46 protein-coding genes and 1 tRNA gene (1 of these 47 cut by a window edge) are annotated in these 47,632 nt (G+C 68.5%); 37 read left to right on the plus strand and 10 right to left on the minus strand.

Features of this window, described 5'->3' with window-relative positions; all coding sequences use genetic code 11:
- From rsmH to V7Q48_RS06880, 25 genes are all read left to right on the plus strand, one after another.
- A protein-coding gene (gene rsmH, locus V7Q48_RS06760; protein WP_333837053.1) for a 16S rRNA (cytosine(1402)-N(4))-methyltransferase RsmH crosses the window boundary here: on the plus strand, positions 1-802 show its 3' portion. 182 nt of this gene lie to the left of the window's left edge; the window shows 802 of its 984 coding nt (coding positions 183-984); its start codon lies off the left edge, out of view; it ends in the stop codon at positions 800-802.
- On the plus strand, positions 799-1,554 hold the full coding sequence (locus V7Q48_RS06765; protein ID WP_333837055.1) for a hypothetical protein: 756 nt from the start codon (positions 799-801) through the stop codon (positions 1,552-1,554). The genes rsmH and V7Q48_RS06765 overlap by 4 nt, the downstream gene beginning before the upstream one ends.
- On the plus strand, positions 1,551-3,290 hold the full coding sequence (locus V7Q48_RS06770; protein ID WP_442947103.1) for a peptidoglycan D,D-transpeptidase FtsI family protein: 1,740 nt from the start codon (positions 1,551-1,553) through the stop codon (positions 3,288-3,290). Before V7Q48_RS06765 ends, V7Q48_RS06770 begins: the two co-directional genes overlap by 4 nt.
- Positions 3,287-4,765 carry a UDP-N-acetylmuramoyl-L-alanyl-D-glutamate--2,6-diaminopimelate ligase gene (locus V7Q48_RS06775; protein WP_333837056.1) on the plus strand — a complete coding sequence of 493 codons (1,479 nt, stop codon included), beginning with the start codon at positions 3,287-3,289 and terminating at the stop codon, positions 4,763-4,765. The genes V7Q48_RS06770 and V7Q48_RS06775 overlap by 4 nt, the downstream gene beginning before the upstream one ends.
- Positions 4,762-6,252, plus strand: a complete 1,491-nt coding sequence (locus tag V7Q48_RS06780) for a UDP-N-acetylmuramoyl-tripeptide--D-alanyl-D-alanine ligase (RefSeq protein WP_333837058.1) — start codon at positions 4,762-4,764, stop codon at positions 6,250-6,252. Before V7Q48_RS06775 ends, V7Q48_RS06780 begins: the two co-directional genes overlap by 4 nt.
- Positions 6,253-6,265: 13 nt before the next feature.
- Positions 6,266-7,330 (plus strand): phospho-N-acetylmuramoyl-pentapeptide-transferase, encoded by a 1,065-nt coding sequence (gene mraY, locus V7Q48_RS06785; RefSeq protein ID WP_333837059.1) that lies wholly within the window; start codon positions 6,266-6,268, stop codon positions 7,328-7,330.
- Complete coding sequence (gene murD, locus V7Q48_RS06790) at positions 7,327-8,622, plus strand: UDP-N-acetylmuramoyl-L-alanine--D-glutamate ligase (RefSeq protein WP_333837060.1); 1,296 nt, start codon at positions 7,327-7,329, stop codon at positions 8,620-8,622. The genes mraY and murD overlap by 4 nt, the downstream gene beginning before the upstream one ends.
- Positions 8,623-8,625: 3 nt before the next feature.
- The gene (locus tag V7Q48_RS06795) at positions 8,626-9,837 is read left to right on the plus strand and encodes an FtsW/RodA/SpoVE family cell cycle protein (RefSeq protein ID WP_333837061.1); all 1,212 of its coding nucleotides are present in this window, start codon (positions 8,626-8,628) and stop codon (positions 9,835-9,837) included.
- Positions 9,834-11,048 (plus strand): undecaprenyldiphospho-muramoylpentapeptide beta-N-acetylglucosaminyltransferase, encoded by a 1,215-nt coding sequence (murG, locus tag V7Q48_RS06800; RefSeq protein ID WP_333837063.1) that lies wholly within the window; start codon positions 9,834-9,836, stop codon positions 11,046-11,048. Before V7Q48_RS06795 ends, murG begins: the two co-directional genes overlap by 4 nt.
- Complete coding sequence (gene murC / locus V7Q48_RS06805; RefSeq protein WP_333837065.1) at positions 11,045-12,469, plus strand: UDP-N-acetylmuramate--L-alanine ligase; 1,425 nt, start codon at positions 11,045-11,047, stop codon at positions 12,467-12,469. Before murG ends, murC begins: the two co-directional genes overlap by 4 nt.
- Positions 12,469-13,374, plus strand: a complete 906-nt coding sequence (murB, locus tag V7Q48_RS06810; protein ID WP_442947104.1) for a UDP-N-acetylmuramate dehydrogenase — start codon at positions 12,469-12,471, stop codon at positions 13,372-13,374. Before murC ends, murB begins: the two co-directional genes overlap by 1 nt.
- On the plus strand, positions 13,371-14,339 hold the full coding sequence (locus V7Q48_RS06815; RefSeq protein ID WP_333837066.1) for a D-alanine--D-alanine ligase: 969 nt from the start codon (positions 13,371-13,373) through the stop codon (positions 14,337-14,339). Before murB ends, V7Q48_RS06815 begins: the two co-directional genes overlap by 4 nt.
- 2 nt (positions 14,340-14,341) lie before the next feature.
- Complete coding sequence (locus V7Q48_RS06820; RefSeq protein ID WP_333837067.1) at positions 14,342-15,298, plus strand: cell division protein FtsQ/DivIB; 957 nt, start codon at positions 14,342-14,344, stop codon at positions 15,296-15,298.
- Between the two features lie 8 nt (positions 15,299-15,306).
- The gene (ftsA, locus tag V7Q48_RS06825) at positions 15,307-16,590 is read left to right on the plus strand and encodes a cell division protein FtsA (protein WP_333837069.1); all 1,284 of its coding nucleotides are present in this window, start codon (positions 15,307-15,309) and stop codon (positions 16,588-16,590) included.
- A gap of 224 nt (positions 16,591-16,814) precedes the next feature.
- Positions 16,815-18,278 carry a cell division protein FtsZ gene (gene ftsZ / locus V7Q48_RS06830; protein WP_333837070.1) on the plus strand — a complete coding sequence of 488 codons (1,464 nt, stop codon included), beginning with the start codon at positions 16,815-16,817 and terminating at the stop codon, positions 18,276-18,278.
- Between the two features lie 84 nt (positions 18,279-18,362).
- Entirely contained in the window at positions 18,363-20,366 is a 2,004-nt protein-coding gene (locus tag V7Q48_RS06835; protein ID WP_333837071.1) for an SPOR domain-containing protein, read from the plus strand.
- Between the two features lie 168 nt (positions 20,367-20,534).
- Positions 20,535-21,038, plus strand: a complete 504-nt coding sequence (locus tag V7Q48_RS06840; protein ID WP_333837073.1) for a YbjN domain-containing protein — start codon at positions 20,535-20,537, stop codon at positions 21,036-21,038.
- Positions 21,039-21,054: 16 nt separating this feature from the next.
- A complete protein-coding gene (locus V7Q48_RS06845; RefSeq protein WP_333837074.1) occupies positions 21,055-21,867 on the plus strand; it encodes a pyrroline-5-carboxylate reductase family protein in 813 nt (270 codons plus the stop codon).
- A gap of 297 nt (positions 21,868-22,164) precedes the next feature.
- Entirely contained in the window at positions 22,165-22,908 is a 744-nt protein-coding gene (locus V7Q48_RS06850; protein ID WP_333837075.1) for a Bax inhibitor-1/YccA family protein, read from the plus strand.
- A 238-nt stretch (positions 22,909-23,146) separates the two neighbouring features.
- A complete protein-coding gene (locus tag V7Q48_RS06855; protein WP_333837076.1) occupies positions 23,147-23,905 on the plus strand; it encodes a hypothetical protein in 759 nt (252 codons plus the stop codon).
- Between the two features lie 102 nt (positions 23,906-24,007).
- A tRNA-Ala gene (locus V7Q48_RS06860) sits at positions 24,008-24,083 on the plus strand.
- A gap of 178 nt (positions 24,084-24,261) precedes the next feature.
- Positions 24,262-25,317, plus strand: a complete 1,056-nt coding sequence (gene obgE, locus V7Q48_RS06865; RefSeq protein WP_333837077.1) for a GTPase ObgE — start codon at positions 24,262-24,264, stop codon at positions 25,315-25,317.
- Positions 25,318-25,398: 81 nt separating this feature from the next.
- Positions 25,399-25,686 (plus strand): hypothetical protein, encoded by a 288-nt coding sequence (locus tag V7Q48_RS06870; RefSeq protein ID WP_333837078.1) that lies wholly within the window; start codon positions 25,399-25,401, stop codon positions 25,684-25,686.
- Between the two features lie 151 nt (positions 25,687-25,837).
- The gene (locus V7Q48_RS06875) at positions 25,838-27,502 is read left to right on the plus strand and encodes a S10 family peptidase (protein ID WP_333837079.1); all 1,665 of its coding nucleotides are present in this window, start codon (positions 25,838-25,840) and stop codon (positions 27,500-27,502) included.
- Between the two features lie 134 nt (positions 27,503-27,636).
- Complete coding sequence (locus V7Q48_RS06880; protein WP_333837080.1) at positions 27,637-28,974, plus strand: alginate export family protein; 1,338 nt, start codon at positions 27,637-27,639, stop codon at positions 28,972-28,974.
- A 141-nt stretch (positions 28,975-29,115) separates the two neighbouring features.
- Here the strand turns inward: V7Q48_RS06880 and V7Q48_RS06885 are convergent, their stop codons facing one another.
- The 4 genes from V7Q48_RS06885 to hisB all read right to left on the minus strand — a co-directional run bounded on the left by V7Q48_RS06885 (position 29,116) and on the right by hisB (position 32,367).
- Positions 29,116-30,285: a glycosidase gene (locus V7Q48_RS06885; RefSeq protein ID WP_333837081.1), complete on the minus strand. Its 1,170-nt coding sequence runs from the start codon at positions 30,283-30,285 to the stop codon at positions 29,116-29,118.
- Positions 30,282-31,055 (minus strand): SDR family oxidoreductase, encoded by a 774-nt coding sequence (locus V7Q48_RS06890; protein WP_333837082.1) that lies wholly within the window; start codon positions 31,053-31,055, stop codon positions 30,282-30,284. The genes V7Q48_RS06885 and V7Q48_RS06890 overlap by 4 nt, the downstream gene beginning before the upstream one ends.
- Before the next feature lie 96 nt (positions 31,056-31,151).
- Positions 31,152-31,781, minus strand: coding sequence for an imidazole glycerol phosphate synthase subunit HisH (gene hisH / locus V7Q48_RS06895; RefSeq protein ID WP_333837083.1), 630 nt, complete (start codon positions 31,779-31,781; stop codon positions 31,152-31,154).
- Positions 31,774-32,367: an imidazoleglycerol-phosphate dehydratase HisB gene (gene hisB / locus V7Q48_RS06900; RefSeq protein ID WP_333837085.1), complete on the minus strand. Its 594-nt coding sequence runs from the start codon at positions 32,365-32,367 to the stop codon at positions 31,774-31,776. The genes hisH and hisB overlap by 8 nt, the downstream gene beginning before the upstream one ends.
- Before the next feature lie 129 nt (positions 32,368-32,496).
- Here hisB and V7Q48_RS06905 point away from each other — a divergent pair, with 129 nt between their 5' ends.
- From V7Q48_RS06905 to V7Q48_RS06945, 9 genes are all read left to right on the plus strand, one after another.
- A complete protein-coding gene (locus V7Q48_RS06905) occupies positions 32,497-33,015 on the plus strand; it encodes an SspB family protein (RefSeq protein ID WP_333837086.1) in 519 nt (172 codons plus the stop codon).
- Between the two features lie 55 nt (positions 33,016-33,070).
- Entirely contained in the window at positions 33,071-33,517 is a 447-nt protein-coding gene (locus tag V7Q48_RS06910; RefSeq protein WP_333837088.1) for a hypothetical protein, read from the plus strand.
- Between the two features lie 92 nt (positions 33,518-33,609).
- Positions 33,610-34,293 carry a guanylate kinase gene (gmk, locus tag V7Q48_RS06915; RefSeq protein ID WP_333837090.1) on the plus strand — a complete coding sequence of 228 codons (684 nt, stop codon included), beginning with the start codon at positions 33,610-33,612 and terminating at the stop codon, positions 34,291-34,293.
- 4 nt (positions 34,294-34,297) lie between these two features.
- Positions 34,298-35,206, plus strand: coding sequence for a metallophosphoesterase (locus tag V7Q48_RS06920; RefSeq protein WP_333837091.1), 909 nt, complete (start codon positions 34,298-34,300; stop codon positions 35,204-35,206).
- A gap of 183 nt (positions 35,207-35,389) precedes the next feature.
- Positions 35,390-36,478 (plus strand): Zn-dependent alcohol dehydrogenase, encoded by a 1,089-nt coding sequence (locus tag V7Q48_RS06925; RefSeq protein WP_333837092.1) that lies wholly within the window; start codon positions 35,390-35,392, stop codon positions 36,476-36,478.
- A 57-nt stretch (positions 36,479-36,535) separates the two neighbouring features.
- Entirely contained in the window at positions 36,536-37,261 is a 726-nt protein-coding gene (gene hisA / locus V7Q48_RS06930) for a 1-(5-phosphoribosyl)-5-[(5-phosphoribosylamino)methylideneamino]imidazole-4-carboxamide isomerase (protein WP_333837093.1), read from the plus strand.
- A gap of 6 nt (positions 37,262-37,267) precedes the next feature.
- Positions 37,268-38,029 carry an imidazole glycerol phosphate synthase subunit HisF gene (gene hisF, locus V7Q48_RS06935; protein WP_333837095.1) on the plus strand — a complete coding sequence of 254 codons (762 nt, stop codon included), beginning with the start codon at positions 37,268-37,270 and terminating at the stop codon, positions 38,027-38,029.
- A 194-nt stretch (positions 38,030-38,223) separates the two neighbouring features.
- Positions 38,224-39,339 (plus strand): alanine dehydrogenase, encoded by a 1,116-nt coding sequence (gene ald / locus V7Q48_RS06940; protein ID WP_333837096.1) that lies wholly within the window; start codon positions 38,224-38,226, stop codon positions 39,337-39,339.
- Positions 39,340-39,377: 38 nt separating this feature from the next.
- Entirely contained in the window at positions 39,378-40,232 is an 855-nt protein-coding gene (locus tag V7Q48_RS06945) for an XdhC family protein (protein WP_333837097.1), read from the plus strand.
- 6 nt (positions 40,233-40,238) lie between these two features.
- Here the strand turns inward: V7Q48_RS06945 and V7Q48_RS06950 are convergent, their stop codons facing one another.
- The 5 genes from V7Q48_RS06950 to V7Q48_RS06970 are packed head-to-tail and all read right to left on the minus strand — an operon-like array spanning position 40,239 to position 42,356.
- The gene (locus V7Q48_RS06950; RefSeq protein ID WP_333837099.1) at positions 40,239-40,541 is read right to left on the minus strand and encodes a HigA family addiction module antitoxin; all 303 of its coding nucleotides are present in this window, start codon (positions 40,539-40,541) and stop codon (positions 40,239-40,241) included.
- The gene (locus tag V7Q48_RS06955; protein WP_333837100.1) at positions 40,531-40,821 is read right to left on the minus strand and encodes a type II toxin-antitoxin system RelE/ParE family toxin; all 291 of its coding nucleotides are present in this window, start codon (positions 40,819-40,821) and stop codon (positions 40,531-40,533) included. The genes V7Q48_RS06950 and V7Q48_RS06955 overlap by 11 nt, the downstream gene beginning before the upstream one ends.
- Before the next feature lie 57 nt (positions 40,822-40,878).
- Positions 40,879-41,226 (minus strand): hypothetical protein, encoded by a 348-nt coding sequence (locus V7Q48_RS06960; RefSeq protein ID WP_333837101.1) that lies wholly within the window; start codon positions 41,224-41,226, stop codon positions 40,879-40,881.
- Positions 41,227-41,277: 51 nt separating this feature from the next.
- Positions 41,278-41,862, minus strand: a complete 585-nt coding sequence (locus tag V7Q48_RS06965) for a nucleotidyltransferase family protein (protein ID WP_333837104.1) — start codon at positions 41,860-41,862, stop codon at positions 41,278-41,280.
- The gene (locus tag V7Q48_RS06970; RefSeq protein ID WP_333837105.1) at positions 41,859-42,356 is read right to left on the minus strand and encodes an Lrp/AsnC family transcriptional regulator; all 498 of its coding nucleotides are present in this window, start codon (positions 42,354-42,356) and stop codon (positions 41,859-41,861) included. The genes V7Q48_RS06965 and V7Q48_RS06970 overlap by 4 nt, the downstream gene beginning before the upstream one ends.
- 143 nt (positions 42,357-42,499) lie before the next feature.
- Here V7Q48_RS06970 and V7Q48_RS06975 point away from each other — a divergent pair, with 143 nt between their 5' ends.
- The 3 genes from V7Q48_RS06975 (at position 42,500) to V7Q48_RS06985 (ending at position 46,279) form a co-directional block, all read left to right on the plus strand.
- On the plus strand, positions 42,500-43,783 hold the full coding sequence (locus tag V7Q48_RS06975; RefSeq protein WP_333837107.1) for a thiamine pyrophosphate-dependent enzyme: 1,284 nt from the start codon (positions 42,500-42,502) through the stop codon (positions 43,781-43,783).
- Positions 43,784-43,869: 86 nt separating this feature from the next.
- Complete coding sequence (locus V7Q48_RS06980) at positions 43,870-44,874, plus strand: alpha-ketoacid dehydrogenase subunit beta (RefSeq protein WP_333837128.1); 1,005 nt, start codon at positions 43,870-43,872, stop codon at positions 44,872-44,874.
- A gap of 4 nt (positions 44,875-44,878) precedes the next feature.
- Positions 44,879-46,279 (plus strand): dihydrolipoamide acetyltransferase family protein, encoded by a 1,401-nt coding sequence (locus tag V7Q48_RS06985; RefSeq protein ID WP_333837108.1) that lies wholly within the window; start codon positions 44,879-44,881, stop codon positions 46,277-46,279.
- Between the two features lie 49 nt (positions 46,280-46,328).
- Here V7Q48_RS06985 and V7Q48_RS06990 read toward each other — a convergent pair.
- Positions 46,329-47,632, minus strand: a 1,304-nt coding sequence (locus V7Q48_RS06990) for an efflux transporter outer membrane subunit (protein WP_333837111.1), incomplete at its 5' end; no start/stop codon positions are given.

Here is a 47,632-nt window from a genome sequence, read left to right on the forward strand (position 1 = left end):
CGCCGCCGGCCGCTTGTGGCCGCAAACGCAGGTGACGGCGCAGGGCGCGGCGCCGACGCTGGTGCTGCACCCGCGCCGGTTTTCCGAAATGGCCGAGGCCATGGCCGAGGCAGGCGTTGCCAGCGTCGATGGCGTGGTGCTCGACATCGGCGTCAGCTCGATGCAGCTCGACCAGCGCGAGCGCGGCTTTGCCTTCTCGAGCGACGGCCCGCTCGACATGCGCATGTCGCAGGACGGCATGAGCGCCGCCGACTTCCTCAACGAGGCGGACGAGGCCGCCATCGCCGACGTGCTGTACGTCTATGGCGAGGAACGCCAGTCGCGCCGCGTCGCGCGCGCCGTCGTCGCCGCGCGCCCGTTGACCACGACCGGCCAGTTCGCCGCGGTGGTGCGCAAGGCGCTCGGCTATCGCCCCGGCGCGCCCAAGGATCCGGCGACGCGCAGCTTCCAGGCGGTGCGCATCCACGTCAACGGTGAACTGGACGAACTGCGTGCCGCGCTTGACGCGGCCGAGCGCATCCTGGCGCCCGGCGGGCGGCTGGCGGTGGTCAGCTTCCACAGCCTCGAGGATCGCATCGTCAAGCAGTTCCTGCGCGAGGCCTCTGGCGAGACGCCGGCCGGCTCGCGCCACCTGCCGCAGCAGGTCGCCGCCTTCGCGGCCGTGTTCGAGAAGCCCTCCAAGGCGATCCGCCCCGGGGCCGAGGAAGAGGCGCGCAACCCGCGCGCCCGGTCTGCCACCTTGCGCTGGGCGGTGCGGACCGCCGCCCCGGCACGCGCGCTTTCGGGGAGCCTGCCGGCATGATCCTGTCTGCCCAGAACTTGCGCTCGATCGGCTGGCTCGCGCTCTTGGCGGTATGCGGCGCGCTGGTCATGATCCTGTCGTTCCGCGTCAATGCGGTGCGCAGCAAGGTGCATCATGCCGACGCGCAGATCGTCGCGCTCAAGCAGCAGAAGATGTACCTCGAGACCGAGTTCGAGACCCGTGCCAACCAGCAGCAGCTCAAGGCATGGAACGACCTCGAGTTCGGCTATGTCGCGCCGATCGCCGGCCAGTACCTCGAGAACGAGCGCCAGCTCGCCGTGCTGAGCAAGCCCGCCGAACCCGACGCGCCGGCACCGATCCGCGTGGCGACGGTGGATGACAGCGTGATCGCGGCGGCCGCGTTCCCCGGCATCGCCGCTGGCGCACGCCAGCTGTCCGACACGCATGAGGGCGAGCCGGAAGTGCGCGAGACGCGCCGCGCCGATGCGACGGCAGAAGACGCCGGCCCCGGCGTTCCTGCACGGCCGGTCGATCATGCTGCCGCCACCGCTACGCTGGCTGAAAAGCTCGGCACCCTTCATGCCGCCGGCACCCGCAAGGCGGCAGCGCCCGAGAAAACGGTGAGCAAGGCCGGCGATAAGAAGGCCGCGAAGACCAAGCCCGGCGACAAGACCAAGTCTGCCGCAGCGGCGAAGCCGGCGACTGGCGGCAAGGCGACCAAGGCTGCTACCAGAGTCGCCAGCGCGGCCGCGCATGGTGACGCGAAGACGGGAGCGAAAAAGAGCCGGTGAACCAGCTGACCGCCTCCGCCGCCCTGGCCTCCGGCCGGGTCCAGCTCGCCAGCGTGCGTCAGCGCGCGCTGGTCATGGCCAAGGTCCGCGTGCTGCTCGTTGCGGTATTCTTCGTCTTCTTGACGCTGACCGCGATCGTGCGCATCGGTCAGCTCGGGCTGTTCGAGCAGGCGCCCGATCGCCGTTCGCTCGCCGAGGCCTTGCTGCCGCCGCGCGGCGAGATCACCGATCGCAACGGCATGCCGCTGGCGCGCGCCTTCCCGTCCTACTCGCTGTGGTTCAATCCCAAAGCGCTGGGTGAGGGCGGTTCGCCGCTGGTCAAGACGCCCGAGGAGGTCGCGCGGGCGCTGGTGCAGATCTTCCCCGACGCGGATTACAACGACCTCGTCACCCGCCTGAAGTCCGACAAGGGCAGCTACCTGCACAAGCGCGTGCTGCCCGAGGAAGCCAACAAGGTCTTCGCACTTGGCGAACCCGCGCTCGAATTCCCGCGCGAGAACCAGCGCTATTACCCGCAAGGCTCGCTTGCCGCGAACGTGCTCGGCTACGTCGACGAGGAGGGCAAGGGCCACGTCGGCATGGAGCAGATGCTCGAGCCGCGCCTGCTCGACCCGGCGCAGCGTGGCACGCCGGTGCAACTGTCGATCGACGCGCGGGCGCAGGGCGCGCTCGAGGACGAACTGCTGCGCGGGATGCAGGAAAGCAACGCCAAGGGCGGGGCGGGCATCGTGCTCGACGTCGACAGCGGCGAAGTTATCGCGCTGGCCTCGCTGCCATCGTTCAATCCCAATCGTTCGGACCGCGCATTCAACGACCTGGTGTTCAACCGCGTGTCGAACCAGGTCTACGAACTCGGGTCGACGTTCAAGCCGATCACCATCGCTGCGGCGATCGACGCCGGCGTCGTGACCGACCTGTCGGTGCGTTACCCCGCCGGGCCGCTGCACATTGCCGGGCGCACGATCCACGACAGCCACAACTTCGGCGCCTCGCTCAACGTGCCCGAGGCGCTGATCCATTCGTCGAACATCGTGACGGCGCAGGTGGCGGACAAGCTTGGCGGGCCGCTGCTGCGCCAGACCATGATGGCGCTGGGCATGAACCGCCGCCCGACGATCGAGCTGCCGGCGCGCGGCTTCCCGCTCTGGCCGCGCGGCGAGAACAAGGCCGGGGACTGGAGCCGGATCACGACCATGACCGTCAGCTACGGCCACGGTATCGCGGTGACGCCGCTGCACCTCGCCTGTGCCTATGCCGCGCTGGTCAACGGCGGCATCTGGCGCCAGCCGACGCTGTTCAAGGTCGATCCCGCGCATGTTCCTGCGGGCACCCGCGTGTTCAAGGCCGCGACGAGCGCGCGCATTCGCCAGCTGCTGCGCATGATCGTCGCCGATGGCACGGGCCGCAAGGCCGATGCGCCGGGTTTCCGCGTCGGTGGCAAGACCGGCTCGGCGGAAAAGCCGGGCGCGGGCGGCTACCGCAAGACCTCGCTGGTCGCGACCTTCGCGGCGGCTTTCCCCATGGACAAACCGCGCTATGTGGTGATCTCGATGCTCGACGAGCCGCAGGGGACTGCGGCGACCTCGGGCCAGCGTACGGCGGCGTGGAACGCGGCGCCGATCGTCGGCCGCGTGGTGCCGCGCATCGGGCCGCTGCTGGGCGTCGTGCCCGATGCCAGCCGTGACGTGGATATTTCGGATTTGTCGCCGTTGATCGGCAATGGAGATGGGGAATGAAGCTGGGTGTGCTTGCCGGATTGGCCAGTATCGAACTTGGGGTCGAACTGCCCGAGGCGGCCGGTGCGCTCAACGTGACCGGCTTTGCCATCGATAACCGCAAGGTTGCGCCCGGCACCGTGTTTGGCGCGTTTCGCGGGACGCAGGTCAATGGCGAAGACTTCATTCCCGCCGCGATCGCGGCCGGCGCCGTGGCCATCGTCGCCCGGCCCGAGGCGCGGGTCGAGGGCGCGGTCCATATCGCCAGCGACGAGCCGCGCCGCACCTTTGCGCACCTTGCCGCGCCGTTCTTTGCGCCGGTGCCCGAGACGGTGGTGGCGGTAACCGGCACCAACGGCAAGACCTCGACCGTCGAGATGACACGCCAGCTGTGGCGCATGGCCGGCTTCTCCGCCGCCTCGATCGGCACGCTCGGCGTGACCACGGCGGATGAGAGCGTCTCGACCGGGCTGACCACGCCCGACATCGTCACCTTCCTGTCGAACATGCATGGCCTTTCGCGCGAGGGCGTCAGCCACGTCGCCTACGAGGCCTCGAGCCACGGCCTGTCGCAGTACCGCAACGAGGGATTGCGCGTCGTCGCTGGCGCCTTCACCAATCTCAGCCGCGACCACCTCGACTATCACGAGACGATGGAGGCCTATTTTGAGGCCAAGATGCGGCTGTTCGACGATGTCGTCGCCGCGGACGGCGCGGCGGTGGTCTGGACCGACGATGCCTGGAGCGCGCAGGCGCTCGATCATGTCCGCCGGCGTGGGTTGAAGGCGGTCACCGTGGGCGCGGCGGGCGAGGCGATCCGCCTCGTCTCGCGCACGCCGACGCAGCTGGGCCAGATCCTCGAACTTACGGTGGGTGAGACCACCCGCAAAGTGACGCTGCCGCTGATCGGTGCGTACCAGGCGGCGAATGCGCTCGTTGCCGCAGGCCTCGTCATCGCCACCGGCGGCGATGCCGGCATGACCATCGATGCGCTGGCCCGGCTGCAGCCGGTGCGTGGCCGGCTCGAACGCGCCGCGATCAATCGCGCGGGCGCGCCGGTCTATGTCGACTATGCGCATACGCCCGACGCGATCGAGGCGGCGATCGCCGCGCTGCGTCCGCATGTCGGCAACCGCCTCATCACCGTGATCGGTGCTGGCGGCGACCGCGATACCGGCAAGCGTGGCCCGATGGGCGCCGCCGCCTGCGCCGGATCGGACGTCGTCATCGTCACGGACGACAATCCGCGCGGCGAGGATCCGGCCGCGATCCGTACCGCGGTGCTGGCGGGATGCGATGGCAAGGCGCGCGAAGTGGCGGACCGGCGGACGGCCATCGCCGCCGCCGTCGCCGAGGCGGGCAAGGGCGACATCGTGCTGGTCGCGGGCAAGGGGCACGAACAGGGACAGATCGTGGGGCGTGGTGAAGCGATGCGGGTGCTGCCGTTCGACGACGTGCAGGTCGCCCGCGAATGCGTGGGAGAATCCAACCAGTGACAGCCTTGGCCGCCCTCATCGACTGGCCGCTCGACGGGCCGCCGGATAGCGAAAACGACCTGCCCCTCGCACTATGGAGCGCCAGCGAAATCGCGCGCGCCACGGGCGGCAAGGCCTCGGCCGACTTTTCGGTGGGCGGCGTCGCCTTCGACAGCCGCGAAGTGATGGAAGGCGACCTGTTCCTGGCGCTGCGCGGCGAGAGCGCGGACGGCCATCGCTTCGTTACCGGCGCCTTCGGCCGCGGCGCGGGCGCCGCGCTGGTCGAGCATCCGGTCCTGCATCCGCATATCCTGGTCGAGGATACGTCCGCCGCGCTCGACGCACTGGGCCGCGCCGCGCGGGCGCGCCTGACCGACGAGGCGCGCGTGATCGGCGTTACCGGCTCGGCGGGCAAGACATCGGTCAAGGAAGCGCTGTTCGCGGCGCTCGATCGGGGCAGCCGCGGCCGCGCCCACCGCTCGGTCAAGAGCTACAACAACCATGTCGGCGTCCCGCTGAGCCTGGCGCGGATGCCCGCGCGTACGCAGTTCGGCGTCTTCGAGATGGGCATGAACCATGCCGGCGAACTCGCCGCCCTGACCCGACTGGTCCGCCCGCACGTCGCCATCGTTACCACGATCGCTCCCGCGCATATCGGCCACTTTTCCGGCGAAGACGGCATCGCCGACGCCAAGGGCGAGATCTTCGAGGGGCTGGAGCCGGGCGGTATCGCCATCGTGCCCGCCGACAGTCCGCACTACGAACGCCTGCGCGCCAAGGCCGAGTGCCACGCCGCGCAGGTCCTCAGCTTCGGCCGTGCCGCCCACTCCGACGTGCGCCTGCTCGATGCGGTCGCGGCACCCGGCGGCGGGTCGCTCGTGACTGCCGAAATGGTGACCGCCGAAATGGGCGCGCGCAAGCTGTGCTACACGGTGGCGCAGCCAGGCGATCACTGGATCATCAATTCGCTCGCGGTCATGGCCGCGGTGCAGGCGGTCGGCGGGGATCTCGGCGCGACCGGGCTGGCGCTGGCCGAGATGGCCGGCCTTGCCGGGCGCGGCGCGCGCCATGCGATCGCAGCCGATGGTGGCGACGGCAGCGGTACAGCTCTGCTGATCGACGAGAGCTACAACGCCAATCCCGCCTCGATGGCGGTGACGCTCGCCGGGCTGGGCGCGACACCCGCCGCGCGCCGCATCGCGGTGCTAGGGGCAATGCGCGAACTCGGTGCCGACGAGGATCGCTACCACGCCGAACTCGCCGCCCCGCTGCTCGCCGCCGGGGTCAGCCACGCCATTCTGGTCGGCGCGGAAATGGCCGCATTGGCGCAGGCACTGGGGAAAAGCGCCGGCGACCCGCTTGCCGCCACGCTGCAAGTCGATCATGTGCAGACGAGTGCCGAAGCAGCCGCCGTTCTGGCGGCCATCGGCATTTCCGGCGGGGACGCGATCCTCGTCAAAGGGTCGAATTCGGTGGGGCTGGGCGCGCTCGTCAAGGCGCTGGCCTGACAAGGAACGGTGAATGCTCTATCTTCTGGCGCAATGGCTGCATTATGAGGGCCTGAGCAATCTTTTCCGCTACCAGTCTTTCCGTGCCGGCGCCGCGCTGCTGACGGCGCTGGTCATCGGCCTGCTGATCGGCCCGCGTTTCATCGACATGCTGCGCCTGCGCCAGGGTAAGGGGCAACCGATCCGCGAGGATGGCCCGCAGACGCACCTCGCCAAGCGCGGCACGCCGACGATGGGCGGGCTGATGATCGTGACCTCGCTCGTGCTCGGCCTGCTAATGTGGATGGACGTATCCAGCCGCTACGTCTGGGCCTGCCTGATCGTCACGCTGGGCTTTGGCCTGATCGGCTTCCTCGACGACTACGACAAGGTCACGAAGTACGCGCACAAGGGCGTACCGGCCAAGGTCCGCCTCGCGCTGGAATTCGTCGTCGCCGGGCTGGCGGCGTGGCTGGTGGTGACCGAGACCAACCTCTACGTGCCGGTCTTCAGCAACCTCTATATCCCGCTGGGGCCGTTCTATTTCGTGTTTGCCGCCTTCGTCATCGTCGGCGCCGGCAATGCGGTGAACCTGACCGACGGGCTCGACGGCCTCGCGATCATGCCGGTCATCATCGCCTGCGGCACGTTCGCGATCATCGCCTATCTCGCCGGCCGCGCCGACTATGCCCATTACCTGGGCATTCCGCACGTCCCGGGCGCTGGTGAACTGGCGATCTATTGCGCTGCGGTGATGGGCGCAGGCTTAGCGTTCCTGTGGTTCAATGCGCCGCCTGCGGCCGTATTCATGGGCGACACCGGCAGTCTTGCGCTGGGTGGGACGCTCGGCGTGATCGCGGTTGCCGCGCACCACGAGATCGTGCTGGCGATCGTGGGCGGGCTGTTCGTGATGGAGGCGGTCTCGGTGATCGTGCAGGTCTTCGTCTATAAGCGCACTGGTCGCCGCGTGTTTCGCATGGCCCCGATCCACCACCACTTCGAACAGCTTGGCTGGAAGGAATCGACCGTCGTGATCCGCTTCTGGATCGTCTCGATCATCCTCGCGCTGGTCGGCCTGGCGACGCTCAAGGTCCGATGATCGTCAGCCCCGCCTTTGCCGGCAAGAAGTACGCCGTTCTCGGCCTCGCCCGCTCGGGCATGGCGACGGTGGAATGCCTGCTGGCGAGCGGGGCCGACGTCACCGCCTGGGATGCCCGCGAGGAACCGCGCGCCGCGCTCGAAGGGCGCGCGATGATCGCCGATCCGCTGGCGATCGATCTGGCGGGCTATGCCGGCGTGGTCGTCTCGCCCGGCGTGCCGCTCAACACCCATCCGATCGCCGCGCAGGCCCACGCCGCCGGCGTGCCCGTGATCGGGGACATCGAATTGTTCGCACAAGCGCGCGGCGATCTTCCGCCGCACCGTGTCGTCGCGATCACCGGCACCAACGGCAAGTCCACCACCACCGCACTGACGCATCACCTGATGCAGGCGGCGGGCGTACCCAGCCTGATGGGTGGCAATATCGGCAAGCCGATCCTCGAGCAGGAGCCGCTGCCGGCCGGTGGTGTCTATGTGCTCGAACTGTCGAGCTACCAGATCGACCTGACGCAGCGTCTTGATGCCGACGTCGCGATCCTGCTCAACGTCTCGCCCGATCACCTCGACCGCTACGACGGCTACGACGCCTATGTCGCGTCAAAGGCACGGCTGTTCGCGATGCAGGCGCTGGGCCATCTCGCGCTCGTCGACATGAAGGCCGAGATGGACGACGATGTCCTGCGCTTCGCGCCCGAAGGCGCGAACTTCGCCTTCATCGACAGTATCGATCTACCCGGCGATCCGGCGCAGTGGCCCTCGCTGCAGGGGCCGCACAACCGCACCAACGCCGCGGCCGCCGTCGGCGCGGCACGGTTCCTCGGGCTCGACGATGCAATGATCGCGGCGGGCCTCGAAAGCTTTGTCGGCCTGCCGCACCGCATGGAACGCGTGGCGCAGAGCAACGGCGTGCTGTTCGTCAACGACAGCAAGGCGACCAATCCCGCCTCGACCGCGCCCGCTCTGGCGGCGTTCCCGCGCATCCACTGGATCGTCGGCGGCCTGCCCAAGGGCGACGATCTCGACGACTGCGCCCCGCATTTCGACCATGTCGTGCGGGCCTATACCATCGGCGAGGCCGGCCCGCGCTTTGCCAGCCTGCTCGAGCCGGTCATGCCGGTGACGCGCGCGGAGATGCTCGGCAACGCCGTACGCGCCGCCATGGCCGAGGCCCAGCCCGGCGACGTGGTGATGCTGTCGCCGGCCTGCGCCAGCTTCGACCAGTTCCGCGACTTCGAGGCGCGCGGCGATTGCTTCCGGCAGATCGTGGCGGCCTTGACCGCAGGGAGTTAGGCGATGGCAACGCATGGACCTGTCGTGACATCGGTGGCGGCCAGCGCCACCGTGGGGGCGGCGGCACCGTCGCTGCGCCGGCCGCGCCGCGGGGCGGTGCTGATCTGGTGGCGCGAGATCGACCGCGTGCTGCTTTCGCTCGTGCTCGTGCTCATGGTGGTCGGCGCCGTGGCGGTGGCGGCGGCCTCGCCTGCCAGCGCGCATCGCCTGTCCACGCATCAGAAGACTTTGAGCGACCTGACGTTCTTCTGGGCGCAATTGCGCTGGCAGGCGGTCGGGCTGGTGTTCATGATCGGCGTGTCGATGCTGCCGAAGGAAACCGCGCGGCGCAGCGCGATCCTGCTGGCCGGCGTGATGATCGTCGCGCTGATGCTGGTGCCGCTGATCGGTACCGAGGTGAAGGGCGCCAAGCGCTGGATCCTCGGCATCCAGCCCTCCGAATTCCTGAAACCCGGCTTTGCCATCGCCGTCGCGTGGATCCTCAGCTGGAAGGCGCGCGATACGCAGATGCCGGTGATCCGCCTGTCGATGGCGCTGATCGCGGTGGTCGGCGCGCTGCTGATGGCGCAGCCCGATTTCGGCTCGACCGTGCTGTTCTGCGGCGTGTGGTTCGTGCTCGTGCTGCTTTCCGGCCTGCCACTGGTGCGCGTGGGCTGGGCGCTGGCGGGCGGCATCGCCATCGTCATCGCGGCCTATCTGTTCTATCCCAACGCGACGCATCGCATCGACGCCTTCCTGACCGGCGGCGCGCAGTTCGACCAGGTCGACCTCGCCATGCGTACGCTGGTGGCGGGCGGCTGGACCGGGACCGGGCTCTGGCTCGGCGCGCGCAAGAATGCTTTGCCCGAGGCGCATACCGACTACATCTTCTCGGTCATCGGCGAGGAGTTCGGACTGATCGCCTGCGCGGCGATCGTCATCCTCTACTGCGCGATCGTGCTGCGCGTGCTGCTGCGCCTCGTGGACGAGGAAGACCTGTTCACCGTTCTTGCCGCAACCGGCTTGACCGCGCAGCTGGCGGGGCAGGCCTTCATCAACATCATGGTGAACCTCCAGCTGTTCCCGTCCAAGGGCATGACGCTGCCGCTCATCAGCTATGGCGGCTCGTCGACGATCGCGCTGTTGCTGGGGGTCGGTTTCCTGCTCGCCATCACGCGGCGCAACCCGTATCTGACCCGCGAAACCTTCCATCTGGGCGAGCTGACGCGCAAATGACTGCACAACCCCACCCCGGCGTCTCGCGCCACTTCGTCCTCGCGGCGGGCGGCACTGGCGGGCACTTGATCCCCGCCTTTGCGCTCGCGGTCGAACTGCACGCGCGCGGGCACCACGTCGCGCTCATCACCGATGCCCGCGGCGCCAAGATTCCGGGCAAGCCCGATTTCCTCACCGCGCATGTGCTTCCTGCCGGCCGCCTGGGCAAGAACCCGGTGCAGATGCTCAAGGGCCTGCGCGCGATCTGGCAGGGACGGCGCATGGCGCTGCGCCTGTTCGAAAGTTTCCAGCCGGCCGGCGTGATCGGCTTCGGCGGATACCCTGCGCTGCCCGCGCTGCTCGCAGCGCGCGCTGCGCGCATCCCGACCGTCATTCACGAACAGAACGCGGTCCTGGGGCGGGTCAATCGCTTCCTCGCCAAGCGGGTCGACGCTATCGCCACCGCCTATCACGAGGTCGACCGGCTCGAGCCGCGCTGGTGGGGCAAGACGCACCTCGTCGGCAACCCCGTGCGCGCGGAACTGCTCGAGCTGCGCGGCGCGCCGTTCCCGGCTTTCGAGGAGGACAGCCCGCTGCGCGTACTGGTTACCGGTGGCAGCCAGGGCGCGAGCGTCTTGGCGCAGGTCGTGCCCGATGGCCTTGCCATGCTGCCGCCGGCGCTGCGCCACCGGTTGCAGGTGACGCAGCAATGCCGCCCCGAGGACCTCGAGGCAGTGCGCGCGCGCTATGCCGCGCACGAGATTCCGGCGGAGCTGGGCACTTATTTCGAAGATATGGCGAGCCGGCTGGCCGACGCGCATCTTTTCGTCGGCCGTTCGGGCGCTTCGACGATCGCCGAACTGACGGCGGTCGGGCGCCCTGCCATCCTCGTGCCGCTGCCGATCGCGACCGACGATCACCAGGCGGCAAACACGCGCGAGATGGTCAAGGCCGGCGGTGCGCGGGCGATCCGCCAGCCGGGCTTCACCCCCAAGGAACTGGCCAAACAGATCCAGGCACTGGCGATGAACCCTGGTGCGCTGGGCAATGCCGCCCATGCTGCGTGGAACTGCGGTTTGCCCAATGCGGTGGAAGACCTGGCCGACCTCGTCGAAGGGTTCGGCGGGGCACCGCTGATGGACGTGATCCGCGTGGAGCCGGCGGCGGCTGCGGCAACCAAGGGCGCCGAGGCGCTGGCGCGCGATACGCGCGGTGTGGAGACAGAAGCATGAAGGGCGTCGGCGTCGAGATCGGCACCATCCATTTCGTCGGGATCGGCGGCATCGGCATGTCGGGCATTGCCGAGGTGATGCACAACATGGGCTACGCGGTGCAGGGCTCGGACATGGCGGAAAGCTATGTCGTCGAGGGCCTGCGCGCACGCGGCATCGCGGTGATGATCGGCCAGCGTGCCGAGAACGTCGCCAATGCGCAGGTCGTGGTCACCTCGACCGCAGTGAAGCGCGACAATCCCGAAGTGGTCGCCGCGCTCGAGGCGCGCATCCCGGTGGTGCGCCGTGCGGAAATGCTGGCCGAGCTGATGCGGCTCAAGAACACCGTCGCCGTGGCCGGCACGCATGGCAAGACGACAACGACCTCGATGGTGGCCTGCCTGCTCGATGCCGGCGGGGTCGATCCGACCGTGATCAACGGCGGGATCATCAACTCCTACGGCTCGAACGCGCGACTGGGCGACAGCGACTGGATGGTCGTCGAGGCCGACGAAAGCGATGGCTCGTTCTTGCGGCTCGACGGCACGATCGCGGTCGTCACCAATATCGATCCCGAGCATCTCGATCACTACGGTTCGTTCGAGAAGGTCAAGCGCGCCTTCGTCGAGTTCATCGAGAACGTGCCGTTCTATGGTGCGGCGATGCTGTGCATCGACCATCCCGAGGTGCAGGCGATCATCCCCCAGGTGCGCGACCGCCGCGTCGTGACTTACGGCTTTTCGGCGCAAGCCGACGTGCGCGGCGAGGGCGTGACGCCCGAACCCGGCGGCAATCGCTTTACCGCTGTGCTGCGCCAGCGCGACGGCTCGTTCCAGCGGATCGAGGACATCCACTTGCCGATGCCGGGCCGGCACAACGTGCAGAACGCGCTCGCCGCCATCGCCGTGGCGGTCGAGATGGGCGTGCCGCATGATACGGTCCGCACCGGTTTCGCCAAGTTCGGCGGGGTCAAGCGCCGCTTTACCAAGGTGGGCGAGATCGCCGTGCCCGAGGGCGCGGTCAGCGTGATCGACGATTACGGGCATCACCCGGTCGAGATCCGCGCCGTGCTGGCCGCCGCGCGCGAGGGCGTGCGTGGCCGCGTGATCGCGGTGGTCCAGCCGCACCGCTTCAGCCGCCTGCGCGATCACATGGAAGAATTCCAGGCCGCGTTCAACGATGCCGACGTCGTTTATGCAGCGCCCGTCTATCCAGCGGGCGAGGCGGCGATCGAGGGCGTCGACAGCGCCGCGATGGTCGAGGGCATCAAGGCGCGCGGGCACCGGTCGGCGCACCTGATCGATGGCCCGGCCGCACTGGCGGCGGAGCTGGCGCCGCAATTGCAGGCCGGCGACATGGTCGTCTGCCTGGGCGCCGGAGACATCACCAAGTGGGCGGCCGGGCTGGCGGATGCTGTGTCGTCGCTGAGGGAGCCTGCGTGATGGACCCGATGCCCGACCACAAGGGCAAGCTCACCCCGAATGCCCCGCTCGCCCCGCTGGTGTGGTTCAAGGCCGGCGGCGCCGCCGACTGGCTCTTCGAGCCCAAGGACGTCGCCGACCTGCAAGCCTTCCTCGCCGCGCTGGCGCCCGAGGTGCCGGTCATGGCGCTGGGCCTCGGCTCGAACCTGATCGTGCGCGATGGCGGCGTGCCGGGCGTGGTGATCCGGCTGGGCAAGCCCTTTGCCAAGGTGACCGCTCGCGATGCGGTGACGCTGGATTGCGGCGGCGGCGCCTCGGGCATCCTGGTGTCCTCGACTGCCCGCGATGCCGGGATAGCCGGTCTGGAATTCCTGCGCTCGATCCCCGGCACGGTCGGCGGCTTCGTGCGCATGAACGGCGGCGCCTATGGGCGCGAGGTCAAGGACGTGCTGGTCGATTGCGACGTGATCGAGCGCACCGGCGGCCTCGTGCGGCTTGACCTGGCTGATCTGGGCTATGCCTATCGCCATTCCGACCTCACCGATGGCAGCGTCGTCGTCTCGGCACGGTTTCGCGGGGAGCCAGGCGAGCCGGCGGCGATCCAGGCCGAGATGGACCGCATCTCCGCCGCACGCGAGGCATCGCAGCCGCTGCGCAGCAAGACCGGCGGATCGACCTTCAAGAATCCGGAAGGCCACAAGGCCTGGGCGCTGGTCGATGCCGCGGGTTGCCGCGGGCTGACGCGCGGCGGGGCGCAAGTGAGCGAGAAGCACACCAATTTCCTGATCAATACGGGCGAGGCCACCAGCACCGACATCGAGGCGCTGGGCGAGGACGTACGCGCCCGCGTGAAAGAGACACAAGGCGTGGAGTTGCAGTGGGAAATCAAGCGAGTGGGCCGAACGAAGCAGGCGGATATGCCATGACGGATCTGCCCCGGCTGCATGTGGCGGTGCTGATGGGCGGCTGGTCGAGCGAGCGACCGGTATCGCTGACCAGCGGCGAGGGCGTGGCCCGCGCGCTCGAGGAACGCGGCCACCGGGTGACGCGCATCGACATGGGGCGCGACGTCGCGCTGCGCCTGGCCGAGGCGGAGCCCGATGTCGTGTTCAACGCGCTGCACGGCACGCCCGGCGAGGACGGCACGGTGCAGGGCATGATGGACCTGATGGGCCTGACCTACACCCATTCGGGCCTCGCCACCTCGGTCATCGCGATCGACAAGGAACTGACCAAGCAGGCGCTGGTGCCGCACGGCATCCCCATGCCCGGCGGGCGCGTGGTCGATACCGAAGACCTCTACGTGCGTGATCCGCTGCCGCGCCCCTATGTGCTCAAGCCCGTCAACGAAGGGTCTTCGGTCGGCGTGGCGATCGTGACGGCCGAGGGCAATTACGGCGATCCGATCAGCCGCGATGCGGCCGGCCCATGGCAGACCTTCGATTCGCTGCTCGCCGAACCGTTCATCCGCGGCAAGGAGCTGACCACTGCCGTGCTGGGCGACCGCGCGCTGATGGTCACCGAGCTCAAGCCCAAGACCGGCTTCTACGATTTCGACGCCAAGTACACCGACGGCATGACCGAGCACGTCTGCCCCGCCGAAATCCCCGACGACGTGGCCGAGGCGTGCAAGGACATTGCATTGCGCGCGCATCGCCTGCTCGGCTGCAAGGGCACGAGCCGGTCCGACTTCCGCTGGGACGACGAGCGCGGCGTCGAGGGCCTGTTCCTGCTCGAGGTCAACACCCAGCCCGGCATGACGCCGCTCAGCCTGGTGCCAGAGCAGGCGCGGCACCTCGGCATCGATTATCCCGACCTCGTCGAGGCGATCGTCGCCGAGGCACTCAAGGATGCGGCCGCAGCGGCGGCGCGCAAGCACGGGGCCGACTGACCATGGCGCAGACGATCCGGCGTGGTGGCAAGGGCGTGCGGCGGGTTGCCGCGACGCGCGGCGCCAAGGCCAAGGTGCAGACGGCGCGCAAGCAGACCGGCACCGCGATCGGCCATGCGCTGCGCGTCCAGCCGTTCAGCGAAGAAACGCTGCACCGGATCATGCTGACCGCCATCCTCGGCACGGCGGCGGTCGTCACCTGGACGGTGGCCAACATCGCCGGCGTGCCCGCGCTGGCCGAGGCGCAAGTAGCGCGCCTGTCGCACCAGGCCGGTTTCGACGTGAAGCATGTCGAGGTGCGCGGCGTGAAGCGCATGAACCAGCAGACGATCTACGAGCGCGTGCTGGGCCAGCGCGACCAGGCGATGTCGCGGCTCGACGTGGCGGGCTTGCGTGACGGGCTGCTCGGCCTGCCGTGGATCAAGGATGCGCGCGTCTCGCGCCAGTTGCCCGATACGCTGGTGGTCGACGTGGTCGAGCGCACCCCGCACGGCGTGCTGCGCAAGGGTGACCAGCTGATGCTGATCGACGAGACCGGCCACGAACTCGAGCCGGTGAGCGCCGCCAAGGCCCGCGGGCTTTTCGTCCTGACGGGCGAGGGGGCGGCCGCGCGCGTTCCCGATCTCAATCGCCTGCTCGATGCAGCGCCTGCGCTCAAGCCGCAGGTGTCCGAGGCCGAATGGATCGGCAATCGCCGCTGGAACCTGACATTCAAGACGGGGCAGGTCCTGGCGCTGCCCGAAGGCGAGGACGAAGCCGCCGCCGCGCTGCTCGAATTCGCACGGCTCGACGGGGTCAATCGCCTGCTCGGCGGCAAGATTGCCAGCTTCGACATGCGCGCCAAGGATCGTACCTACATGCTGGTGCCCGGCCATGCCGAGGAAATGGCCAAGGATGCCGCCGACAAGGTCAAGGCCAAGGCCGCAGCCAAGGCGGCCCGCGCCGCCGCCAAGGAATAGGGCAGGGCATGGCTGCACCGCGCATCACCAAGGTCTTCGCCGCCGTCAATCTCGGCTCGTTCCGCACGTCGGCGATGATCGCCGGCCTGTCCGAGGCGGGCGAACTCGTCGTGCTCGGCTCGGGGCATCGTGCCTCGCAAGGCATCCGCCGCGGCTATGTGGTGGACATGCTGGCGGCCACGCACTCGGTACGTGACGCGATCGAGCGTGCCGAGAAGATGGCCAATACCTCGGTCAGCAAGGTACTCGTCGGCTGCGTCGGCGCCGGGCTGCGCAGCACGACCGCGCAAGTCGAGGTCGACATCGGCGGCCGGCGCATCGAGGACGACGACATCGCGCACCTGCTGGTCGCGGCGCGCGAGGCGATCGAGCCTGACGGCCGCAGTGTGCTGCATGCCCAACCCGCGCACTACACGCTCGACGGCGCGCATGGCGTGCCCGATCCCAAGGGCCTGCACGCCGACCGGCTGGCGGTCGACATCCACGTCATGCTCGCCGACGGCGCGCCGATCCGCAACATTCGCGAGACGGTCGAGAACGCGCACCTCAAGGTCGATGCCGTGGTCGCGGCACCGGTCGCCTCGGGCCTGGCGTGCCTTGCCCCCGAAGAGCGCGATCTGGGCGTCGCCCTCGTCGACTTCGGCGCGGAAGTGACGACGATCTCGGTCCACGCCGGCGGGATGCTGCTGGGCATGCAGGTCCTGCCGTTCGGCTCGGGCGACATCACCGACGCGGTCGCGTCCTCGTTCGGCATCCGTCGCTACCAGGCCGAGCGGCTCAAGTGCATGTCCGGCTCGGCCATCGCCAGCCCGGCGGACCACCGCGAGATGATCCCGGTGAATGCGCCCGGCGATCCCGAGGGGGCGGGCCCGCTGGCGCGCCATGCCGACGACAAGAATCGCATCCCGCGCGCGGAACTGATCTCGGTGATCACGCAGCAGCTCAACCAGTTCACCGACGAGGTCGGCCGCTCGCTCAAGGCGATGGGCTTTACCGGCACGCGCGGCCAGCAGGTCGTGCTGACCGGCGGCGGGGCGCAGCTGCCAGGGCTGGCGGACTATGCCCAGTCTGCGCTGGGGCGGCCGGTGCGCATCGGTGCGCCGCCCGCGATGCTGGGCCTGCCGCAGGGCCATGCCACCCCCAGTTCGGCAACGCTGGTCGGCCTGATCCTTCACGCCGCATCCGACCCGGTCGACATCCGCAAGATGTCCGCCGCTGCGCAGGCGCAAGGGGCCACCAGCATGATGGGCCTCGCGCGGCGGGTGCTGCGCGCGCTGAAGGACTATTTCTGATGGGGCGCTGCGGTGCTTCGTCGCACGGCAGAACCGGATCGGCGAGGATTGGCGCCAAACAGGTGTTCGATCCTGTGGAAAAACGCCGATCGGCTTTGATTCGGCGAAACGATCCGTGCCAAAGCTGAAACAACCATATTCCGGTCATAATCGACCGTCTGACGTGCCATTACTCACTGCCCGAACCAATCCCAAGCCCCATCCAACCCGAAAGGGAGACCGACATGAGCATCAACATCGGACCGCCGGCCATTGACGAGCTTCGGCCCCGTATCACGGTGATCGGGGTGGGCGGCGCCGGCGGCAACGCCATCGCCAACATGATCAACGCCCGGATCGAGGGCGTCGAGTTCGTCGTCGTCAATACCGACGCGCAGGCGCTCAACAACTCGATCGCGGAAAACCGCATCCAGCTCGGGCCGGCGATCACGCAGGGCCTTGGCGCCGGTGCCCGCCCCGAAGTGGGTCGCGCCGCCGCAGAGGAAACGCTCCCCGATCTCGAGCGCATCCTTGATGGCGTGCACATGGTCTTCATCGCAGCCGGCATGGGCGGCGGCACGGGCACCGGTGCGGCCCCCGTCATCGCCGAGGCCGCGCGTCGCAAGGGCGTGCTGACCGTGGGCGTGGTGACCAAGCCGTTCCTGTTCGAGGGCACGCGCCGCATGCGCTCGGCCGAGACCGGGATCGAGGAGCTGCAAAAGCACGTCGACACCCTGATCGTCATTCCCAACCAGAACCTGTTCCTGGTGGCCAAGGCCGAGACGACCTTCAAGGAAGCGTTCCAGCTCGCCGACGAAGTGCTGCAGCAGGGTGTGCGCTCGATCACCGACCTCATGGTCATGCCCGGCCTCATCAACCTCGACTTCGCCGACGTGCGCTCGGTCATGGGCGAGATGGGCAAGGCGATGATGGGCACCGGCGAGGGCGATGGCCCCAACCGTGCGCTCGAGGCGGCGGAACGCGCGATCGCCAACCCGCTGCTCGACGGCGTGTCGATGCAGGGCGCCAAGGGCGTCATCATCTCGATCATCGGCGGCGACGACATGAAGCTGCTCGAGGTCGACGAGGCCGCGAACCACATCCGCGAACTGGTCGATCCCAACGCCAACATCATCTGGGGTTCGGCGTTCAATCCCGACCTCAACGGCAAGATCCGCGTCTCGGTGGTCGCCACCGGCATAGAGCAGAGCAGCGAACAGGCCGAGCAGGCCGCGCGCCCGGTGAACCTGCCCGGCAACAGCCGTGGGCCGGCGTTCACCCCGGCCGCGCCCGCGCGCCCGGCGATCGCCATGCCGACCGCCCCGGCCCCGGCTCCGGCGCCCGTCGCGGCACCTATGGCCCCGCCGCCGGTCCAGCCCGCCAGCTGGGACGAAGCGCCGGCTCCCGCGCCGCAGGATCCCTATGACCTGACGCTCGAACTGGGCAGCGAGTCGGCCGAGCAGCTTCCGCCCGAGCCGGCGGCTCCGGCCCCGGTGGCACCCGCCGCGGCTCCGGCCACCCCGCGCCTCGGCATCGGTGGCGAGCCCGAGCGTCCGGCGCCGCGTGTATCGACCGGTGGCGGCAGCACGCTGTTCGAGCGCATGGCCAACCTGTCGCGCGGCGCCGCGCGCAGCGATGACGCCGATGAAGCCGACGACAGCGCCTCGCTGAGCATCCCGCGCTTCCTCGGTCGCCAGAACAACCAATAAATGCGACGGGCCGCCGCTATCCCCCGGGGATTTGGCGGCCCGTTGTTCAGGCTTCAGGCGCGATGCGCTATGGCCGGATCCACAATGACTTCGCGATTCATCCTGTCGTCCGCCTCGTCGCTGGTTCTGGCCATCGGTGTGGGCGCGCTGTCGCCGGCGCTTCTCCCGCAAGCGCATGCGCAGGGCCTGTCCGGCCTGCCGTCCCAATCGGTCATGGATGCGCCCGGCACGCCGCGCGCGACGCCGTATCCCGCGCAGAACCCGGCGCGTAGCGTACCGGTCTATCCCGCCAACCCGACTTATCCGGCGCAGGCCGTGCCGACGGTGTCGCGCCCCGTGGTCCAGCCGCTGCCGTCGGCCGGGACTGCCAATGCCAGCCAGGCGCTCAACGCCGCGCTGGGGCGGCTGGCGCGCGAGCCCGGTAGCGTCGATGCGCTGGTCGATGCGGGCGATGCGGCAATGGCGCTGGGCGACATGGATGCGGCGATGGGCTTCTTCCGCCGCGCCGCCGACATCGCGCCCACCAATGGCAAGGTGCAGGCCCAGATCGGCCGCGCCATGGTGCGCGCCAACGATCCACTGGCGGCGATCCGTGCCTTCGACCTGGCCGAGCGGGCCGGCGCGGACATGTCCGCCGTGGCCGCCGATCGCGGGCTGGCGCACGATCTTGCCGGCGATTTTACCGGCGCACAGGGGTACTACCGGCAGGCGCTGGCGCGCGGCTATGACGCCGAAGTGACGCGCAAGCTGGCGCTCAGCCTTGCCATCGGCGGCGATCGCGCGGCCGCCGAGCAGGTGCTGCAGCCGCAATTGTCGACCTCGGATCGGGCGGCCTGGCGGGTCAAGACTTTCATTCTCGCGATCGCCGGCAACAACGAGGAGGCGATCAGCGTCGCCAATTCCTCGATGCCGCCGCAGCTCGCCGCAGGCATTGCGCCCTATTTGCGCTACATGACCCGTCTGACGCCGGCGCAGCAGGCCGCCGCCGCCAACTTCGGCCGCTTCCCGCGTGCGGCAGATATCGGCCGCGACGAACCGCAGATCGCCCAATATGCAGCGGCGCATCCGCGGCCGACGCGGGTTCAGGTGGCGCAGGCCGCGCCGGTGGCGACCCCCGTGGCCAATGCCCGGCGGGGACGCGGCGGACGCGCGGCGCGCGCCACAACGCCGATCGCCCCGGCTGCGGCACCGCCCGTGCTGGTCGCCCCGCCGCCGCCGGCAAGCCAGGCCCCGACCATCCTGGCCGCGCGCACGCCGCAGCCGGCGCCCGGGCCTTCGTTCACCTCGAACCCGGTCGTCCAGGCTGTTCCCCAGCCGGCACCGCAGCCCATGGCCACGCCGGCTGTCACCACCGCGTCGTCCGGCACCGCAACGGTGGTCCTGCCGCCGGTCGGCCAGGGGGCGAGCCAGCCGATGCAGTCGGTCCCGGTGCCGGCCCAGGCCTCCGTGCCCACCCAGGCCCCGGTGCCGACGCAGGCCGCGACGCAGCCGGCTCCGCCGACTGCCATGGCCTCGAACGCCGCGGCGCCGACGCCCGATGCCTTCGCTGCGCTGTTCGCCGGTTTCTCCGCTCCTGCCGAGGAGCAGCAGCGCCCGGTCGTCGCCGTCGATCTGGCCGCGGTTGCCGCAGCCAACCAGCGTGCCGCCGCCGAACGCGCCGCACTCGAGGCGAAGAAGGCGGCCGAAGCGAAGAAGCTGGCCGACGCCAAGAAGGCTATCGCCGATCGCAAGGCGGCCGCCGAAAAGAAGCTCGCCGACGCCAAGAAGGCCGAAGACGCGCGCAAGGCCAAGGAAGAGGCCAAGCGCCTCGCGGCCAATCCCTCGCGCACCTGGGTTCAGGTTCTGACCGGAGGCGATCGCGCCAAGATGGGCAAGGAGTGGGCCAAGCTTCAGGCGTCGTCGGCAGACTTGCGCGGGCGCCGAGCCTATGTCACGCCGTGGAACCGGGTCTATCGTCTCGTGACGGGGCCCTTCCCGAGCGACGCCGCCGCGCAGGCCTTCGTGGCCAAGCTGAAGGGCAGCGGTGTGAGCGCGTTCCAGTTCGACAGTCCCGCCGGCCAGGCGATGGACGGGGTCGCGGCGAAGTAAGCGGGGCCGGCAGATGACGCTTCGCCGGCTTGTCCACAGCTTTTGCACAGCGTTGTCGAGTTTTGCCCAAGGCTTGACGGCCCGTAGATTGTCGGCGGCAGGCCTGTCCGCGATGGATCGTTGGAACACGCGGCACCCGATGCGGCTGCCGTGTCAGGGGGCGTGACGATGCGAGCCGGCCACGAAGACAGCGATCGGGACGACGCCGCGCCGGTGGACATGCTGGCATCGCTGTTCGAGGCGCGCGGGTGGCCCTGCGAGTTTGTCTCGGACGACGAGATCCATGGCGAGGTGCAGGGCTCCTGGGCGACCTACCAGCTCCGCTGCATCTGGCGCGAGGAGGACCATGTCCTCCAGATCCTTTGCCTGCCCGACATCCGCGTGCCCGACGACAAGAAGGGCGCGATGGTCGAGGTCATGGCGCTCATTAACGAGCAGGTCTGGCTGGGGCACTTCGACATCTGGTCCAACGGCTCGGTGCTGCTCTATCGTCACGGCCTGATGCTGGGTGACGACGGCCTGCTCAGCCTGCACCAGGCCCAGGCCGCGATAGAGGCGGCGGTCGACGAATGCGACCGGTTCTATCCCGCCTTCCAGTTCATCCTCTGGGGCGACAAGTCCCCGGCCGAAGCCCTCGCCAGTGCGCTGGTCGATGCGGCCGGCGAAGCCTGATCGGACCCGTCACGCGATGACCTATTCCCTGCTCCAGTTCGGTTGCGGCAACATGGGCGGCGCGATGCTGACCGGTTGGCTCGCCAGCGGCATTGCGCCTGCGGCCTTCACCGTCGTCGATCCCCACTTGTCCGAAGCGCCCGCGGGCGTGCGCCTGCTGCGCAGCGCCCCGGTGGGCGAGGCGCCGGTGCGCTTCGTGTTGTTGGGCTTCAAGCCCCAGGGCCTGGCCGACGCCGCGCAGACCATCGCGCCGTTCGTCGGGGCAGGGACGGTCGTGCTGTCGATCCTCGCCGGGGTCGATCTGGCCACGCTGCGCGCCCGCTTCCCCGATGCGGCGGCCATCGTGCGCGTCATGCCCAATCTTGCCGCAGCGCTGGGCAAGTCGCCCGTCGCGCTCGTCGGTGATGCCGGCGCCGATGGCGAGGTCCGCGCCGAGGTCGAGCAGTTGATGGCACCGCTCGGCACGGCCGAATGGCTGTCGGGCGAGGACCAGATGGACCTCGTGACCGCGTTGGCCGGATCCGGGCCCGCCTTCATCTACCGCGTTATCGACGCGCTGGCTGCGGGGGCTGCCGCGCTCGGCCTGCCGCGCGACCAGGCCGACCGGCTGGCGCTTGCCATGGTCGACGGCGCCGCGGCGCTGGCAGCGGCATCGCCCCATGCGCCCGGCGAACTTGCGCGGCGCGTGGCGAGCCCCAAGGGCGTGACCCAGGTCGGCCTCGACGTGCTCGACGCCGATGCGCGTCTGGAAACCCTTATGCAAGACACGTTGCGGGGTGCGCGCGATCGCAGCGCCGAAATGACCGAGGAAGCCCGCCGCGCGGGGTAGGTGATCGCCTCGGTTGCGCGTGCGCAAACAAGCTGGACCCCGGATCAAGTCCGGGGTGACGGACTGAAGAATTCTCATTTTCATCGTCACCCCGGACTTGATCCGGGGTCCAGCTGTTTGGTTCTGCCAACGACGTCAACGTGACCCGAGCCAGCCGGATCGCCGCCGACAAATTGACCCGCTTCGAATACATTTTGTCACACAATCGCGGTTCCGGTTTCGCTTGAAAGGCGTTTCGGGAAGGACGATATTGCGTGCATGGGCCATTTCGGCCCGCATCGGAGAAAGTGCAAGCACATGGCAAACTGGAACGATCCTCGGCCCTCGCAGACGGGCTTCGGCGCGTCTCCGAGCCTGTCGGGCGCACAGGGCCGCGGCGAAGTGTTCGACGCCGGCCTGCGCCGCTACATGCTGTCCATCTACAACTACATGGCCTCGGGCGTGCTGTTGTCGGGCGTCGTGGCGCTCGTCTTCGCCACCAGCGGCATGGCGGCCGTCGTATTCGGCACGCCGCTGCGCTGGCTCGTGGCACTGGCGCCGCTCGCGTTCGTCATGGTGATGAGCTTCGGGATGAACCGCCTGTCGTCGACCACGCTCAAGGCGCTTTTCTGGGCGTTCAGCGCGGTGATGGGCATGTCGCTGTCGTCGATCTTCTTCGTCTACACCGGCCCCTCGATCGCGGCGACGTTCTTTGCCACCGCGGGTGCCTTCGCCGGCCTCAGCCTGTTCGGCTACACCACCGGCAAGAACCTGTCTGGCATGGGCAGCTTCCTCATCATGGGGCTGTTCGGCATCATCATCGCCTCGGTGATCAATATCTTCCTGGCCTCGCCGGCCCTCGCCTGGGGCATCAGCTTCCTCGGCGTGCTGATCTTCGCGGGCCTGACCGCCTACGATACCCAGCGCCTCAAGGAGCAGTACGCCTACGTCGCCGGCACGCCCTACGCGGACAAGGTCGTCGTGATGGGGGCACTCAGCCTCTACCTCGACTTCATCAACATGTTCACGTCGCTGCTGCAGATCATGGGCGACCGCCGCTGATCGCCAGGTCGATCATGGCAACCCCGTATTTTTACGGAACAATACGTGCCTGGCGCAGTTTATCGCGCCGGGCATTTTCTTTTCGGCAAAGCCGGTTACGATAGCCTTGTCCATAATGCGGGGTGCGCCGGACGGCGCGGTCCAGAACAATCCGGGGTCTGCAATGACGGGAATGCTGCGCAATCGCGCCAATAAGTCGGGGAATGCGCATATGGGGAACGAGGGTGCCGCCACAGGCGTGACCGGTTTGAACCAGGGCCGCCGTGTCTCGGTGCGCAGCGCCGCGGTGCTGGCCTCTGCGCTCGCCGCCGCGCTTGCCGGGTGCTCGACGCCCGCGCCGCCGCCACCGCCGCCTCCGCCTCCGCCGCCGCCCAAGGTGGTGATCGTGCCGCCCAAGCCGACGCCGCCCAACGGGGCAAGCGACAATCTCCAGATCCCGCCGCTGATGGCCTCGGGCCTGCGCGAGTCGGTGAACCGCAACATCAGCTCGGCGCAGATGATGTGGAACCTGCGTTCGGCCTACAACGTCGCCGCGCTCAATTGCACCGGCCCGCGCCACACCGAGATCCTGCCGCTGTACAAGGGCTTCCTCAAGACTCACGCCAAGGCGCTGACGACCGCCAACAAGACCGTCGACAGCGAGTTCAAGGCCAAGTTCGGCCCCCGCTTCGTCGCCCCGCGCGAGCAGTACATGACCGCGGTCTACAACCACTTCGCGCTGCCCGCGACGATGGGTGAATTCTGCGACGCCACGCTCGCGGTTGCGCGCGACGCTGCCACGGTGAAGCCGGCCGAGTTCAGCGCTTTTGCCGAACGCAGCCTGCCCAACATCGAGATCGTGTTTGACGTCTTCTATCGCCGCTACGAAACCTATCGCACCGACCTTGCGGCCTGGCGCGCGCAGTACGGCGATGCCCAGCCGGGCACGCAGATCATCGTCCCCAGCGTCGCCAGCCAGGGGGCAACCAACGGCGTTGTGCTGCCGGCCGGCGCTTAAAAAGTTCCATTTTTGCACTTGGCGCCGCCATGGCTCTGCGCTAATGGCGGCGCTCCCGACGCGGGGGAGCCCTGGGCAACCCCGATCGGACGATACTGGAACGGGGCCGTAGCTCAGATGGGAGAGCGCGTCGTTCGCAATGACGAGGTCAGGGGTTCGATCCCCCTCGGCTCCACCAGTATGAATTGAACGGACCGGTTTCATTTTCCGGTCCCCATGATCGCCAGCCTGCGACCAGCCTGCATTCCGACGCGCCACGTTGCCGACGGGCCGGGCGGGGAAGCGGGCCTGTGGCGCTTTCGGTGTTGCTGCAGAAGCGGTGCCGGCGCCATGACAGGACTGCCGGATTTTTAACCATGCATTTTCTCGACCAAGCCAAGATCTTCATCCGCTCGGGTCAGGGCGGCCCCGGTGCGGTCAGCTTCCGGCGCGAGAAGTATGTGGAATACGGCGGTCCCGACGGCGGTGACGGCGGCAAGGGCGGCGACATCATCTTCGAGGCGGTGACCGGCCTCAACACCCTGATCGACTTCCGCTATACCCAGCACTTCAAGGCGCAGCGCGGCCATGGCGGCGCGGGCAAGAACCGCACCGGCGCGGGCGGCAACGATCTGGTCATCAAGGTGCCGATCGGCACGCAGGTGCTCGACGACGACCGCGAAACGGTGCTGGCCGACCTGACCGAACCGGGCAAGCAGGTCGTGCTGCTGCGCGGCGGTGACGGCGGGCGCGGCAACCTCAGCTTCAAGTCGTCGACCAACCGCGCGCCGCGCCAGTGCGGGCCGGGCTGGCCGGGTGATGAGATGTACGTCTGGCTGCGGCTCAAGCTGCTGGCCGACGCCGGGCTCGTTGGGCTGCCCAATGCCGGCAAGTCCACCTTCATCAACCAGATCACCAATACCAAGGCCAAGGTCGGCGACTACGCGTTCACCACCACGCGCCCGCAACTGGGCGTGGTGCGTCACCGGGCGCGCGAATTCGTGCTGGCGGACATTCCCGGCCTGATCGCCGGTGCGGCCGAGGGCGCCGGGATCGGCGACCGTTTCCTGGGCCACATCGAGCGTTGCCGCGTGCTGATCCACCTGATCGACATTCACGGCACCGACCCGGCCGAGGCGCTGCGCATCGTCGAAGAGGAACTCGAAGCCTATGGCGCGGGTCTCGAGGACAAGCCGCGTCTGGTCGCGCTCAACAAGATCGACCTCGTTGATGCCGAACTCGTTCGCGCATTTTCCAAGGAATTGCTCGAGGCGGGAGCAACGCGCGTGTTCCCGATCTCGGGTGCGACGGGCAGAGGCATGGATGACCTGCTCGATGCCGTGCTCGATTACCTGCCTGCCGCGACTTCGACCGAACGCCCCAGCGGCGAGGTCGAGGATGCGGCCGACGCCAAGCCGTGGTCGCCGTTCTGACGGCTGCGTGACTGCAGTTTTCGGGGGACAGCCGCGCGTCCCCCCTATCGCGGCATCGGCGGATCGCGCACAACGCGCGGCATGAGCCAGCCCGCCCCGACCAAGCCGATGGACCCCCTCGCGCAGAGGGCGCTGTTTGCCCGCGCCGTGGACCTGCTGGGCGGGATCAAGGCCGCCGGCGCCGCCATCGGCGAGAGCGAACTGGGCATGGCCGCACTGCTTTCGGGGGCCGAGCCCTTGCAGCCGCGCGTGCTCGAGCGCGCGAGCAAGGCACTGATCGCCCATGCCGATGCCTGCCGCGCGATGGAGCGCCGCATTTCGCCAGCCTTTGCCGCCAACCTCACCGACGCGCAGATCGGCCGCTCCTGAACACAGATGACGCTGACCGGTTTGTGATCGTCGCCGGTCGGGCCCTGTCGGTCGTTCATCGAACGGCAGCCGGACAGCGCCCTTGACCCTAACGGCGCCGTAGCGTTCGATGGGTGAGACCAATCGGTTTCACCTGCAAAGGAACACTGCCTTGCGCCGCACCCTGTCGTTCGCCGCCGCCGCCTCGTTGCTCGCCATCACGCCTGCCCTGGCCAGACCGGCCATGGCCAAGCCTGCGGCGGATGCACCCGCGCCGGTGGCGGACGCGGACAATCCCGACGGCATCCCGGCACCCGACAAGGCGACGACCACGCGCTTTTTCCAGCCCCGCCAAGTGCAGTCCGCTGGCAGCGTGACCGTGGGCGGCCAGCGCATCGACTATACCGCCGAGGCGGGCACGATCGTCGTCCATCCGCAGGGCTGGGACGATTCGGATTGGCGCGAGAAGGCGGCTGCCGGCAAGGGCCAGGAAGAGGCCAAGGATGCGCCGGCCGAGGCCGCCATGTTCTACGCCGCCTATTTCCGCAAAGGCGCTAGCGGCAACCGACCGATTACCTTCGTGTTTAACGGCGGGCCAGGTTCGGCGACGGTGTGGCTGCACATGGGCGCCTTCGGCCCGCGCCGGGTCGTGACCTCGGACGACAGCCATACGCCGGCGGCGCCCTACAACCTCGTCGACAATGCCTACAGCCTGCTCGACGCATCCGATCTCGTGTTCATCGACGCGCCGGGGGCGGGGTGGTCGCGCATGGCCGGCAAGGACAAGGAAAAGGCGTTTTGGGGCGTCGATCAGGACGTCCACGCCTTCCGCGAATTCATCAAGCAGTTCCTCACCGCGCACGGCCGCTGGAACAGCCCCAAGTTCCTGCTGGGCGAAAGCTATGGCACGCCACGCGCCTCGGTGCTGGTCAACGCGTTGCAAAGCTCGGACTCGCTCGACTTCAACGGGGTGATCCTGCTCTCGGCAATCCTCAACTTCGACCTGAGCGCCGATGCGCCGCAGAACAATCCGGGCAGTGACACCGCCTACGTCGTCTCGCTGCCGACGGTGGCGGCAACCGCGTGGTATCACAATCGCCTGGCCGGCCAGCGCCCTGCGCAGATCGAGCCGTTCCTGCGCGAAGTCGAACAGTTCGCGACCGGCGAGTATGCCGCCGCGCTGATCCAGGGCAGCACGCTGCCCGATGCCCAGCGCCAGCAGATCGCGACGAAGCTGGCGGGCTATACCGGCATTCCGGCCGACTATTGGGTGCGTTCGAACCTGCGGCTCAACGTCGGCCAGGTGATGCAGCAGTTGCAGGCCGCCACGGGGCTGACGACCGGCCGCATCGACACGCGTTTCAGCGGCCCGGCGATCGATCCCACTGCCAAGGAAGCGGGATACGATCCGCTGATCTCGGGCATCGGCTCCGCCTATATCTCGGCGTTCAACGCCTATGCACGCGACAGCCTGCATTACCGGTCGGCGCAGACCTATCGCACGTTCGCGGGCATCGAGCACTGGGACATGACACACCGCATGCCCGATGGTGGCCAGTCCGAGAGCGGGCCGCTCAACGTGATGAACGACCTCGGCAACGCGATGAAGCAGAACCCCAATCTCAAGGTGCTGGTCGCCGGCGGCTATTACGACCTTGCCACGCCCTACTTCGAGGGCGTCTACGAGATGCGCCACCTGCCGATCCCGCAGTCGCTCCAGGCCAACATCAGCTACGCCTATTACCCGTCCGGCCACATGGTCTATGCCAACGAAGCCTCGCTCAAGGGCTTCCACGACGCGACCGCGGCGTTCATCGCCGGCAACAGCCGCCGCTGAGGCGCAAGCCTACGCGTCTGTAGACAAGATGCGGCGGTGATTGACGCCCCGGTTTCTGTTTTGGCAAGGACAGCGACCGGGGCGGCGACCCCCTGTGCGGCATGGGCGCCGCTGCCTGGTCGCCTGGGGGTCTTATGTCTGTGTTGCGTGCAAGCCTGTTCGGGGCGGCGATGTCGCTTGCGCTGTCGCCAGCCGTCGCGAGCGCAGCGCCGGACGGGCTGGCCTTGTCTGGCACGTTCCGTCTGCGCGGCGAGGCGATCGCCGGGCAGCCGCGCGCGGGCTTCAACGATGAAGACCAGTATCTCGTCAGCCGCCTGCAAGCCCGGCTGACGTGGACGCATGGGCCATGGCAGGTGGTGGGTGAGGTCCACGACAGCCGTGTGGCCGGCGTCGACAAGGGCTCGCCGCTCTCGACATTCGACGTGAACACACTCGAGCCGATGCAGGCCTATGTGCGCTGGAGCGGCCCGGTGGGTCAGGGTGCCGCGCTTTCCGTGATGGCCGGGCGCATGACGATGGAGCTGGGCTCGCGCCGCCTCATCGCCAACGACGACTATCGCAACACCACCAATGGCTTCACCGGCGTCCGCGCCGACCTGGCGACCGCAGGCGGATGGCACGCGACGGGTGTCTATCTGCTGCCGCTGCAGCGCCTGCCCGAAGACGTGCCGGCCTTGCGCAGCGGGCGCGCGGAGCTTGATCGCGAGAGCTTCGATACGGTGCTGTGGGGCGGGCTGCTGACGCGCCAGCGCAAGGGCTCACCGTTCCTCGCCGAGGTGGAGTACCTGCATTTCGGCGAGCGTGACAGTCCGGGGCATCCGTCGCGCGATCGTTCGCTCGACACGGTCAACCTGCGCGTGGCGCGCGAGACGCAGCCCGCGCATGTCGACTGGAGCGTCGAGGGTATGCACCAGTGGGGGCGCGCGGCCACGGCTGCCACGCCGGGTGCCGCGCGCCTGCCGGTCAGCGCATGGTTCGGCCGCGCGAGCCTGGGCTACGCCTGGGCCACGCCCTGGCATCCGCATGTCCTTGCCGAGTTCGACTATGCCAGCGGCGACGGGCCGGGTGGACGCTATGGACGGTTCGACACGCTTTACGGATTGCGCCGGCCCGATCTGGGTCCTGCCGGGCTCTATACCGCGATCGTGCGCTCCAACTTCCTGTCGCCCGGCATCCGCATCGAGGTGGCGCCGGGCAAGCGCTTCGACGCGTTCGTCGGCTATCGTGCGTTCTGGCTGGCCGACCGCCACGATTCGTTCGCCTCGACCGGGGTGCGCGATGCCACCGGGCGGTCGGGGCGTTTCGCGGGGCACCAGATCGACATGCGCCTGCGCCAATGGCTCGTGCCGCAAAAGCTGCGGGCCGAGGTCGACGCCGTCTATCTGGCGCGGGGCCGCTTCCTTGAAACGGCCCCGAACGGCAGGGCGGACGATACGCGCTATATCGCCGCAGGCGCGACCGTCAGTTTCTAGGGCCTGCGGTGATTTAGCCCATGGCGGGCTGCGAACGGCCGCTTTTCGCGCTTCCGGTGCTCACGTACCAAAAGTACGCTGCGCTCCGGGTCGCGAAAATCAGCCATTCTCGCTGCACCCTGACCTAAATCCCCACAGGCCTTATGGTGTGAAGGCGTCCTTGGGGATGTGCGTCACGCGGCACGCCAGGTCCGCCTCGCCCGAGGCGACGATGAAGCGGTCGCCAAGATCCACCACCCCGGTGGTGAAGACCACGTCGCGCAAGTAGAGCAGGTCCTCCAGCGGCCGGGTCAGTTCGGGTGCCGGCTCAAGCAGCGGCGTCTCGCCTTCGGCCAGAACCACCGTCGGGTCGTTCTCGTCGAGCAGCGTCCAGAACGTGCGGTAGATGCCGACGATCTCCTTGGGCTCGACACCGTGCCACAGGCACAGCCAGCCACGCTTGCCCGCCACCTCGGTCAGGATCGGCGGGGCGCCGCCGCCCATCCGCGCGGTCGCCGGGCGGTCGGTGCGCGGGCGGATGTGCGGCAGCAGGTGCGGCTTCCAGTGCCGGCCGTCGGGCGAAGTGGCGAGGTTGATCGAGGGGCCGGCGCGCCAGGCGCTGCCCGGCGGATAGGCAAACCACAGGTCGCCCAGCGGCCGGGTCTGCGCCCAGTACTTGCCGCCGACGAGGCCCTCGAAGATCAGCATGTCCTTGTTCTGGTGATCGAGGACGATGCCCTCGAATGTCCAGTCGAGGCCGTTGTACGAACTGTAGAGCGTGGTCGAATGGCGTTCGGGGCTGACCGAGCAGGTGGTCATGAGGTACTCGTCATCGCCGATCCGGCTGATGCGCGCATCCTCGAGGCCATAGCACTGCCACGATCCTTCGGGGGCCACGGCGCGATCGTAATGGATCGCGACGATGTCCATCCCATCGGGCGTCATCTCGACCGGCAGCAGCCATGACAGCGAGGTGAGTGCCATGACCTTCCAGCCGCCGCCGGGCAGCGTGAACTTGCGCGGGTCGCGCGTGTCGGCCAGTTCCATCGGCCAGCTGTCGAGCACGTAGCGCCCCTTGGACGCGACTTCACCCTCGGCAGGCGGCTCGGCGGCTTCCCAGCGGATGGCATGGACGCGGCCGTCGCGGATCGGCTCGCGCAGCGCCTCGGCGATGCGAACCATCAGCAGCAGGTTGCCGTTGGGCAGGACTGTCATGCCCGGGTTGAAGGCGCCGAGCACGTATGTCTCGGCATCAAATTGCCCGGCCAGCGGCGAGCGCGAGAGGTCGATCACATGCGGCGTGATGACGAGGCGGTCGATCGGAAAGCTCATTCGTCGGTCACCCGCGGCACGATGGTGAGTTGCTGGACGATGGTGCGCGACGGCTGGGTCAGGAAGTAGTGAATGCCCACGGCAATATCCTCGGCGCGCAGCATCTTTTCCTGGGCGATCATCTCGCGCTGCTTCTCGGCCGGAATGTCGGGATACTGCATGTCGCTGCCGGTGAGACCAGGTTCGACCAGGCCGACGCGGATGTTCTTGTTGCCGAGTTCACGACGCAGCGCCTCGGCGAAACCGGCGATTCCGGCCTTGATGCCCGCATAGACGGTCGAGTGGCCGCCCAGCACATGTGCCGACATCGAGCCGACGAGGACGATGTCGCCGGCCCGGCCGCCGAAGCTGGCGATCGCACGCCACGCCAAGAGAAGGTAGGCGGTGAAGTCGATGGCAATCGCCTCGCGCACGCTGGCCTCGTCCATTTCCGACAGGCCCTCGGCGCCGATGGCGGCATTGATGACGACGACGTCGATGCCGTCCATTGCCTGTTCGGCGGCGGCGAAGAACCGGTCCACGGCGCCGTCGTGCGCCAGGTCCAGCGCCAGGCCGTCGATCGACCCGCCGGTCGTCTGGACCGCGCTGATCGCATCGGCGACATGCTCGGGATTGCGCCCGCAGATGAACACCTGTGCGCCTTCGCCGGCCAGCAGCAGCGCGGTGGCGCGGCCGATCCCGGTCGAGCCGCCGGTGATAGCAACGCGCCGTCCGGTCAGCGGTGTCTGCGCGGTGTGCCCTTCGGACGTGGGGGAGGGGGTATGGGCCATCGAGCTTTCCTTCCTGCAACGGTCAGGAAGGAAAGCCCTGATTCTGCCTGTGGTTCCAGGGGATCGCCGTGGCGGTAAGGCAGGTTGTCGAAGGCCTCAGGGCTTCCAGGCGAGGAACCGAGCCAGCAGTTCGAGCCCGTAGGCCTGGCTCTTCTCGGGATGGAACTGGACGCCGAGGATGGTGTCACGCGCAACCGCCGCGACGAGGCCGCCGCCGTGGTCGGTCATCGCCGCCACGTCGCTGCTTTCGTCGGCGGAGAAATGGTAGGAATGCAGGAAATAGGCCTCGCCCGGCGCGATCAGGGCCGCGCCATCGGCGTGATGCATCGGGGCCACGTCGTTCCAGCCCATGTGTGGAACCTTGATCGAGGGATCGGCGCGCTCGATCCGGCGCACTTCGCCGCCGATCCAGTCCAGCCCCTCGGTCGTGCCGTATTCGACGCCGCGCGTGGCGAGCAGCTGCATGCCGACGCAGATCCCCAGGAACGGCATGGCATCGACCAGCACGCGCTCTTCCAGCGCATCGACCATGCCGATGACGCCGCGCAGTGCCTCGGCACAGGCGCGGAAGGCGCCGACGCCGGGCAGGACGATGCGATCGGCCCGCCGCACCACTTCGGGATCGGACGTCACCACGAGGTTTTCCGCGCCCGCCACGGTGAGCGCGTTGGCGACCGAGCGCAGGTTACCCGCGCCGTAGTCGATCAGGGCGAGCGTTTCAGCCACCAAGGATGCCCTTGGTCGAGGGCACGGCGTCGGCCTTGCGCGCGTCGATCTCCACCGCCTGGCGCATCGCGCGGGCAAAGCCCTTGTAGATGCCCTCGATGATATGGTGGTTGTTGCTGCCGTAGAGGCATTCGATGTGCAGCGTGATCCCGGCGGCCTGGCTGATCGACTGGAACCAGTGCTCGAACAGCTCGGTATCCATCTCGCCGAGGCGCGGCTGGGTAAAGGCGGCCTTCCACACCAGGATCGGGCGGCCCGAAATGTCGAGCGCGACGCGTGCCAGCGCCTCGTCCATCGGCGAATAGGTCGCGCCGTAGCGGGCGATGCCCTTCTTGTCGCCCAGCGCCTGGTGGATCGCCTGGCCCAGCGCGATCGCGCTGTCCTCGGTGGTGTGGTGCTGGTCGACGTGCAGGTCGCCCTTCACATGGCAGGTCACGTCGATCAGCGAATGACGCGAGAACTGCTCGATCATGTGATCGAGGAAGCCGATCCCGGTGTTGACGTCATAGACGCCGGTGCCGTCGAGGTTCACGCTGACCTTGATGTCGGTCTCGTGAGTGGTGCGGGCGATCGATCCAGTGCGCATGGCAAGCGGCTATACGCAGTCAACGGCGGGAATCAATCACCCGCTGTCCGACCAAATGGCCGCCCAAACGGGGCACGGGTATCCATCGCCTCTTGACCGCAAGCCGCCTCGCGGTCAGGTGTTGAACCCATGACCGACGCCCCCGACAGCCTGATCCCCTATGACGAAATCGTGCAGGAGGCCCTGCGCGCGGTGGTAGGCCGCGTGCTTGGCCAGGTGGAGGCGTCCGGCGGCGTCCTGCCCGGCCCGCACCATTTCTACATCACCTTCCGCACCGGCGCGCCCGGCGTGATGATCCCCAACCGGTTGAAGGAACGCTTCCCGGACGAGATGACGATCGTGCTCCAGAACAAGTTCTGGGACCTCAAGGTCGAGGAAGACGGCTTCAGCGTCGGCCTGACCTTCAACCAGGTGCCGACCACGCTGGTCGTGCCGTTCCGCGCGATCACCGCCTTCGTCGATCCCGCGGTCGATTTCGGCCTGCAGTTCCAAGCCGCCGACGACCTCGAAGAAGCCGACGAGGCGGACATGCGCGACGATGCCGGCAACGATGTGTCGGGCAACGGGGAAACTTCCGGTCAGCCCGCCGTTGAGGGCAGCGATGACGGCTCGAACGTCGTCACGGTCGATTTCGGCCGCAAGAAGTAAACGCCTGCCGCCGCCGCCCGGCTTGCTGCAGGCCTTTGGCAACAGGGCAGTGAACATGGCGAAGAACTGGTTGGGCAAGAAGGCAAAGGACACCGACAAGCAGGAGGTGCGCCGCGCCGATGCCGGGCATCCGGCGCCCACCCCGTCACCCGCACCGGCGCCGGTCGAAGCGGGCGCAGAAGCGGCCGTGGCCAGCCCGCTGACCACCATGATCCTGACGGACATCGCCCTGCGCGCCGGAACCAAGCTGTTGCAGCGCGGCCCTACCGGGCGCGTCCTTGCCCGCGCCCTGCCGTTCGGCCGCGCCGCCAACACCGTCAAAGGACCCTCGCTTGCCGGCAGCCTTGTCGGGACCGCGCTCGCCAAGGTGGCGACGCGCTCGGTTCCCGGTGCGATCTTCGTTGGTGGCGGACTGATGGCCAAGGCGCTTTACGACCGGCGCAAGGCCAAGCGCATCCATGCCGAACTGCAGGGCAAGGTGCCCCCCAAGAAAGTCCGCTGACCGGCGCACCTGCGGGTTTTACATTTCGCATTTGCGAGAAAAGCGGCGCGCACGGGCTTGACCGCCCGCCCGGCCATGGGCCATCTGCGTTCATGGCCGACAGCGCACGTTCCTCCAGCGACCATCACGCCCTGGGCGTCCATGGCCCCGACGCCCTTCATCGCCGCGGGCTGATGCTGATTCTGTCCTCGCCCTCCGGGGCAGGAAAGACCACGATCGCGCGCCGGCTGCTCGAGCACGACGCCGAAATCGCGATGTCGGTATCGGTGACCACGCGGTCGCCGCGCCCCGGCGAGGTCGAGGGCAAGGACTATCACTTCGTCGACCGTGCCGAATTCGACCGCATGGTTGAGGACAACGAATTCTACGAATGGGCCGAAGTCTTCGGTCATTGCTACGGCACCCCCAAGGCGCAGATCCGGGCGCGCCTCAAGGAGGGTCTCGATACCCTGTTCGACATCGACTGGCAGGGCACGCAGCAGCTCTACCAGAAGGCCGAGGCGGACGTGGTCCGCGTCTTCATCCTGCCGCCCAGCATCGAGGAACTGCGCCGCCGCCTGACCGGGCGCGGCACTGACAGCGCCGAAGTGATCGCTGCGCGCATGGCCCGTGCACAGGCCGAGATCAGTCACTGGGACGGCTACGACTATGTCGTGGTCAACGACAACGTCGATGCCTGCTATGGCCAGATCTGCCAGATCCTCGCGGCCGAGCGTCTCAAGCGCGCCCGCCAGACCGGCCTGATCGGCTTCGTGCGCGAACTGACCCGCGGTTGACCCGATGAGCAGCGACCCCGGCATGGCCCCGCCGGGGCCGGCATCCTCCCCGCGCGCCTTTGGCCGCATGCTGCGCCGTGTGTTCCTCTGGCTCATGCTGGCAGGCGTCGTCGCGGCGCTGGGCTTCGCAGCCTGGGGCTATTGGGTCGAGACCTGGCCCCCGGTGGTGCGACGCGCCGTGGTCACGCTGCCGGCGCCCGAACTCGCCGGCAAGCGGGTCAGGCTCGCGCTGGCATCGGATATCCACGTCGGCAACCATGGCATGTCGCCGGCGCGGCTGGACCGCGTTGTCGACCAGATCATGGCCGAACACCCCGACGTGATCATGCTGGCAGGCGATTTCGTCAATGGCGAGAAGCCGGGCGACCCGGCCGTGCATATCGAGATGCTGACCGCGCCCTTGTCGCGGCTCCATGCGCCGCTTGGCGTCTTCGCGGTGCTCGGCAATCACGATGGCGATACCGATCCCGAAGGCGTGACGGCGGCACTGCAACAGGCCGGGATCACCGTGTTGCGCAACGAGGTGGCCAAGGCGGGTCCGCTCGTGCTGGCCGGCTACGATCGCTATACGCGGCATCGCAAGGCACCCAAATCGCTATTCAAACTGGCGCGTGCCGAGGGTGGTCCGATCATCGCCGTCGAGCATGCGCCCAACCTGGGGCGCAAGCTGCCGCCCGATGTGCCTGTCCTGCTCGCGGGGCATACGCATTGTGGACAGGTCAATCTGCCGGGGCTGTCGTCGTCGCACAGTTTCATCGACGGGCGCTCGCTCTACGATCCGGTGTTCCGCTGCGGGCTGGTCGACTGGCAGGGCCATGTCGTCGTCGTCACAGGCGGCGTCGGCTCGGGCTCGTTCCCGCTGCGCATCGGGACGCGACCCGATTTCTGGATGATAACCTTCACCGGGCGTTGACGCGCGGGCCGATTGCGAAAAAGGGACGGCACATGAGTGCGATGACAAAAAGTGGGAACCGGTTTTTGTCAAAAATCGCACGATCGCACATTTCTATAGAGTCATGGCGTTTCATCGAAACGCCATGACTCTATAGCCTTCGCCGGAAGGCCGCGACGCCGCGCACAGGGAGCCGATATCGCCATGAAGGCCGCCGTCCTCGAACAAGCGGGCCAGCCGCTCGTGATCGCCGATCTGGTGGTGGACCAGCCCGGTCCCCATGAAGTGCTCATCCGCACCGCGGCTTGCGGGCTGTGCCATTCGGACCTGCATTTCATCGACGGCTCGTATCGCACGCCCGTGCCGATCGTGCCGGGGCACGAGGCCGCCGGCGTGGTCGAGGCGGTGGGCAGCGAAGTGCGCCGGGTGCGCAAGGGCGATCCGGTCGTCACTTGCATTTCCGCGTTCTGCGGCACTTGCGAGTATTGCGTCACCGGGCGGCTCGCGCTGTGTTCAGGCGGCCCGACCCGCCGTGCGAAGGGCGCCGCCCCACGCCTTGCACGGCCCGACGGCACGCCGGTGCAGCAGATGCTCAATGTCTCGGGCCTCGCCGAGACGATGCTGGTCCACGAGAACGCCTGCGTCGCCATCCGCCCCGACATGCCGCTCGACCGCGCAGCGCTGCTCGGCTGCGCGGTGACGACGGGGGCGGGCGCGGTGTTCAACGCCTGCAAGCTGACGCCGGGAGAGACCGTGGCGGTGATCGGTTGCGGCGGTGTCGGCCTGTCGGCGATCAACGCCGCGCGGATCGCCGGCGCCGGGCGCATCCTTGCCGCCGATCCCTCGCCCGAGAAGCGTGCGCTGGCCGCGCGGCTGGGCGCGACCGACGTGATCGATCCGGCGGAGGATGGCGCGGCGGGCGCGATTGTCGAGATGACGCGCGGCGGCGTCGATCATGCGATCGAGGCGGTCGGGCAGGCCACATCGGCGCGGATGGCGGTCGGCGTGCTCAAGCGCGGCGGAACCGCCACGGTGCTGGGCATGTTGCCGCCCGATCAGCAGGTCGGCCTCTCGGCGATGGACCTGCTGCAGGGCAAGCGCGTGCAGGGCGCGTTGATGGGCATGAACCGCTTTCCGGTGGACCTGCCGCGGCTCGTCGACTTCTATCTGGCGGGTGTGCTTGATCTCGACGCGATGCTGACCGATCGCATCGCGCTGGACGAGGTCAACGCCGGTTTCGACCGGCTGCGCCAGGGCGAGGGGGCGCGTTCGGTGGTGGTCTTTCCAGGGTGAGGGGCGCTCGCGCAAAACCCGTTGGCCATCGGCCGAAGTGATGTTAGGCGCGCCGCCATGATCGTTTTTCCCGCCATCGACCTCAAGGGGGGTCAGGTCGTACGCCTTGCCGAAGGCGACATGGATCGCGCTACCGTCTACGGGGACGATCCCGCGCACCAGGCGATGCTGTTCGCCGAGGCGGGTTCGCAATATCTCCACGTCGTCGATCTCGACGGCGCCTTCGCCGGCGAGGCGCGCAACCGCGATGCGGTCGAGGGCATTCTCAAGGCATTCCCGGGCCACGTCCAGCTGGGCGGCGGCATCCGCAGCGCGGTGGCGGTCGACGGCTGGTTCGATCTCGGCGTGTCGCGCGTGGTGATCGGCACCGCCGCGCTCAAGAACCCCGACTTCGTCAAGGACATGGCGCGCGCCTATCCCGGCGGCATCGTCGTCGCGGTCGACGCGCGCGATGGCATGGTCGCGACCGAGGGCTGGGCCGATGTCTCCGACGTCTCGATCACCGACATGGCGCGCCGCTTCGAGGATGCCGGCGTCGCCTCGCTGCTGTTTACCGACGTGGGCCGCGACGGGTTGCTCAAGGGCTGCAACATCGAGGCGACGGTCGATCTCGCCCGCGCCACGCGCCTGCCGGTGATTGCCAGCGGCGGGGTCAAGGGCGTGGACGATATCGCCATGCTCAAGGTGCACGAAGCCGACGGAATCGAGGGCGTGATCACCGGCCGCGCGCTCTACGACGGGCGGCTCGATCTCGGTGCGGCGATCCGCATCGCGCAAGGCTGATCCGCCATGACCGTCCGCGTCCGCGTCATCCCCTGCCTCGACGTGGCCGAGGGCCGCGTGGTCAAGGGCGTCAACTTCGTCGATTTGCGCGATGCCGGCGACCCGGTCGAACAGGCGCGCGCCTATGACGCCGCCGGCGCGGACGAGCTGTGCTTCCTCGACATTTCCGCCACGCACGAGGGGCGCGGCACGCTGCTCGACGTCGTCGCGCGTACCGCCGAGGTCTGCTTCATGCCCTTGACGGTGGGCGGCGGGGTCCGCGCGGTTGAGGATGCTCGCGCGCTGCTGCTGGCCGGCGCAGACAAGGTCGCGGTGAACAGCGCCGCCGTCGCCCGCCCCGAACTGGTGCGCGAGATCGCCGAGAAGTTCGGCGCGCAATGCGTGGTCGGCTCGGTGGATGCGCGGCGCACCGGGCCGGGCCGCTGGGAAATCTTCACGCACGGCGGCCGCAAGCCGACGGGTATCGACGCGCTGGCCCATGCCGAGCGGCTGGCCCAGTTGGGTGCGGGCGAATTGCTTGTCACGTCGATGGACGGAGACGGCACGCGCAATGGCTATGACCTCGAACTGACCCGTGCCATTGCCGATGCGGTTCCGGTGCCGGTGATCGCCAGCGGCGGGGTGGGCAGCCTCGACCATCTGGTCGCCGGTGTCGTCGAGGGCCATGCCAGCGCCGTCCTCGCCGCCTCGATCTTCCACTTCGGCACACATTCGATCGCCGAGGCCCATGCTGCCCTGCGCGCCGCCGGGCTGCCGGCGCGGGGCTGATGCGCGGCGAGCGCTGGCGGGACAAGATTTGACATAAGTCTGCCACGCGACAGGAATTTGCGCCACAGCCAGCCAATGGTCGGAAATTTCCCGTTCGGGGCGGTTCAGGCTGCGGACTTAGGGAAGAACCGCTGGTCGATTTGGCGTATCCTGCTCCCATAGGCCGAAAACTGGTCGCAACGGGAGTTCATGTCATGATCGTCGGCACCGTCAAGGAAATCAAGAATCACGAATATCGCGTCGGCCTGACGCCCGAGAGCGCGCACGAGCTTGTCGCGCATGGTCACACCGTGCTGGTCCAGACCGGCGCCGGCGCCGGGATCGGCGCTGCCGACGACGCCTATGTCGCAGCCGGTGCCGAGATCGTCATGTCCGCCGCCGAAGTCTTCGCGCGCGCCGAGATGGTCGTGAAGGTCAAGGAACCGCAGGCGGGCGAGCGTGCCATGCTGCGCGAAGGCCAGATCCTCTACACCTACCTGCATCTGGCTCCCGATCCGGAGCAGACCGCCGATCTCGTCAAGTCGGGCGCGGTGTGCATCGCTTACGAGACCGTGACCGACGCCGGGGGCGGCCTGCCGCTGCTCAAGCCGATGAGCCAGGTTGCCGGACGCATGGCGATCCAGGCCGGCGCCACCGCGCTGGAAAAGGCGCATGGCGGCCGCGGCGTGCTGCTCGGCGGCGTGCCGGGCGTGATGCCGGCCAAGGTCGTGGTGATCGGCGGCGGCGTGGTCGGCTTCAACGCCGCGCAAATGGCGACGGGCCTGGGCGCCGACGTCACGATCATCGACCGCAGCCCCGAAGTGCTCGAGAAGCTGGCGACCCATTTCGAAAGCCGCGCCAAGACTCTCTATGCCGGCAAGGCCAATATCGCCGCCGCCGTTGCCGAGGCCGATCTGGTGATCGGTGCCGTGCTGGTGCCGGGCGCGGCCGCGCCCAAGCTGGTCACGCGTGCAATGCTCTCGACCATGCAGCCCGGTGCGGTGCTGGTGGACGTTGCGATCGACCAGGGCGGCTGCTTCGAGACCAGCCATGCGACGACTCATGCCGAACCGACCTATGTGGTCGACGGCGTGGTCCACTACTGCGTCGCCAACATGCCGGGCGGCGTGGCGCGCACCAGCACCTATGCGCTGAACAACGTGACGCTGCCGCACGCGCTGGCGATCGCCAACCTCGGCTGGAAGGCCGCGCTCACGCGCAATCCGCACCTCGCCAACGGCCTCAACGTAGCCTTTGGTAGGGTCACCTACGAAGCCGTGGCGAAGGACCTCGGCTATGACTATATCCCGGCAGCCGACCTGATCGGCTGACTGGGCGCCCGCGCCCCTGCCTCGCGCGAAAGGATGCCATGATCCATACCGACCACATCGCCCTGCGCGCCGCTGCCGAGGCCGGGCGGGGGCTTTGCACCGTGGTCGGGATCGATGGCAGCTTTTCGCGCCGGGTGGGCGCGCAGATGGCGGCAGCTGGCGACAGCGTGGCGGGGAGCCTCGCCGACGTCTGCCTCGAACGTCAGCTGGCCGGCGATCTTGCGGCGATGGGGGCAGGGACTGCGCCGCAGCTGCAGCGCTATGGCCGGGGCTCGCCGATCATCGATTTTCGCCTGCCCTGCGGCGGCGGGCTCGACATCCTGCTCGATTCCGCGCCCGACCGTGTCGCCATTGCCGAAGCGGTCGCCGCACTCGACGCCCGCCAGCCGGCCTCGCTCGCCCTGCCGGTCCCGGCCGAGGCGCCGCCGCATCTGCTGCGCGAGCGGCACTATATTCCGCCGCTGTCGCTGGTGCTGTTTGGCGAGGGCATCGAGCTGACGGCGGTTGCGGACCTCGCGCGTACCATGGGCATCGCCACGCAGGTCCGTTCCAAGGACGAGGCTAGCGGGCTTGCACTCGGCCGCGCGCCGACCGGTCTGGCGGCCGACCCATGGACAGCGGTGCTGCTTCTGTTCCACGATCACGAGTGGGAGCGCACGCTGCTGCAATGGGCGCTCGACACACCGGCGTTTTACATCGGCGCGCAGGGCGGGATGCGCGCGCGCATGGCCCGGCTCGACGATCTGGCGCGCAGCGGCGTCAACGAAAGCCAGCTGGTGCGCATCGTCAGCCCCATCGGCCTGATCCCGCGCACGCGCGAGCCGGGCGTGCTGGCGCTGTCGGCCCTCGCCGAAATCATGGCCCGCTACGAGGCGCTGCACCCGCTGGGGTAAGCGCGGTCAGGCGGCATCCGCGAATCGCGAAACCTTGATGTCGGCTTCCTGTGCGCGGGCTTGCGCGAGATCGTAAGCGGTCTGCATGCGCAGCAGCGTATCGGCCTTGACGCCAAAAGCCTTTTCGAACCGGATTGCCATGTCTGCCGATAGACTGGCGCGCGCATTGAGCAAGGTGCTCAATGCCTGGCGCGACACACCGATATGCCTGGCCAGCGTGGTCACGTTCGCGCCCGAAGGTTCGACGATTTCGGTCTTCAGCCAGTCGCCGACATGGATGGCGAGCGACCGATGCATCTCAAGCGCCATGGTAATCCTCCAGGTTCAGGTCGGCCAATGCGCCGCTGGCCGTGACCACGAATGTCAGGCGCCAATTTCGCGTAACGGTCATGGCCCAAGTGCCTTTTCGATCGCCGGTCAGCGGATGCAGGCCGAAGTTTGGCGGCGCTGCCAGTTCATCGAATGTCTTCGCCGCGTCGATGAACACCAGCATCTTGCGAAGCCGCTGGACATCACCAACCAGCCCGCGCGCATCGCCAGTGAGGAAATACCGGCGCAAGCCCTTGTGTGCGATGCTGTCTATTTCCACCCGAACAGTGTCGCGTGAAAGCGGCGATTTGTCAAGTGTCGCTTGACGCTTGACGGTCTAACGCTTCTTCTTCCCCAAGGGCGCGGTGAAGTCCGGGTCCTTGTTGGCCACCCAGTCGACGAACTTGCGCACCGCAGGGTCGGCCAGCAGCACGTCGGCGTCCATGCCGGCACGCTGCAACTCGGCGTTGGTGAATTGCGTGATGAGCATCTGCTGGCAGATCGGGTGCATCGGCACGACATCGCGTCCGCCGCGGCTCTTGGGCACGGGATGGTGCCAGACCACGCTGCTGCCCGTCGGTCGGCCGCAGAGCCAGCACGGCACCGGCGGCGGGGCTGCCTCGTCCTCGGGCTCTTCGCGCATCCAGTCGGACTGGCGTTCGTGCTTGGAATACTTGCGGGCCATGGTCTGCGCGGTCTCGGTGAGGGTGTGGACGTGGGTGTGGATGGGGTCGCCCTATAGAGGCTTGGTGGTCGATTGCCACAGCCATGCCTCAGCCCGCGCCAGATCTTCCGGGCGATCGACATCGAGCGCATGTTCGGGGGCGAGCGGCACGAAGGGCGCATCGCGCAACAGGGCACCGGCGCCGCGATCGCCTTGCAAGGCCTGAAGGGCGGGAAAGTGGTGTGCGCCCAGCAGCGCCGGTGGCATCGTCTGGTCGCCGCAGCGGCTGGCCAGCCGGTCTCCGTCGAACGCGGCGAGGAGTGTGGCGAAGTGGTCGGGCGGCACCAGCGGCATGTCGGCCAGCGCGATCAGCGCGGCATCGACGCCCTGCAGCGCGCCGATCCCCAGCGTCAGCGAGGCCGATTGCGGCGCACCCGGCGGGTCGAGCGCCAGCCGCGTGAAGCCGGGCAGGTCGGGTACGTCGGCCGCCGCCACCATCACGCGCTGCGCCAGTACCAGCCCGGCGGTGGCCGCCGCGACATGGGCGATGACGGGCATCCCGGCCAGCTCGGCCGCCAGCTTGCCCCCGCCGAAACGGGTGCCGCGTCCGCCCGCCAGCAGGACGAGGCCGATGCGGCGTTGCGCCTTTATGCTCATCGCGCGCGCCGGATGCGGCTCTCGCTGATGAGCGGGGCCGGGCGGTTGATGAAGGTCTTGAGCGCGAAGCTGCTTTGCACATGGGCGACGCCCGCGATCTGCGTCAGCTTTTCCAGCAGCTCGCGGTAATGATCGAGATCGCGCACCACGCAGCGCAGCAGGAAGTCCGATCCGCCCGACATCAGGAACCCGCTCATGATCTCGGGCAGTTCGGCCACCTGCGTCTCGAAGCTGTCGAGCGCCTCGCGCTGCTGGCGTTCGAGCGTGACGGAAATGAACACGCTCATCTTGCCTGCCAGCGCGCGCTCGTCGAGCCGGGCGAAATAGCCGGTGATGAGGCCGGCGGCCTCGAGCTGGCGGACGCGGCGGATCGTCGGGGTCAGCGACAGGCCGATTTCCTCGGCAAGGTCGCGCCATGACATGCGCCCGTCGCGCGTCAGGCATTGCAGGATGCGGATGTCCCAGGAGTCGAGTTCGGGCGGAGTGTCGGCCATGAAGCGCGTTTGCACCAAGCGATGCGGTTTGGATAGGGCAAAGCGGTTTTCCTGCGCGTTCCGACGCTCGAGATTGGCAACCCTTTCCAGCGGTTCCGCGTTATCCTGCCAGCGAACGCGGCGACACGAGAGGAAGCCCACCGATGGCCACCACAGCCAACCAGCAGCCCCTGGCGCTGCACGTGCCAGAGCCCAAGGCACGCCCCGGCGCGACGCCCGACTGGACCGGGGTCAGCCTCCCCGCCGCCGGCGCCCAGCCCCGGCCCGACGAGGCCTGCGAGGCGCGCGAGACCTGGCCGCTGTGCACCGACCTGATCCGCGTGCTCGATTTCGACGGCGCGGCGCAAGGGCCGTGGAACCCGCGCCTCGACGCCGATACGCTGCGCCGGATGCTGCGCAACATGGCGCTGACCCGCGCCTTCGACGAGCGCATGTTCCGTGGCCAGCGCCAGGGCAAGACCAGCTTCTACATGAAGTGCACTGGCGAGGAGGCGACCTCGGTTGCCCCGGCCATGGCGCTGGCGGCCGACGACATGGTGTTCCCGAGCTATCGCCAGCAGGGCATCCTGTTGACGCGCGGCTATCCGCTGGTGGAGATGATCAACCAGATCTACTCGAACAAGGGCGACAAGCTGAAGGGTCGCCAGCTGCCGATCATGTATTCGGCACGCGACTTCGGCTTCTTCTCGATCTCGGGCAACCTCGCCACGCAGTTGCCGCAGGCGGTGGGCTGGGCCATGGCCTCGGCAATCAAGGGCGACACGCGCATCGCAGCGGCCTGGGTGGGCGAGGGCTCCACCGCCGAGGGCGACTTCCACTCGGCCATGACCTTCGCGACTGTCTATAACGCGCCGGTCGTGCTGAACGTGGTCAACAACCAGTGGGCGATCTCGAGCTTCTCGGGGTTTGCCGGGGCCGAGCGCCAGACCTTTGCCGCGCGCGCGGTGGGCCACGGCATCGCCGGCCTGCGCGTCGATGGCAACGATCCGCTGGCGGTCTATGCCGCCACCCGCTGGGCCGCCAACCGCGCGCGCAGCAATGCCGGGCCGACGCTGATCGAGCACTTCACTTATCGCTCCGAGGGGCATTCGACCTCGGACGATCCGGCGCAGTACCGCTCGGCCGAGGAGCGCGTTTCGTGGCCGCTCGGCGATCCGATCGCGCGGCTCAAGCAGCACCTGATCGCGCTGGGCGAATGGGACGACGAGCGCCACGCGGCGATGGACCTCGAACTGGCCGAGGAGGTCAAGGCCGCGACCCGTGCGGCCGAGGCCAACGGTGTGCTGGGCCACGGCCTTCACCACCCGTTCCGCACGATGTTCGAGGACGTGTTCGAGACGCTGCCCTGGCATCTCAAGGAACAGAGCGAACAGGCCATGGCGGAACGCCGGATCAAATGGCCCGAATGGCGCGAGGACGAAGCATGAGCGCGGACCAGATCATGAGCGAGACCCCCGGCGCCGAAACCGGCCCGAGCGCAGCAGCAAGTGGCGAGGCGCCCGCCAGCCGGCGCATGACGATGATCGAGGCGATCAACGACGCGCTCGACGTCATGATGGAGCGCGACCCGAACGTCGTTGTCATGGGCGAGGACGTCGGCTTCTTCGGCGGCGTGTTCCGCGCCACAGCCGGCCTCCAGAAGAAGTACGGCAAGACGCGGGTGTTCGACACGCCGATCAGCGAGTGCGGGATCATCGGCGTGGCGGTGGGCATGGGCGCCTACGGCCTGCGCCCGGTGCCCGAAATCCAGTTCGCGGATTACATCTATCCCGGCCTCGACCAGCTGGTCTCCGAGGCCGCACGCCTGCGCTATCGTTCGGCGGGTGAGTTCACCGCGCCGATGACCGTGCGCTCGCCGTTCGGCGGCGGCATCTTTGGTGGGCAGACTCACAGCCAGAGCCCGGAGGCGCTGTTCACGCACGTCGCCGGCCTCAAGACGGTGATCCCCGCGACGCCGCACGATGCCAAGGGCCTGCTGATCGCGGCGATCGAGGACAATGACCCGGTCATCTTCTTCGAGCCCAAGCGCATCTACAACGGCCCGTTCACCGGCGCTTACGACCGCCCGGTCGAGCCGTGGAGCCGCCATCTCGACAGCGAAGTGCCCGCCGGCCACTATACCGTGCCGCTGGGCAAGGCGCGCATCGTCCAGGAGGGCGAGGCGCTGACCGTGCTGGCCTATGGCACGATGGTCCATGTCGCGCACGCGGTGTGCCGCGAGAAGGGCGTCGATGCCGAGGTAATCGACCTGCGCTCGCTCGTCCCGCTCGACATCGCGACGATCCGCGCCTCGGTCGAGAAGACCGGCCGCTGCCTCATCGTCCACGAGGCGACCCGCACCGGCGGCTTCGGCGCGGAGCTTTCCGCCCTGGTGCAGGAGCATTGCTTCCACCACCTCGAGGCGCCGGTCGAGCGCGTCACCGGCTTCGACACGCCCTATCCGCACAGCCTCGAGTGGGCTTACTTCCCCGGCCCGGTGCGCATCGGCCAGGCTCTCGACCGACTTCTGAAGGACTGATCCCATGGCGACATTTACCTTCCGCCTGCCCGACATCGGCGAAGGCATTGCCGAGGCCGAGATCGTTACCTGGCACGTGAAGCCCGGCGACATGGTGGCCGAGGATGGCCCGCTGGCCGACATGATGACCGACAAGGCGACCGTCGAGATGGAAAGCCCGGTCGCCGGCCGCGTGGTGTCGGTGGCGGGCGAGGTCGGCGACATGATCGCGATTGGCTCGGTGCTCGTGGAGATCGAGATCGAGGGTGAAGCTGTTTCGACAAGCTCGGCCCAAACCGATGTAGTGACCGAAGCTACCCCCGTTCGCGCTGAGCCTGTCGAAGGGCCGAGCGCCGCGCATGCCGGCGGGGGGGCTTCGACAAGCTCAGCCCGACCGGATGGGGACACCGAAGCTACACCCGTTCGCCCTGAGCCTGTCGAAGGGCCGGGCGCTGCGCATGCCGGCGGGGGGGCTTCGACAAGCTCAGCCCGAACGGATGGGAACACCGAAACCACCCCCGTTCGCCCTGAGCCTGTCGAAGGGCCAAGCACCACCCCCGCCGCCAAGGTGCTTGCCAGCCCCGCGGTGCGCCAGCGCGCCAAGGATCTGGGGATCGACCTTGGGCAGGTCCGCCCCTCGCAGGACGGGCGCGTGCGCCATGGCGATCTCGACCAATTCCTCGCCTACAATCGCGCCTATGCCGGTGCAGCCGCGCCGCGTGGTGACGAGCAAGTTCGCGTGGTCGGCCTGCGCCGCCGCATCGCCGAGAACATGGCCGCGTCCAAGCGTGCGATCCCGCATTTCTCCTATGTCGAGGAATGCGACGTCACTGCGCTCGAGGAATTGCGTACCCAGCTCAATGCCGCCGGCCTGGACCGTCCGCGCCTGACGATGCTGCCGCTGCTGATCGTGGCGCTGTGCCGGACGCTGCCGCAGTTCCCGATGATCAACGCGCGCTACGACGACGAGGCCGGGGTGGTGACGCGCCATGGTGCCGTGCATCTGGGCATGGCGACGCAGACGCCGGCCGGGCTGATGGTGCCGGTGATCCGCAATGCGCAGGATCGCAATCCCTGGCAACTGGCGCAGGAAATCGCCCGCCTCGCCGAGGCCGCGCGAAACGGCACGGCACGCAGCGACGAGCTGTCGGGCTCCACCTTCACGATCACCTCGCTCGGCCCGCTGGGCGGCGTGGCGACGACGCCGGTCATCAACCGCCCCGAAGTGGCGATCATCGGGCCGAACCGCATCGTCGAGCGGCCGATGTTCGTGTCCGACGGCATGGGCGGCGAACGCATCGCCAAGCGCAAGCTGATGAACCTGTCGATCAGCTGCGACCATCGGGTGGTCGACGGCTGGGATGCCGCGAGCTTCGTGCAGGCGGTGAAGAAGCTGATCGAGACACCGGCGCTTTTGCTGGCTTAAAGTAATACCCCTCCACCGCCCGCATGGCGGGTGGTGGAGGGGCAAACCCCTACCAACCGCCGCCCAGCGCCAGAAACAGCGTGATCTGGTCGTTGGCGATCTCGTGCTGCGAATTGAGCACCGCGGCTTCGGCACCGATCACGCCCTGCTGGCCACCCAGGTCGACCACGACCGCAGCACGGCCCGCCTCGCGCAGGCGGCGATTCTGGTCCGCGATCGTCCGCGCCGCCTTGAGCGCGTCTTCGAGCGCGAGGTGGCGATCATGCTCCTCGGCGTAAGAAGCAAGCGCAGTCTCGGTTTCGCGCAGGGCGCCCAGTACAGTGCCATCAAATCGCGCGAGTGCGGCATCGGCGGCGGCATCGGCGCCGCGCACGCGGGCGCGCGACCCGGCGTTGGGGATGGTCCAGTGCAGCAGACCGCCGATCGACCAGCGATTGGCGGCAGGCAGGCCGAGGTCCTTGAGGAATCCGGTCGAGCCACCCGACAGCCCGATCCCGATCGAGGGATAGAGGTCGGCGGTCGCCACGCCGATCCGCGCCGTGGCGCCCGCCAGTTCCCGTTCGGCGGCGCGGATGTCGGGCCGCCGCTTGAGCAGGGCGGCGCCATCGCCCACCGGAAGCGCAGTTTTCAGCTGCGGTACGGCGCGGCAGGCTTCGGCCTCGCGCGGGTAGTCGGCCGGGACCTTGCCGGTCAGCGCGGCCAGGCGATAGAGCGAGGCGCGCGCCGCGGCACGATAGCTTGGCAGCAGCGCCTGCGCCTGCGCCAGTCGGGCCTCGGCGGCGGTGACATCGGGGGCGGCGCTGCGGCCCGCGCTGACCAGCCGGCGGTTGATCGACACGAGATTGCCCTGCAGCGTGATCGCCCGGTTGGCGAAGTCCTCGGCGGCATGGGCGGCACAGACGCCGACATAGGCCCGCGCCACGTCGGCGGCGACGGTGACCTGCACGGCATCGCGCGTCGCGGCGACGCTGGCTTCATCGGCACGCGCGGCTTCGACCGACCGGCGGATCTTGCCGAAAAGGTCGATCTGGTAGCTCATCTGCGCACCGACATCACCGATGTCCGCCACCGGCAACTGTTCGGGCTGCAGGTATTGTTCGCCCGACAATCGTGCATGTTGAGCGCCGGCAGAAATGGCGAAGTCCGGCTCCTTGGCGCCTTCGGCGGCGGCCGTCACAGCGCGGGCGCGGGCAAGGTTGGCCAAGGCTACGCGCAAGTCGGTATTGGCCGCCAGCGCCTGTTCCTCGAGCGTGTCGAGCACGGGGTCGTCGTAGAGGTGCCACCAGCGCGGCTGCAGGGGATCAGTGGTGGTCAGCGCGGGCGGGGCCGACTGGAACGCGCCATTGGCGGCCG

Origin of the sequence: Novosphingobium sp., assembly GCF_036803765.1 — a bacterium.
In the GTDB taxonomy this organism is placed as follows: domain Bacteria; phylum Pseudomonadota; class Alphaproteobacteria; order Sphingomonadales; family Sphingomonadaceae; genus Novosphingobium.

Coding starts and splice junctions, on each gene's coding strand:
- V7Q48_RS06765 (WP_333837055.1), top strand. CDS start 799: ATGATCCTGTCTGCCCAGAACTTGCGCTCGATCGGCTGGCTCGCGCTC.
- V7Q48_RS06775 (WP_333837056.1), top strand. CDS start 3,287: ATGAAGCTGGGTGTGCTTGCCGGATTGGCCAGTATCGAACTTGGGGTC.
- mraY (WP_333837059.1), top strand. CDS start 6,266: ATGCTCTATCTTCTGGCGCAATGGCTGCATTATGAGGGCCTGAGCAAT.
- murD (WP_333837060.1), top strand. CDS start 7,327: ATGATCGTCAGCCCCGCCTTTGCCGGCAAGAAGTACGCCGTTCTCGGC.
- V7Q48_RS06795 (WP_333837061.1), top strand. CDS start 8,626: ATGGCAACGCATGGACCTGTCGTGACATCGGTGGCGGCCAGCGCCACC.
- murG (WP_333837063.1), top strand. CDS start 9,834: ATGACTGCACAACCCCACCCCGGCGTCTCGCGCCACTTCGTCCTCGCG.
- murC (WP_333837065.1), top strand. CDS start 11,045: ATGAAGGGCGTCGGCGTCGAGATCGGCACCATCCATTTCGTCGGGATC.
- murB (WP_442947104.1), top strand. CDS start 12,469: ATGGACCCGATGCCCGACCACAAGGGCAAGCTCACCCCGAATGCCCCG.
- V7Q48_RS06815 (WP_333837066.1), top strand. CDS start 13,371: ATGACGGATCTGCCCCGGCTGCATGTGGCGGTGCTGATGGGCGGCTGG.
- V7Q48_RS06820 (WP_333837067.1), top strand. CDS start 14,342: ATGGCGCAGACGATCCGGCGTGGTGGCAAGGGCGTGCGGCGGGTTGCC.
- ftsA (WP_333837069.1), top strand. CDS start 15,307: ATGGCTGCACCGCGCATCACCAAGGTCTTCGCCGCCGTCAATCTCGGC.
- ftsZ (WP_333837070.1), top strand. CDS start 16,815: ATGAGCATCAACATCGGACCGCCGGCCATTGACGAGCTTCGGCCCCGT.
- V7Q48_RS06835 (WP_333837071.1), top strand. CDS start 18,363: ATGACTTCGCGATTCATCCTGTCGTCCGCCTCGTCGCTGGTTCTGGCC.
- V7Q48_RS06840 (WP_333837073.1), top strand. CDS start 20,535: ATGCGAGCCGGCCACGAAGACAGCGATCGGGACGACGCCGCGCCGGTG.
- V7Q48_RS06845 (WP_333837074.1), top strand. CDS start 21,055: ATGACCTATTCCCTGCTCCAGTTCGGTTGCGGCAACATGGGCGGCGCG.
- V7Q48_RS06850 (WP_333837075.1), top strand. CDS start 22,165: ATGGCAAACTGGAACGATCCTCGGCCCTCGCAGACGGGCTTCGGCGCG.
- obgE (WP_333837077.1), top strand. CDS start 24,262: ATGCATTTTCTCGACCAAGCCAAGATCTTCATCCGCTCGGGTCAGGGC.
- V7Q48_RS06870 (WP_333837078.1), top strand. CDS start 25,399: ATGAGCCAGCCCGCCCCGACCAAGCCGATGGACCCCCTCGCGCAGAGG.
- V7Q48_RS06880 (WP_333837080.1), top strand. CDS start 27,637: ATGTCTGTGTTGCGTGCAAGCCTGTTCGGGGCGGCGATGTCGCTTGCG.
- V7Q48_RS06885 (WP_333837081.1), bottom strand. CDS start 30,285: ATGAGCTTTCCGATCGACCGCCTCGTCATCACGCCGCATGTGATCGAC.
- V7Q48_RS06890 (WP_333837082.1), bottom strand. CDS start 31,055: ATGGCCCATACCCCCTCCCCCACGTCCGAAGGGCACACCGCGCAGACA.
- hisB (WP_333837085.1), bottom strand. CDS start 32,367: ATGCGCACTGGATCGATCGCCCGCACCACTCACGAGACCGACATCAAG.
- V7Q48_RS06905 (WP_333837086.1), top strand. CDS start 32,497: ATGACCGACGCCCCCGACAGCCTGATCCCCTATGACGAAATCGTGCAG.
- V7Q48_RS06910 (WP_333837088.1), top strand. CDS start 33,071: ATGGCGAAGAACTGGTTGGGCAAGAAGGCAAAGGACACCGACAAGCAG.
- gmk (WP_333837090.1), top strand. CDS start 33,610: ATGGCCGACAGCGCACGTTCCTCCAGCGACCATCACGCCCTGGGCGTC.
- V7Q48_RS06920 (WP_333837091.1), top strand. CDS start 34,298: ATGAGCAGCGACCCCGGCATGGCCCCGCCGGGGCCGGCATCCTCCCCG.
- V7Q48_RS06925 (WP_333837092.1), top strand. CDS start 35,390: ATGAAGGCCGCCGTCCTCGAACAAGCGGGCCAGCCGCTCGTGATCGCC.
- hisA (WP_333837093.1), top strand. CDS start 36,536: ATGATCGTTTTTCCCGCCATCGACCTCAAGGGGGGTCAGGTCGTACGC.
- hisF (WP_333837095.1), top strand. CDS start 37,268: ATGACCGTCCGCGTCCGCGTCATCCCCTGCCTCGACGTGGCCGAGGGC.
- ald (WP_333837096.1), top strand. CDS start 38,224: ATGATCGTCGGCACCGTCAAGGAAATCAAGAATCACGAATATCGCGTC.
- V7Q48_RS06945 (WP_333837097.1), top strand. CDS start 39,378: ATGATCCATACCGACCACATCGCCCTGCGCGCCGCTGCCGAGGCCGGG.
- V7Q48_RS06950 (WP_333837099.1), bottom strand. CDS start 40,541: ATGGCGCTTGAGATGCATCGGTCGCTCGCCATCCATGTCGGCGACTGG.
- V7Q48_RS06960 (WP_333837101.1), bottom strand. CDS start 41,226: ATGGCCCGCAAGTATTCCAAGCACGAACGCCAGTCCGACTGGATGCGC.
- V7Q48_RS06965 (WP_333837104.1), bottom strand. CDS start 41,862: ATGAGCATAAAGGCGCAACGCCGCATCGGCCTCGTCCTGCTGGCGGGC.
- V7Q48_RS06970 (WP_333837105.1), bottom strand. CDS start 42,356: ATGGCCGACACTCCGCCCGAACTCGACTCCTGGGACATCCGCATCCTG.
- V7Q48_RS06975 (WP_333837107.1), top strand. CDS start 42,500: ATGGCCACCACAGCCAACCAGCAGCCCCTGGCGCTGCACGTGCCAGAG.
- V7Q48_RS06980 (WP_333837128.1), top strand. CDS start 43,870: ATGACGATGATCGAGGCGATCAACGACGCGCTCGACGTCATGATGGAG.
- V7Q48_RS06985 (WP_333837108.1), top strand. CDS start 44,879: ATGGCGACATTTACCTTCCGCCTGCCCGACATCGGCGAAGGCATTGCC.